This is a genomic window from Parabacteroides sp. PF5-9 (assembly GCF_029893105.1).
Taxonomy (GTDB): Bacteria; Bacteroidota; Bacteroidia; order Bacteroidales; family Tannerellaceae; genus JARXWG01.
On record NZ_JARXWG010000001.1, the window covers coordinates 57,672 to 115,342 of the forward strand.

The 57,671-nt window shown below is 40.7% G+C and carries 51 protein-coding genes, 1 tRNA gene and 1 pseudogene (2 of these 53 cut by a window edge); 32 read left to right on the forward strand and 21 right to left on the reverse strand.

The features are described from left to right. The 7 genes from M2135_RS00230 to M2135_RS00260 form a co-directional block, all read left to right on the forward strand. Positions 1-111, forward strand: the final stretch of a protein-coding gene (locus M2135_RS00230; protein ID WP_280746552.1) for a helix-hairpin-helix domain-containing protein. 1,947 nt of this gene lie to the left of the window's left edge; the window shows 111 of its 2,058 coding nt (coding positions 1,948-2,058); its start codon lies beyond the left edge, outside the window; its stop codon occupies positions 109-111. 811 nt (positions 112-922) lie between these two features. Next, positions 923-1,702 carry a radical SAM protein gene (locus M2135_RS00235; protein WP_280746553.1) on the forward strand — a complete coding sequence of 260 codons (780 nt, stop codon included), beginning with the start codon at positions 923-925 and terminating at the stop codon, positions 1,700-1,702. A gap of 29 nt (positions 1,703-1,731) precedes the next feature. Continuing rightward, positions 1,732-2,577 carry a patatin-like phospholipase family protein gene (locus M2135_RS00240; RefSeq protein WP_280746554.1) on the forward strand — a complete coding sequence of 282 codons (846 nt, stop codon included), beginning with the start codon at positions 1,732-1,734 and terminating at the stop codon, positions 2,575-2,577. 126 nt (positions 2,578-2,703) lie between these two features. After that, on the forward strand, positions 2,704-3,297 hold the full coding sequence (locus tag M2135_RS00245; protein ID WP_280746555.1) for an LEA type 2 family protein: 594 nt from the start codon (positions 2,704-2,706) through the stop codon (positions 3,295-3,297). Between the two features lie 113 nt (positions 3,298-3,410). Beyond that, the gene (locus tag M2135_RS00250; RefSeq protein ID WP_280746556.1) at positions 3,411-3,812 is read left to right on the forward strand and encodes a DUF6249 domain-containing protein; all 402 of its coding nucleotides are present in this window, start codon (positions 3,411-3,413) and stop codon (positions 3,810-3,812) included. A gap of 12 nt (positions 3,813-3,824) precedes the next feature. Continuing rightward, positions 3,825-4,388: a sigma-70 family RNA polymerase sigma factor gene (locus M2135_RS00255; RefSeq protein WP_280746557.1), complete on the forward strand. Its 564-nt coding sequence runs from the start codon at positions 3,825-3,827 to the stop codon at positions 4,386-4,388. Further along, positions 4,385-4,774, forward strand: coding sequence for a hypothetical protein (locus tag M2135_RS00260; RefSeq protein WP_280746558.1), 390 nt, complete (start codon positions 4,385-4,387; stop codon positions 4,772-4,774). Before M2135_RS00255 ends, M2135_RS00260 begins: the two co-directional genes overlap by 4 nt. A gap of 69 nt (positions 4,775-4,843) precedes the next feature. On the opposite strand, the gene M2135_RS00265 is transcribed toward M2135_RS00260, so the two are convergent. From M2135_RS00265 to M2135_RS00280, 4 genes are all read right to left on the reverse strand, one after another. Beyond that, positions 4,844-5,923 carry a hypothetical protein gene (locus M2135_RS00265; protein ID WP_280746559.1) on the reverse strand — a complete coding sequence of 360 codons (1,080 nt, stop codon included), beginning with the start codon at positions 5,921-5,923 and terminating at the stop codon, positions 4,844-4,846. Between the two features lie 19 nt (positions 5,924-5,942). Then, the gene (locus tag M2135_RS00270) at positions 5,943-6,467 is read right to left on the reverse strand and encodes a hypothetical protein (RefSeq protein WP_280746560.1); all 525 of its coding nucleotides are present in this window, start codon (positions 6,465-6,467) and stop codon (positions 5,943-5,945) included. Between the two features lies 1 nt (position 6,468). Continuing rightward, on the reverse strand, positions 6,469-6,999 hold the full coding sequence (locus M2135_RS00275; protein ID WP_280746561.1) for a sigma-70 family RNA polymerase sigma factor: 531 nt from the start codon (positions 6,997-6,999) through the stop codon (positions 6,469-6,471). Positions 7,000-7,127: 128 nt separating this feature from the next. After that, positions 7,128-7,865, reverse strand: a complete 738-nt coding sequence (locus M2135_RS00280; protein ID WP_280746562.1) for a NigD-like protein — start codon at positions 7,863-7,865, stop codon at positions 7,128-7,130. A gap of 237 nt (positions 7,866-8,102) precedes the next feature. Here M2135_RS00280 and M2135_RS00285 point away from each other — a divergent pair, with 237 nt between their 5' ends. The 7 genes from M2135_RS00285 (at position 8,103) to ilvD (ending at position 21,531) form a co-directional block, all read left to right on the forward strand. After that, positions 8,103-8,693 (forward strand): RNA polymerase sigma-70 factor, encoded by a 591-nt coding sequence (locus M2135_RS00285; RefSeq protein WP_280746563.1) that lies wholly within the window; start codon positions 8,103-8,105, stop codon positions 8,691-8,693. A 58-nt stretch (positions 8,694-8,751) separates the two neighbouring features. Beyond that, positions 8,752-9,723, forward strand: a complete 972-nt coding sequence (locus M2135_RS00290; protein WP_280746564.1) for a FecR family protein — start codon at positions 8,752-8,754, stop codon at positions 9,721-9,723. A gap of 195 nt (positions 9,724-9,918) precedes the next feature. Continuing rightward, the gene (locus M2135_RS00295) at positions 9,919-13,365 is read left to right on the forward strand and encodes a TonB-dependent receptor (RefSeq protein ID WP_280746565.1); all 3,447 of its coding nucleotides are present in this window, start codon (positions 9,919-9,921) and stop codon (positions 13,363-13,365) included. 12 nt (positions 13,366-13,377) lie between these two features. Next, entirely contained in the window at positions 13,378-15,327 is a 1,950-nt protein-coding gene (locus M2135_RS00300; RefSeq protein WP_280746566.1) for a RagB/SusD family nutrient uptake outer membrane protein, read from the forward strand. Positions 15,328-15,346: 19 nt separating this feature from the next. After that, the gene (locus tag M2135_RS00305) at positions 15,347-16,075 is read left to right on the forward strand and encodes a DUF3823 domain-containing protein (protein WP_280746567.1); all 729 of its coding nucleotides are present in this window, start codon (positions 15,347-15,349) and stop codon (positions 16,073-16,075) included. A 130-nt stretch (positions 16,076-16,205) separates the two neighbouring features. Next, positions 16,206-19,214 (forward strand): glycosyl hydrolase family 28-related protein, encoded by a 3,009-nt coding sequence (locus M2135_RS00310; protein ID WP_280746568.1) that lies wholly within the window; start codon positions 16,206-16,208, stop codon positions 19,212-19,214. A 601-nt stretch (positions 19,215-19,815) separates the two neighbouring features. Beyond that, complete coding sequence (gene ilvD / locus M2135_RS00315; RefSeq protein ID WP_280746569.1) at positions 19,816-21,531, forward strand: dihydroxy-acid dehydratase; 1,716 nt, start codon at positions 19,816-19,818, stop codon at positions 21,529-21,531. Positions 21,532-21,644: 113 nt separating this feature from the next. On the opposite strand, the gene M2135_RS00320 is transcribed toward ilvD, so the two are convergent. Together M2135_RS00320 and M2135_RS00325 are read right to left on the reverse strand one after the other, a co-directional pair. Next, complete coding sequence (locus M2135_RS00320) at positions 21,645-22,973, reverse strand: PQQ-binding-like beta-propeller repeat protein (RefSeq protein WP_280746570.1); 1,329 nt, start codon at positions 22,971-22,973, stop codon at positions 21,645-21,647. 77 nt (positions 22,974-23,050) lie between these two features. Beyond that, positions 23,051-24,340, reverse strand: coding sequence for a PQQ-like beta-propeller repeat protein (locus tag M2135_RS00325; protein ID WP_280746571.1), 1,290 nt, complete (start codon positions 24,338-24,340; stop codon positions 23,051-23,053). Positions 24,341-24,640: 300 nt separating this feature from the next. Between M2135_RS00325 and M2135_RS00330 the strand changes: the two genes are divergently transcribed. Then, positions 24,641-25,525 (forward strand): TIM barrel protein, encoded by an 885-nt coding sequence (locus M2135_RS00330; protein ID WP_280746572.1) that lies wholly within the window; start codon positions 24,641-24,643, stop codon positions 25,523-25,525. A gap of 97 nt (positions 25,526-25,622) precedes the next feature. Here M2135_RS00330 and rbr read toward each other — a convergent pair whose 3' ends face one another. From rbr to hpt, 10 genes are all read right to left on the reverse strand, one after another. Continuing rightward, positions 25,623-26,201, reverse strand: coding sequence for a rubrerythrin (gene rbr, locus M2135_RS00335; RefSeq protein ID WP_280746573.1), 579 nt, complete (start codon positions 26,199-26,201; stop codon positions 25,623-25,625). A gap of 305 nt (positions 26,202-26,506) precedes the next feature. Beyond that, positions 26,507-28,042 carry a ribonuclease Y gene (rny, locus tag M2135_RS00340; RefSeq protein ID WP_280746574.1) on the reverse strand — a complete coding sequence of 512 codons (1,536 nt, stop codon included), beginning with the start codon at positions 28,040-28,042 and terminating at the stop codon, positions 26,507-26,509. Positions 28,043-28,147: 105 nt separating this feature from the next. After that, a complete protein-coding gene (locus M2135_RS00345; RefSeq protein WP_280746575.1) occupies positions 28,148-28,444 on the reverse strand; it encodes a cell division protein ZapA in 297 nt (98 codons plus the stop codon). Between the two features lie 5 nt (positions 28,445-28,449). Further along, the gene (locus tag M2135_RS00350) at positions 28,450-28,743 is read right to left on the reverse strand and encodes a hypothetical protein (protein ID WP_280746576.1); all 294 of its coding nucleotides are present in this window, start codon (positions 28,741-28,743) and stop codon (positions 28,450-28,452) included. Positions 28,744-28,890: 147 nt separating this feature from the next. Further along, a complete protein-coding gene (locus M2135_RS00355; protein WP_280746577.1) occupies positions 28,891-29,091 on the reverse strand; it encodes a winged helix-turn-helix domain-containing protein in 201 nt (66 codons plus the stop codon). A 122-nt stretch (positions 29,092-29,213) separates the two neighbouring features. After that, positions 29,214-29,903, reverse strand: coding sequence for a phenylalanine--tRNA ligase beta subunit-related protein (locus tag M2135_RS00360; RefSeq protein ID WP_280746578.1), 690 nt, complete (start codon positions 29,901-29,903; stop codon positions 29,214-29,216). 18 nt (positions 29,904-29,921) lie between these two features. Further along, positions 29,922-30,734: a peptidoglycan editing factor PgeF gene (gene pgeF, locus M2135_RS00365; protein ID WP_280746579.1), complete on the reverse strand. Its 813-nt coding sequence runs from the start codon at positions 30,732-30,734 to the stop codon at positions 29,922-29,924. Next, positions 30,715-31,869 (reverse strand): GTPase ObgE, encoded by a 1,155-nt coding sequence (gene obgE / locus M2135_RS00370; RefSeq protein WP_280746580.1) that lies wholly within the window; start codon positions 31,867-31,869, stop codon positions 30,715-30,717. The genes pgeF and obgE overlap by 20 nt, the downstream gene beginning before the upstream one ends. Before the next feature lie 75 nt (positions 31,870-31,944). After that, positions 31,945-32,520 carry an adenylate kinase gene (locus M2135_RS00375; RefSeq protein WP_280746581.1) on the reverse strand — a complete coding sequence of 192 codons (576 nt, stop codon included), beginning with the start codon at positions 32,518-32,520 and terminating at the stop codon, positions 31,945-31,947. A 48-nt stretch (positions 32,521-32,568) separates the two neighbouring features. Next, a complete protein-coding gene (gene hpt / locus M2135_RS00380) occupies positions 32,569-33,105 on the reverse strand; it encodes a hypoxanthine phosphoribosyltransferase (RefSeq protein ID WP_280746582.1) in 537 nt (178 codons plus the stop codon). A gap of 683 nt (positions 33,106-33,788) precedes the next feature. Here hpt and M2135_RS00385 point away from each other — a divergent pair. The 8 genes from M2135_RS00385 (at position 33,789) to M2135_RS00420 (ending at position 43,337) form a co-directional block, all read left to right on the forward strand. Further along, a complete protein-coding gene (locus M2135_RS00385) occupies positions 33,789-35,303 on the forward strand; it encodes an NAD(P)H-hydrate dehydratase (RefSeq protein ID WP_280746583.1) in 1,515 nt (504 codons plus the stop codon). Between the two features lie 980 nt (positions 35,304-36,283). Beyond that, entirely contained in the window at positions 36,284-37,675 is a 1,392-nt protein-coding gene (mnmE, locus tag M2135_RS00390) for a tRNA uridine-5-carboxymethylaminomethyl(34) synthesis GTPase MnmE (RefSeq protein ID WP_280746584.1), read from the forward strand. Positions 37,676-37,874: 199 nt separating this feature from the next. Further along, positions 37,875-39,017: a site-specific integrase gene (locus M2135_RS00395; RefSeq protein WP_280746585.1), complete on the forward strand. Its 1,143-nt coding sequence runs from the start codon at positions 37,875-37,877 to the stop codon at positions 39,015-39,017. A 3-nt stretch (positions 39,018-39,020) separates the two neighbouring features. Further along, positions 39,021-40,037 (forward strand): hypothetical protein, encoded by a 1,017-nt coding sequence (locus M2135_RS00400; protein ID WP_280746586.1) that lies wholly within the window; start codon positions 39,021-39,023, stop codon positions 40,035-40,037. Between the two features lie 106 nt (positions 40,038-40,143). Next, entirely contained in the window at positions 40,144-40,431 is a 288-nt protein-coding gene (locus tag M2135_RS00405; protein WP_163221770.1) for a helix-turn-helix domain-containing protein, read from the forward strand. Between the two features lie 82 nt (positions 40,432-40,513). Beyond that, positions 40,514-41,716, forward strand: a complete 1,203-nt coding sequence (locus M2135_RS00410; protein ID WP_280746587.1) for a primase-helicase family protein — start codon at positions 40,514-40,516, stop codon at positions 41,714-41,716. A gap of 236 nt (positions 41,717-41,952) precedes the next feature. Further along, the gene (locus tag M2135_RS00415; protein ID WP_280746588.1) at positions 41,953-42,831 is read left to right on the forward strand and encodes a toprim domain-containing protein; all 879 of its coding nucleotides are present in this window, start codon (positions 41,953-41,955) and stop codon (positions 42,829-42,831) included. 137 nt (positions 42,832-42,968) lie between these two features. Next, the gene (locus tag M2135_RS00420; protein ID WP_280746589.1) at positions 42,969-43,337 is read left to right on the forward strand and encodes a hypothetical protein; all 369 of its coding nucleotides are present in this window, start codon (positions 42,969-42,971) and stop codon (positions 43,335-43,337) included. Positions 43,338-43,408: 71 nt separating this feature from the next. Here the strand turns inward: M2135_RS00420 and M2135_RS00425 are convergent, their stop codons facing one another. Further along, a complete protein-coding gene (locus M2135_RS00425) occupies positions 43,409-43,972 on the reverse strand; it encodes a hypothetical protein (RefSeq protein WP_280746590.1) in 564 nt (187 codons plus the stop codon). Between the two features lie 12 nt (positions 43,973-43,984). Then, positions 43,985-44,374 (reverse strand): hypothetical protein, encoded by a 390-nt coding sequence (locus M2135_RS00430; protein WP_280746591.1) that lies wholly within the window; start codon positions 44,372-44,374, stop codon positions 43,985-43,987. 361 nt (positions 44,375-44,735) lie between these two features. Between M2135_RS00430 and M2135_RS00435 the strand changes: the two genes are divergently transcribed. The 4 genes and pseudogenes from M2135_RS00435 (at position 44,736) to M2135_RS00450 (ending at position 49,571) form a co-directional block, all read left to right on the forward strand. Beyond that, entirely contained in the window at positions 44,736-45,902 is a 1,167-nt protein-coding gene (locus M2135_RS00435; RefSeq protein ID WP_280746592.1) for an AAA family ATPase, read from the forward strand. A gap of 513 nt (positions 45,903-46,415) precedes the next feature. Next, positions 46,416-48,365, forward strand: coding sequence for an AAA family ATPase (locus M2135_RS00440; protein WP_280746593.1), 1,950 nt, complete (start codon positions 46,416-46,418; stop codon positions 48,363-48,365). A gap of 508 nt (positions 48,366-48,873) precedes the next feature. Next, positions 48,874-49,143, forward strand: a pseudogene (locus M2135_RS00445) (ATP-binding protein); the annotation flags it as partial. A gap of 29 nt (positions 49,144-49,172) precedes the next feature. Then, positions 49,173-49,571 carry an FKBP-type peptidyl-prolyl cis-trans isomerase gene (locus M2135_RS00450; protein ID WP_280746594.1) on the forward strand — a complete coding sequence of 133 codons (399 nt, stop codon included), beginning with the start codon at positions 49,173-49,175 and terminating at the stop codon, positions 49,569-49,571. 114 nt (positions 49,572-49,685) lie between these two features. Here the strand turns inward: M2135_RS00450 and M2135_RS00455 are convergent, their stop codons facing one another. Further along, on the reverse strand, positions 49,686-50,789 hold the full coding sequence (locus M2135_RS00455; RefSeq protein ID WP_280746595.1) for a glycoside hydrolase family 88 protein: 1,104 nt from the start codon (positions 50,787-50,789) through the stop codon (positions 49,686-49,688). 165 nt (positions 50,790-50,954) lie between these two features. Here M2135_RS00455 and M2135_RS00460 point away from each other — a divergent pair, with 165 nt between their 5' ends. Both M2135_RS00460 and M2135_RS00465 read left to right on the forward strand, forming a co-directional pair. After that, a complete protein-coding gene (locus M2135_RS00460; protein ID WP_280746773.1) occupies positions 50,955-51,491 on the forward strand; it encodes a hypothetical protein in 537 nt (178 codons plus the stop codon). Between the two features lie 11 nt (positions 51,492-51,502). Then, complete coding sequence (locus M2135_RS00465; RefSeq protein ID WP_280746596.1) at positions 51,503-52,285, forward strand: TIGR02757 family protein; 783 nt, start codon at positions 51,503-51,505, stop codon at positions 52,283-52,285. Between the two features lie 14 nt (positions 52,286-52,299). On the opposite strand, the gene M2135_RS00470 is transcribed toward M2135_RS00465, so the two are convergent. Both M2135_RS00470 and M2135_RS00475 read right to left on the reverse strand, forming a co-directional pair. Beyond that, a complete protein-coding gene (locus M2135_RS00470; RefSeq protein ID WP_280746597.1) occupies positions 52,300-53,274 on the reverse strand; it encodes a helix-turn-helix domain-containing protein in 975 nt (324 codons plus the stop codon). A gap of 506 nt (positions 53,275-53,780) precedes the next feature. Then, positions 53,781-54,323, reverse strand: a complete 543-nt coding sequence (locus M2135_RS00475) for a hypothetical protein (RefSeq protein ID WP_280746598.1) — start codon at positions 54,321-54,323, stop codon at positions 53,781-53,783. Positions 54,324-54,914: 591 nt separating this feature from the next. On the opposite strand from M2135_RS00475, the gene M2135_RS00480 reads away from it, so the two are divergent. The 3 genes from M2135_RS00480 to M2135_RS00490 all read left to right on the forward strand — a co-directional run. Beyond that, a tRNA-Asn gene (locus tag M2135_RS00480) sits at positions 54,915-54,988 on the forward strand. A gap of 328 nt (positions 54,989-55,316) precedes the next feature. After that, on the forward strand, positions 55,317-56,546 hold the full coding sequence (locus M2135_RS00485) for an MFS transporter (RefSeq protein WP_280746599.1): 1,230 nt from the start codon (positions 55,317-55,319) through the stop codon (positions 56,544-56,546). Positions 56,547-56,783: 237 nt separating this feature from the next. Further along, a protein-coding gene (locus M2135_RS00490; protein ID WP_280746600.1) for a site-specific integrase crosses the window boundary here: on the forward strand, positions 56,784-57,671 show its 5' portion. It continues 447 nt past the right edge of the window; the window shows 888 of its 1,335 coding nt (coding positions 1-888); the start codon lies at positions 56,784-56,786; the stop codon falls past the right edge of the window.

The following is a 57,671-nucleotide window of genomic DNA, read 5'->3' on the forward strand; positions in this document are numbered from 1 at the left end:
AAAGTAGGTTATACCCACTATACCGATCGCGATCGAATCGGCGCCGGATTGGAAGAGATCGAAGGAGATGAAAAAACGGATCTGTATGCGTTATTGCGCTGGAAGTTTTGAGTCTGTTTTTCTACCTAAATTTAGGTGAGTTCGGGATAACTATCAACCACTCAATCACCATACAACCACTCCACCACTCCACCGCTGCACCGCAGCGGTCCCCCTCGCCTGTCCAGGCAAGGAGCAGAGAATGTCCACTTACTAATTTTTAAATATTCCAATCTTCCGCGAATTAAAACTTGTTCATTATGTAGATAATCCCCCAATTATGGATATTTTACTGGTTGCGAAATAATCATTTTATTATTAAAAACGCTATATTTATGACATAAATCAACAAAAATACATTTATAACTAACACACACTTTTGCCAATTTACATGAAATAGCGTCCGATTTTTAACATTTCGGGCAAAAAACGGTTTGTTTGTCGCGATTTGTTCTGCATCTTCCCTCCAATTCATTGAGAAGATTTTTAAAATCATGCAGATAACATTGGGAAAGCATCTAAATAGTTTGCTCCAATCATCAGCATCATTTTTTGAAGGGTCAATAAGGGTTGGAAAAAGGGTCTGAAAATCGGCTTTTTTTCTCCAGAATAGCGATTTTTACAGATCGGGGAAAACAGGGTATAGAAGATGATAATCAACAGGAGTTATAAAAATAAACCTCAGATCCTTCTCTTTTTTACGAAGAGCGTTGCAGTCGGCTTCAGACAGACGAATCTCGGGGGGGTTCGGATGACAAAGTGTAAAAATTGACTATTTGTTACTTTTGTCGTTTCAGGTTTACTCTGATCCTTTTGTATGCGCGATTCGCGTATAAATCACTACTTTTGTGTAAGTTTGTTTGCGTAAAAAAAATAGAATATCATGCCTACTATTCTTTTTGATCAGATTGTTTTTGGACCCATTCATAGTCGCCGCTTGGGTGTTTCACTTGGCGTCAACCTATTGCCGGTAGATGGAAAATTATGTTCGTTCGATTGTATTTACTGCGAATGCGGATTGAATAAAGAGGGACGTACACGAACCAAACTGCCTACCCGGGAAGCGGTCAGAGAGGCGTTGGAACAGAAACTATCGGCCATGAGAGAAGAGGGGGTACGGCCGGATGTGATCACCTTTGCCGGAAACGGTGAACCGACGATGCATCCTCAGTTCGGACAGATTATTGAGGATACGATCGAAGTACGCAACCGAATCTGTCCGAAGGCTAAAATAGCGGTATTATCCAACTCTACCATGCTCCACAAGCAGGAGGTATTTGATGCATTGAACAAGGTAGATGATAATATCTTAAAACTGGATTCTGTCTTGGATAAACGTATCCAACAATTGAATGCGCCTAACTCTCCCTCTTTTACGTTTGAATATTTACTGGAGCAATTGAAACGATTCAAAGGTAATCTGATTATCCAGACCATGTTTCTGAAAGGGGAAGTAGACGGAGAAAAAACGGATAATACCACGGAAGAGGAGATCTCGGGTTGGATTGAAGCGTTGAAAGTGATTTCTCCCAAGCAGGTGATGATCTATACGATTGATCGGGAGACCCCTGTACACTCTTTACAGAAAGTGAATAAAGAGGAGTTGGAGCGTATAGCCGACCGTGCCCGGAAAGAGGGGTTTGAGGTGACGGTCTCGGCTTGATTCTTTGCTATGTACAGCTGTTTGAAGTGATGAAAACGAATGAAAAATACAAGTTAGGCGTCGCCCTAAGCGGAGGGGGTGTACGCGGCTTTGCGCATTTAGGTGCTTTACAGGCGATGAATGAGCGAGGTATTTTTCCCGATCTTATTGCCGGAACAAGTGTCGGCTCATTGGTGGGTGCATTGTATGCCGACGGCTATTCGCCTCAGGAGATTTATAAGATGGCCGAAGCATTGAAAATGCGTGAATTTATAACTACCGCCATTCCGTATGACGGTTTTTTACGATCGACCGGTATACAATCTTTTTTGAAAAAGCATTTACGGGCAAAGCGATTTGAAGAGTTGAAAACACCTTTGCGTGTGGTTGCTTCCGATATCGAACAGGGTACTTCTTTTGTTTTTACTACCGGAGAGATTATTCCGGCTGTAGCTGCCTCCTGTTCGGTTCCGATCGTATTCAGTCCGGTAGAGATCAGCGGCCATTATTATGTCGACGGCGGTTTATTTGCCAATTTCCCCGTTTCCGTGATCCGTAAAGATTGCCGGCGGGTGATGGGGGTGGATATCAGTCCGGTCATTTCGATGAAGTACGATCGTTCTTTTAAGTATATCATTGAGCGAACCATGAATTATATGGTGGGAGCCAATACGGTGAAAGATCGGAAAAATTGTGATTATTTGATCGAATCGGCTGAGGTTTCGGCCTATTCGCTCTTTGATATGAAAAGTGGTGAGTCGATTTACGAAAAGGGATATACCAGTGCGGTTGAATACCTGGAGACGCATAAGAAAAAGATACAACGTGAACTTCTGAACCCTCCTCCCCAAACGTTGTGGCATAGAATTTCACGGATTGTAAAACCTGAAAAGTAGTTTTATACCCCAAATAATCGCTCAGATAAAAAGAAAGTTGTTATTTTGCAACGTTTTATCTTTGAAAAAACAGACCGTTTTCAGACAATTATTTTTTAGAAAAAGTACATACAAACAATCCATTACATGATGATTAAATTCAAAAATTTATTTTTAGTGTTAGCAACTTTCCTGACTCTGACAGGCTGTGATGTTGCAAAACAGGTGGGCGGTGCCTATAATATGGTCAACTGCAAGTATAATTACCATTCGATCTCCAATCTGACGGTTGCCGGGATGAATCTTTCCAATGGGGTATCGTTGATGCAGATACCACAGTTGACGTCTATTCTTTCCGGTGCGGCCTCTTCTATCCCGTTGAATTTTACGCTGAATCTGGATGTTGCCAATCCGAATCAGTCGGCGGCATTGTTGCATGGCTTACAGTATATCCTGAGTATCGACGATATCCAGTTTACCACAGGAACAGTGAGTCAATCATTGAACGTACCTTCCGGCGGATCACAGGTACTGCCTCTGACGATCGGTTTTGATCTGGTATCGATGTTAAAAGGCGACTCTAAAAATGCGGTGACGAATATTGCCAAGAACTTTATCGGTATAGGCAATCAGAAGTCGAATGTAACCCTACAGATCAAACCGACATTTATGATAGGCAATCAGGCGATCGCATCTCCTGTATATATTCCGGTCAGTTTCTCTTTTGGAGGAATGAAATAATAACAGCTAATCAGGTCTTCACTAAAAAATACTCTTTTTTTGTAACCACATTGTACCACGTTGTGTCTTATGAATAAAAGTAAGCGAGTATTAATCCTTTAATTAGAGAAAACATGGATGAAATTATTCCTATTTTGGGTATACTGGGTGTAATCGTTCTGCCGGTTATTGCTGCATTTATTATTGGAATACAATTGATCAGTAGCAAACATAGAGAACGGATCGCTATGATTGAAAGAGGAATTGCTCTACAAGAGCCGGAGAAACGGGAGAAAAAGACAAATCGTTATGCGACACTGCGTAACGGATTGTTTATGATTGGTCTATCAGCAGGTATTATCTGTGGTATATTTATGGCTCCTGTTCTGCCGGATGCGAGTTCTTGGGAGTATTTCCTGATCCCTACGATGGCTATTCTATGTGGTGGTGCAGGTTTTGTCATTTACTTTTTCCTTTCACGGAAAATGCAGTTGAAAGAAAAAGAGGAAGACAGACAATCGGGATTCACAGAATAACATTCATTCGCAATGAATGAACAAAAGTGGATAGAACAAATTTTGGCAGGGGATACGCAAAGTTTCTCCTGCCTCGTTGCGAAATATGAAAAGATGGCGTATACGATCGCTTATCGGATCATGGAGAATCGCGAGGAGGCAGAAGAGGTCGTGCAGGACGCTTTTGTTAAAATGTACCGGGCGTTGCCCGATTTCAGGTTCGATAGTAAGTTTTCAACCTGGTTCTACCGGATTATTTATCGTACAGCATTAACAGCTCATCGGCAGCAACGTGTGTTTACCGATTATGAGGAATCGTATCCGGTGGATATTACAGCCGATGAGATGAGTTCGGCGACCTCCATATTGGAACGAAAAGACCGCAAGGAGGTGATTTCGGAGGTATTGAAAAAAATGTCGCCCGACGAATCATTGATACTCACCCTTTACTATCTGGAAGAGTGTTCGGTCGATGAGATTCATCAGATCACCGAACTGACCCCGTCGAATATTAAAGTGAAGCTATTTCGCGGGCGGAAACGTTTTTATGAGTTATTGCAAAAGAAGATGAAAAAAGAAACATACGATTTATTATGAATACGGAAAATAAAAAGATCGATCAGCTGACAACTTGTTTGATGAAGGAGTCGTTTGAAGAACCTTCTTCTTCACTGAATTCCCGGATTATGGCATTGATCAGGAAGGAAAAACAGCCCTCGCCTGTTTATGCGGTAGAGAAGATGCCTTCGATCAGTACGTTGTTTATAGGAGTGGGCATATATCTGTTGGTTATTATCGGCTTGTTATCTTTATTTCAGGCGAATGAAATGGCTGGAGCACAATTTGTCTGGATAATAAAAAATAGCGTCCCGTTTATATTGACTGTCGGAAGCGGTATCTCTTTCTTTTTCTTTTACGGACAACTCGATAACTGGTTGCGCCGGAAAGAGGAACTACAACAGAAAAAAGAAGCGGTATCTTAATAGATCATAAAAAAACCGGGTTCAAAGGAGCCCGGCTTTTCTACAAAAAAATGTGTGTCTATGTATAAATCAAAGTGACTTTATAATCAAGTTGCTGTAATTATTCCCATCAAAATAGATCTCCTTATTCCGGTTTCCGCCGTTGATGGCATGTTCTTCTTCGCTATTGTCTTTCTGTATTACAGACGATTTATGCCCTTTGATTGTCAGGTTTCCGTATTTCATACCTTCCACCTTTACGTTGAATTTTGCATTGGAGGATATCCCCAGGGTTGCATTCCCATACCGTGCTTCGATAGATGCTTTGGAGAAACCGGCAGACAACTCTTTTACCTCTAACCCACTATAAGATAAATCTTCGACATTTAACGTATGTCTCACCTTCTCGAGTTTGGCGTTTCCGTATTTAAGATCAAGAGAGATGTTTTCAACCTCACGAAGTGTCAGACCACCGTATTTATTTTCTACCGTTACCCGGTCGACATTTTTACCCGTTATGGTCGAATATTTACTGTCGACGGCCACTTCATTGGCATTTCCGAAGGTCATATTTCCGACATAGCCTAATTCAATGGTAGCTGTTTCGAGATCTTTAATCTCAACGTTTCCATATTGTGCATCGATGGTAAGCGGAGCGGTAAAATCTCCTCCCTGTATGTTTCCATATTTAACTGTCAGTTTAGACTTTCCTTCATTGCGTGATGGTAAAATGATATTCCCATAACGCTGGGAGAGATCAGATGCTAATTTTGAAGGCATACTGATGAAATAGTTGATTTCCAGCCTTTCATTGTTCCCATTGCCGTTCCAGTTTTTATTGGCAATGGAGGTAATGCCGGAGACGGTTTTTCCGCTTTTTTTCAGTTCGATTTGCACCCGATCCAAGTTCTCCTGTGCACGTTTTTCATTACGGGCTTTCGATTCGATAACGACGCGTATGGATACTTTATTCTGCTCCCAATGCGTGACGGTCGTATTCCCATAGCGGTTGTCTATTTGCAGTAGATCGCTCAGGCTGACATCAAACGTATTGTTGACCTCTTTGCGTTTGGTATTTTCCCATCGTTCGGCCATTGCGGGAATTGTTCCGGTCAAAAGCAATATCGCTATAAGCAATATCGGATACCTGCTTTTCTGTTTTGTATTCATGATCATTTGTGTAAATTTATTAGTTGTGATCTGTTACGTGTTCCATTAACTCGAGCATGAAAGAGAGTGACTCCAGGCTGTTGTTGTAATGCTGTGTCATGGCATATAAACCGTTGTTGGAGCAAGGTAATGTCGGAAGAATATTTTCTTCAAACATGTAATTATCGGTTAAAACCTTTTTGGTTTCCTTTAATAATTCTTCGGCTCCGGGGTTTCTGTCATTTTTGTATAATGTCTCCATTTGTGCAATTACCTCGTTGATCTGCATGTTGTAATAGAGACGTAGTTCTTCTATCTCCTGCTTGGTCTCACAGGTATAAGCCGTTGTATCCTGTTCGTCGGTGACGGTGTTGAGGGGTAAACGGAAAAATAAAAGTAAAATAATAGAAGCTGCTACGGCTACTGTTCCTATATTGATAAATAGCGGTCGGTGATTCTTTTTCACCGGTAATTTTTGTTTAAAACGTTCAAAATGACCTTCCGGAAGGAGTTCGTTTTCAAACGCTTCACGATTATTGTCAATAAAATTCTTTAACTTATCCATATCAATTTGCAGCAATTATATCCAACAATTTACGCTTAGCACGCAGATACTGACTGCGAACACTTGGCGGTTTTATATCCAGAATGGAAGCGATCTCTTCCATATCATATCCCTCAAAGAGGTAGAGAGAGAGGATTATCCGGTAACCATTCGGTAGTTTCCGGGTGGCCTCCTTTCTCTTTGCAACAGAATATTGAATCTCATCTTCATCAGGTTCCTCTTCTTCTACTTCAACAAAGTTTGTGGATAGTTCTTCTATATCCGGTGTTTGCCGGCGTACATAATCGATGGCTGTATGGACAGCTACCCGATGCATCCAGGCTTCAAAGCATTGACCTTCCTGGTATTGATCCAGGCGGGTGAGAATTTTCAGAAATGAATCCTGCATAGCTTCTTCTGCCTCAGAAGAATTTCCAACAATACGTAGGCATGTCATATAAAGCCACTGCCCGTATTGTTGATATAATTTCAACTGCGCTGAACGATTTCCCTTTCGGCAATCTTTAATCAGATGTTCTGTTGCCTTCTCCATGTGTATATATAAACGGGAGTAATTACATGAACGTTGCATATAAAAAAACAAAAATAAAAAAAAGAGGCATCATCCCGACGCCTCTCTCCCTGAACTAAATGATAAAAATAAAAGTTATGTGGGAAGGTTTAGTTTAGTCGCTCCAACATCTCCGGATTGAAATCCGAAGGAAAAACGTAGGACTTTTCTTTTGTTTGTCTACTGGAATTGTAATCCAGTTCTATTTCTTTTTCTCCATCAAATGTGTTAACTCTGAAAACCAATTGGACTGTTTCTCCTTTTGTATCGGGTAGGGTGGAAAGGTCGAAACAGACAATACCATCCATCCCTATTTGCGGTGAATCATTGTAAGCGTTGTGGCGGAATTCAACGGTATATGGATCCTCTTCCTCTGCCTGTAATAAATTCACAAAATGTGTTGCTTGTCCGCCATAGTTATAACCGAATACCAGATTCAAATAGCCGTTTCCAATCCAGAGATCTTTTACTTTAATCGGATCTGTGCCGTAAATCGAATCGTTTTGTAATCCTTTGTTTTCTGCAAGGGATTTGGTTAGAATGGCATCAACACGGTTGACTTTAATATAATGCGAAAATCCTTTGATGGAATCACTCAAAAGTGTATAGTTCAACAAGGTACGCTGTCCGTCATCAAAATTATGTCCAAGGTAATAACCGGCAGAGGGCCAAAGCGTTTCTCCATTATCCAACCTGAAATAGTGAGATCCTCCACCTTGTGATTCAACTGTTGCGACGCTTATTCTAAATTCGTTTAACGAATATCCGTCGTCATCTAAGCAGGAATTAAAAGTCAGTGCGATCAACATTCCGCTTATCCATACTGCAATTAATTTCAACGTTTTCATTTTTAAACCCTTTCAATCTTAATCTATAGTTTATATTTACTACTGCCTTCACATAAGAAGATGCGGTTAAAAAACGAAATGCTGCAAAATGAACACTAAAAAAAGTTAATGAACAAATTGCCCGGATAAATAGGTATAGAAAGAGTTACAGGAATGACTTTTAAAAAGTTAGGTGAGTGTTGATTTTATGCGAAAATAATTGCTTATTTTGTGGGACGCAGTTGAGAGGGAAGAAGGATGCATGTATCATTTGAAATAAATATAGACAAGTTAAAACAGGGTGACGAGGAGACGTTCCGGCGTTTTTTTACTTATTTTTATCCGAAGCTGAAAGCTTTTGCTTGTCGGTTTGTGGATGAGAATACGGCTGAAGATCTTGTACAGGAGGTATTTACATCTTATTGGGAGCAGAAGAAAAAAATAGAGGCAGATAATATCCGTTCTTTCCTTTTTAAATGGACCCAAAACAAATGTTTAAATCATCTGAAGCATAAAATGGTTGCGGAAGAGTATGAGGCACATCTGCATATTGCTCAGGCACGTATGGCTTTCCTGGATCAGATGACCGATAAAAATGAGGTGTTTAGGCAAATCGTTGATCGTGATTTACGGGAATTAATAGAAGAAGCGGTCAATAAACTCCCTCCAAAATGTGCACAGGCTTTTCGCCTTTGTTATTATCAGGAGATGTCACATAAAGAGATTGCTCAGGAGATGGGAATCTCTCACCGCACGGTGGAAGGACATATCCGTCAGGCGACCCGTTTTTTACGGGAAGATCTGAGTGATATATTAACGCTTATTTTTATGTTCTACAACATTTTTTGATTTTTGACCACGTAGTTTTGTTTCTTTCGCTTGTCTTCCATATAAACAGACGAAAAATATGGATGATCAATTACTCATACGATTTCTTACTCATCGTTGCTCTGCAGAAGAGATCAAACAGATAGATCAGTGGGTTGCCGAAGATAAGAGCAATGGGGACTGGCTGTTTGAAATGGAACAAATCTGGAGTTTAAAAGATGAGTTAAGATTCTCAGAAGAGCAGGAGATTAACCGGGCTTATAACAGATTCCTTTCCGAGAAGAAAATGCATTTAATCCATCGTCGGAAAAAACAAACGCTTACCTGGGTGAGATATGGTGCAGCTGCTGTAATCATCTTTCTTTTGTCGCTTAATCTTTATCAATTGAACCGCTCTGAAAAATCATTGGCCATGAATATGATTGAAGTGCCCAAAGGTGAAAAAGTCACATTGACGTTGAGCGACGGAACGAAAGTCTGGTTGAATGCGGAAACACGTTTTACTTATCCTTCTCAATTCGGCTCAAAAAACAGGGAAGTGGAACTTGAAGGGGAAGCGTATTTTGAAGTAACAAAAGATCATAAAAAACCCTTTATTGTGAAAGGGGATGAGTTTGATATCAATGTGTTGGGTACACAGTTTAATGTGAGTGCTCATCCGGGTGAAGATATCAGTATTGCCTTAAAAGAGGGTAAAATTAGTGTCGGATCGAAAGAGAACGAACATCAGATGATTCTTAATCCTAGTGACCACCTCCAACTGACCACAGACGGAAGAACCATTTTACAAAAAGCAGATATTACAACAATCGATAGCTGGACGAAAGGAGAGGTTGCTTTCACGGCACAATCGTTGGCCGCTATTGTTAGATCACTGGAACGAACATTTAATGTGCCGATCGTCCTGAAAGATGAGAGCCTCTCCGGTGAACTGTTTAATTGCCGGGCGCAAGCCGGAACCAGTTTGTTTGACATTCTCGAGTTGTTACGGGAAACCAGACGAATGAACTACAGGTTTGATAATGCCAGTATAGTAATCACAAAAAACTAATTGCCTATGAGATAGATACACAAAAAAACACCGGAAGATGTTGCAGCATCTCCCGGCCAAAGATTAGAAAGCAAATTCACATCAATAAACTTAAATTTAATACTAACTAATCATTGCAAAGATATGAATTATAGTTTGAAAAGGGGGTTTTTCCATTGGAAAAAGTATCCGCTATTATGTAAAACGCTATTTATAATGAGATGTATCTTTTTATTTATTATTTTAGGTACATTACAGTCCTTAGCCGCAGTGAGTTATTCACAGTTGACGTTGTTGACCTTAGAAAAGGAAAATGCCACGATTCAAGAGATTCTTTCAACGATTGAAAAGGATAGCGAATTCTACTTTACCTATAATCTGGCACAAATCAATGTGAATAGAAAGGCTTCTGTCAATGTCGCAGACAAGGAGATTTCAGAAATATTGGATATTATATTTCCTGAAGGGGATGTAAAATATACCATACATGATCGCCATGTGGTATTGTATAAAGAGGCAGCAGGACGGCCGGGGTCGTCAAAGCATATTCTGACTATACCGGGTGTCTCGATCGTCAATCAACAGGGGAAGACCATTTCGGGTACAATCACAGACGATTCGGGCGAACCGTTGATCGGGGTCAATGTGGCTGTTAAAGGAACAACCAACGGAACAATTACCGATATCGATGGTAATTTCACCCTGCAACAAGTTGCCGAAGGGACTACTTTAGTGGTCAGTTATGTCGGTTATGTGACGCAGGAAATCCGTGTGAATAATCAGGTTGCTTATATCATTGTGTTGAGAGAAGACACGCAAAGTCTGGAAGAAGTGGTAGTCGTAGGCTACGGTGTACAGAAGAAGCAAACATTATCGGGATCTGTTACGTCGATAGGGGCAGAAGATATCGCTTCTACTAAAACAGAGAATGTGATTAGTAATATTCAGGGGAAGATGCCGGGATTATTGATCCGTCAGCGAACAGGAGAACCGGGTGTATTTGATAACCTGATCAGTATCCGTGGATATGGCGACCCACTGGTTGTTATCGATGGGGTTACACGTCCGATTGATAGCGGAGGGTCTGAATTGGCTCAGCTAAACGCTGATGATATTGAAAGTATGTCTATCTTGAAAGATGCCTCTGCTGCTATTTATGGGATGAATGCGGCTAATGGAGTAATCATTGTCACAACCAAAAAGGGACAGGATGGAAAAGCACGGGTCTCGTACTCTAACCTGTTTGGGATGAAAGGCGCTACCGGTATGGAGATGACAGTAGATGCCTATACGTACCGTTTAATGGCGAACGAGATGCAGCGTAATATTGGCGCTACTCCGACCTATAGTGATGAGATCCTGGAAAAATACAGAAATAACGAACCGGGATATACCGACCATAACTGGTTGAAAATGTTTTTGCATGACTATGCATTCCAGCAACAGCATAATATCTCTGTCAGAGGAGGAACGGATAAGGTTAAATACTTCAATAGTTTTGCTTATACCGAAGATAACGGGTTATTGAAAGGTGGAAATCAGAAGTATAATCGTTTTAACTTCCGTTCGAATACCACTGCAACAATCACAAAAGATTTGCAGTTGAATGTGAATGTTTCGGGACGTTTGGATAACAGTGAAGCTCCTCGTGACGAGTTTCAGTGGTTATATAAAATCTTAATGATTAATGACCGTGGTAAAAACTGGCATACGATTGCGAATGAAAATCACTTAACATCTATAGAGCCGGAAAGAAAAAATGCCTATGCTTTGGCAGATCCGGACATTGATGGCTACCGCAAGTATAAGAATTTCAATTATTCGGCCAATGTCGAATTGACTTATAAAGTTCCTTTCGTAGAGGGATTGACCATTGGTGCATTAGGAGCATATGACGGGTTTGAAAATAACGAGTCTAAGTTGCATAAAACATATAAACTTTATGATTATTATACTGACGAATATGTAGTGACTAATGGAGCAGGTACTTATAGTAATACGATTAAATTGTTTCAGAAATTCCATGCCCGCGGACAGATCAATTATATGCGTTCTTTCAATAATCATAATATCAATGTTATGGGAGTTGCCGAGTTGACATCTACACGGAGAGATGAGCTGCAAGGGATGAGGCGTTATGCCGAATTTTATACGCATGATATTATCAATCAAGGAACAGCTTCTACGGCTTCCAACTCCGGTTATCGTCGGTTCGGACGTCTTGCCGCTTATTTGGGACGTATGAATTATGATTATGCCGGAAAATATTTAGTTGAGGTGGTGGCACGTTACGACGGATCGTATCGTTATGCTCCTTCCAAACGATGGGCATTCTTTCCATCAGCCAGTGCTGGATGGCGTTTGTCGGAAGAATCTTTTATCAAGGATAATTTTGAGTTTATCAGTAATTTAAAGTTAAGAGGTTCCTATGGTAAGAGCGGGTATGATGCCGGTAATGATTTCGAATATATTGCAGGATATACTGCGCAGTCCAATAGCAACTCTAATTATATGACCGACAGAAGTTATGTGTTTGAAGATGGACAGGCAACTACAGGTATGGTTCCTCCCGGTGTTGTGAACGATAATCTGAGTTGGGTTACTTCTACAACATCAAATATCGGACTGGATGTGGATATGTGGCACGGTAAACTGGGTGTTGTGATTGATTTGTTCCAACGGAAAAATACCGGTTTATTAGCCACCCGTATTCAATCGGTTCCGAATACATTCGGTGCAACATTCTCTCAGGAAAATATTAATTCAACCATGAATAAAGGTTTTGAAATAGCCGTTACTCACCGTGGACAAATCGGAAAAGATTTTAATTATTCGGTAAGCGGTAACTTTACCTATGCCCGTGAAAAGGAACTTCATTATGAGCGGGCTACACATACCAGTTCCTGGGATCGTTGGATCAACGGACGTGAAGATCGTTACAAAGGTAGAATGTGGTTATATGAATATAAAGGACAATATACTTCTCTGGAGCAATATGAAACCGCACCGTTACTTGGTGGCACGCAAGGTAATTCAAAAATGTTGCCGGGCAGTTATGTGATACAGGATTTGAATGGCGATGGAGTAGTTAATTCAAATGACCGGTTACCGGATAACTGGGCTCAAGGTAATTTGAATCCTCCGATGCAATTTGGATTTACTTTGGCCGCCTCTTATAAGTCATTTGACTTGAATGCTCTTTTCCAGGGCGCTGCTGGTTACTCTATCAACTACAGTAATGGTGATATCTGGGGGTATGGACGTTATCCGACTTTGCATGAGAAATTTTTGGATCGCTGGCATACAGCCAATATAACAGATGATCCATACAATCCTGCAACGCAATGGATTTCCGGTTTTTATCCGGCATTACGCAGTAATTTCAGTAATACCACCGATCAATACAGTATTGATATCTGGATTCCTAATGCCGCTTATTTGCGATTGAAGAGTCTGGAACTCGGCTATACGATTCCGCGAAATGTCATTCAGAAGATAGGTCTTTCAAACGTAAGAGTTTTTGTAAACGGTTTTAACCTGTTGACTTTCTGTAGAAAAGAACTAAAACAAGCGGATCCCGAGCGTGAAGAACGTAGTTGGAATGCTAATGCTGCTTATCCATTGATGAAAACATACAACATTGGATTTAATGTTAATTTTTAAAGAGTTATGAACATGAAGAAAAATATAATATCAGTATTAACCTGTTGTCTGCTGTTTACTTTTTCCGGATGTAATAAATTCCTTGAACTGGAATCACTTGAAAAAGTAAGTGCTGATCAATTATTGAGTAGTGAGGGTGGATTGAATACTTTGCTGGCAAGTATGTATAATGCAATGCCTATCGAAGATTTTGTATACCGTCCGAATCAGGGATTTAATTTACACTCTTCGATGGGAGTGGATCGTATGATTATGTCTTCGTTCTATACGGATGAAAGTACCCGTAGTGACGGTGATCAGGGAATCGGACATTGGGATTTTGACTATTGGCCATATGAACACATCCGTGAAGTCAATAAATTTTTCGAAAACATCGAAGCAGCAAAAAATGGAGGAACGATTACCGATGCGGAATATAGTCACTTGAAAAGTGAGGCTCATTTTGTACGGGCGTATATCTATTTTGGTCTGGCGAAACGGTTTGGAGGTGTTCCTCTGATCGACAAGGTCTTGGATAATGACTATATCCCGGGAAGTGCTAATGAGGCGTTGTATATTCCGCGTAGTACGGAAAAACAAACCTGGGAGTTTGTGTTGAAAGAATGTGATTTGGCGATTGAAAATCTTCCTACAGAACCAGCAGGTTACCGGGCTTCCAAATGGGCGGCTTACGGTTTGAAATCAAGAGCTGCTCTTCATGCAGCTTCATTGGCTAAATACTGGAATCGCGCTCCATTGGCTGGTGATGCGGTTAATCAAAAGTTGGTTGGAATGGATCCTGCTGATGCCGACTTTTTTTACAACGAATGTCTGAGCGCTTCAAAAGCAATTATTGAGAACTCGGGTAAATCGTTATATATGCCGAATCCGAGCAGTCCTGAAGAGGCAGCAAAGAATTTCCAGGAACTGTTTCTTAACAAACATGATGAAATTATCTTCAGTAAGGCTTATCTGGATGGTATGGTTGTGAATTATCAGGGACATAGTTATGATGTTTATTACAGTCCGTCACAAGGTAATCCGGGATTCAATAAATTCGGACGTTTCAATCCGACATTGGATATTGTAGATCTTTTTGAAGATTATACGGATGATGGCACAGGAAAGAGCGCTAAGATTGTTACCCGTACAGATGGGAAGGAAGATTTTACGGTTGCTGATCCACGTGATTTAGACCTCTCTATTCCATTTAAAAAGTATGATAATCTGTATGAGCCTTTTAAAGGGAAAGATGCTCGTTTGTTGGCCAGTGTGATTGTTCCGGGTGCTCAATTCAAGACAAACACGATTGTTATTCAAGGTGGAATGATCAAGGCGGATGGTACACCTCTGGTCTATGCTGATGGGAATGATGTAGGAAAAGACGGGAAACGTTATTATGCGTTTGGAGCTGAAGGCTCTGCCGGTTTCTCCGGTTTCTTTGGTATGGGACGTAAAGATGATGCTAACTTTACATCAACAGGTTTTACTGTAAGAAAGTATTTACAAGAAGGTAAAACATTGGTTGGTCGTGAAAACTCTTCTACCACCAGTTGGATTGATATGCGTTTGGCGGAGATCTATCTCAATTATGCCGAAGCAGCAGTAGAGAGCGGAAAAGGCGATATGGCGTTAGCAGCCAATCTGATCAATGCCTTGCGTCGTAGAGCCGGTCATACGGATAATATTCCTGCTACATTAGCGAATATACTGAAAGAGCGTCAGGTTGAGTTAGCCTTTGAAGGCTTCCGTTATTGGGACCTTGTTCGTCGTCGTGAATACCATACCGTATTCAGCAGCGGTCGTCGTAAAGCTTTAGTTCCGTTGATCGACCTTCGTGAAGAGCAACCTAAATACATCTTTGTTCGTGCGAACTTCTATTACGATGAATATGCCGGTGGGCGTACTTTCCAGACTTACCGTTATTATAAGTCTATCCCTGGTAGAAATACGAACAACTTAGTAGAAAACCCGCAGTATTAATCTTAAAAAAATCAAGAACATGAAAAGAGTAATCCATATATGCTGGTTAATACCATGTCTTCTTTTAGCCTTCGTCTCGTGCGAAATTGATAATTATGACGGTCCGAATGCTTCATTCTCGGGTCAGATAAAAGATGCGGCGACAGGTGAGCCTGTCGGGACAGATATTCAGAACGGCTCTGTGATGCAAGTCTATGAACTGGGTTGGGAAACCCCTACGGCACAGACTTGGGTGATAAAACAGACCGGAGAGTTCCAGAATGATATGGTTTTTGCCGCCCGGTATGATCTGGTATTTGAGAATTGTAATTTTTATCCGTTTAAGATGGAGAATTTTGAGATCAAAAAAGGGAAGAACACCCATGATTTTGAAGTGACTCCTTATATCCGGATTAAAAATCCGAATATTATACATGATGCAACCAATAAGCGTATCATAGCCACATTCTCCCTTGAAGGAGGTAAACCGGAGGTATTGCTTAGTGCCATCCGTTTATATGCCTTTACAGATATGTATGTGGGCGAACAGGTGAAATTCAGTACAAAAGGGGAAAATTTCAGCCGGAATTTCAGTCCTGCACAGACGATCGACGGAACGACGTATACGCTTTCGATCGATCTGGAGGAAAATGCTGATCAGTTCAAATACAGCCGGAATTATTACTTCCGTATTGGAGCCTTGTCGAGTGTGCCTAATGTAGGAACAATCCGGCATAATTATTCACCATTGGTTGTTATAGCACTTTAATACACTATCCGACAATTATAAGTTGCGTTACTGATGCGTTCATTCCTGATTCGGGGCGTGAAGGGAGATTGTATTACCTTTACGTTCCCGTATCGGGAAATGAAAAGAACTCAAACAAAATGTAAATGACATGAAGAAATTTTTATTACTATTGGCAGGATGCCTGTTTGTCCTGCAGTTTCAGGCCGTAAACCTGGAATCGATTTATACCCAACGACCCAATGACCCGGAAGCATTTTATTTCACACCGGAGAATTACAACATCAAAGCCGATGGAAAAACGGATGTATCGGAAGCCTTACAGGCTGCTATTAATCAGGTCAAACGTGAAAAGAATTTTGGTATTCTGTTTATTCCGGAAGGGAAATACCTGATCAGCCGGACGATCTATATCCCGAATGCCATTCGTCTAATCGGTTATGGAAAGAAAAGACCTGAGTTTATATTGGCAAAGAATTCTCCCGGCTTCCAGCAGGAAGTACCGGATGATAAAGGAAAAGCCAGTTATATGTTCTGGTTTACCGGTGGAACAGTCGAGCCGGGACAACCGATTCGCGATGCCAATGCCGGCACATTCTACAGCGCTATGTCGAATATCAACCTTCGGATAGAAGATGGTAATCCGCATGCAGTGGGGCTTCGTACTCACTTTGCGCAACATAGTTTTGTGAATCATATTGCCGTGTATATCGGCAAAGGCAAAGCCGGACTTTTTGATGTGGGAAATGAACTGGAAAACATGGCTTTCTACGGAGGAGATTATGGTATTTATACCACTAAAGCATCACCGGGATGGCCTGTTATGATGGTAGACGCCTATTTCGAAGGACAACGCAAGGCGGCTATCAAAGGGCAGGAGCCAGGATTGGCCATTGTGAATATGCATGTAAAGAAGGTTCCTACCGTATTTGAGATCGACCCCGAACATGCCGAGCGGTTGTATATTGAAAACAGCCGCTTTGAAGATGTGAGTGGCCCTGCTATTATTGTCAGCAATCACGACAACAGTAATAACCAGATCACTTTACGGAATGTAGACTGCCGCAATGTCCCGGTATTGATGAAATACAGGCGTACAGGAGAAGAATATCCTGTTTCTCATAAACTATACCATATCAATGATTTTGCACATGGACTACAACTGGATGCGTTAGATGCCCGTCCCGAATACCGGACTGTCGGTGATATTATTCCGATCCAGAAGATGCCGGATGTATTGGCAAGAGATATCCCGGAACTTCCCGGTATGGAAACATGGGTAAATGTACGTGATCTGGGTGCAATAGGCGATGACAACGCCGATGATACCAAAGCGTTTCAGGATGCCATCGACCGCTATGAGGTTATTTATGTACCTCAGGGGTGGTATCGGTTTACGGAGACACTTAAAATGAAGCCAAATACCAAACTGATCGGACTACATCCGTTTGGCACACAGTTTCGTTTGGCGGAAAGCACACCTGCATTCAGTGGGTTCGGGACTCCTAAACCGCTGCTCGAATCTTCGGAAGGGGGATTAAATATGTTTAACGGTATCGGTATTAATACCGGTGGCTACAACTACCGTGCGGTAGGTGTGAAATGGATGGCCAATGCCGACTCTTACCTGAATGATATTAAGTTTGTCGGAGGACACGGAGGGATGTCTAAACCTCGTCCGGGAGAACCGGCACAACAAGGTTACCGTCAGAATACACCTCGCATCAGTTCACCGTATAATCCGGTTAGCGCAACCGGGATGGATCTGGCTTGGGACAACCAGTACTGGAGCTTCTGGATCACCAATAACGGTGGTGGAACTATTAAAGACGTCTGGACTGCATCAACCTATGCAACGAACGGGCTCTATATAAACAATACAAGTACACCGGGACGGATTTATTTGATGTCGCTCGAACATCATGTGCGTAATGAAGCCCGGCTGAAGAATGTCTCCAACTGGAAAATATATGCATTCCAGTTCGAAGAAGAGAGTCGTGAAAGCCAGTACTGTCAGCCGATCGAACTGGAAAACTGTTCCAACCTGATGATTGCCAACTTATATATGTTCCAGGTGATCAGGGTCAATACCCCCTATCCACAATCGATTCGTACCTGGAACTGTAAAGATGTTGAAATCATCAATTCTCATAACTATGCCCAAACAAAATATACGACAGTCAATCCGCTTTATGATATTAACCGTGGGATAGATGTTCGCCCATGGGATTTTCAACGCCTGTATATCAGAGGGGATGAAAAACGTATAACCCCGTTAATCCATGCGGTCGGGAAAGTAGAAGAATTGGCAAAAGGCTTTGAGTATGCCGAAGGAATCGCCCGGGATAGCAAAGGGAATATATACTTTTGCGAGCACCGTTTGCGCAGGATTTACAAATGGTCGGTAGAGACAAACACCCTTTCGCTTATTGCTGATTTCCCATGGAAACCGTCTAATCTTGCCGTAGACACGCAGGATAATCTCTTGGTCTCATTCCGTTATGACCCACAACCGGGATATATGATCGATGGAAAACAGGAAGCATTTGAACCGTTGCCTGACGGAAGTGGTACTTCGTATGCCGGATATGGCAACGGAACGTCTCCGATGTTGTTCTATTCCATCAATCCCGACAATCCGGAAGAGACGATGAAACCATTGGAATTAATTCCGATGGGACAAATAAAAAATGTAACTAAAGCCCTATATCCATCTAATCGTCGTCGGGATCGCCATGATTTTAATACGGTCTCTGTATATAAACCGGAGAAATGTTTCGTGGCGCCCGACGGCAAAACGATCATCCCACAGTACTTCGATCTGGCTCGTTGTGGAGCATTGCATGAAGCCTACCCCGGACAACCGGTTTACGGTCATGATGAGTACCGTAAACGGACTGTACGCATGGATGTCGCACAGGATGGATCGACCTCCAATCTGAAATACTTTGTCGAGTGGGGCGAATACTGCTCTGCCGTGGATAAAGAAGGGAATGTTTACATTGCCGACGGACATATCCATGTCTTTGATAAAGAAGGAAACAGCAAAGGAATGATTGAAGTCCCGGAGCGTCCGACGGCCATTCAATTTGGAGGAAAGGATGGAAACACGCTGTTTATGACTGGACGGACAAAGTTCTACAGTCTGCGTTTAAAATAAAAGTTATATAGTTTTAGTACATAGATTAGTAGATGAAATGATCGACAGGGACTGAACTATTGTTCGGTTCCTGTTGAGTCATCTGTTTGAAGATCGTCGCTCAAGACCTTGATCTAAAATGGAGAGACTGTTAAGGTATCCTTTGAAAAAACTCTTTTTCGTTTTGCTCTTTGTATGAGGTATTTGTTCTGTAGAAAAAATATTGGGAGGAGCAAAAAGAGGAATCCCTCATGGGATCTGATTTGAATAATCCCCGGTGAAGCAAATAAAATAAGCGGCTGGGGATTATTTAGATTCACATAAGTCCGGAAGAAACTGTTGTTGCAGATGGAAGAAAATAGGAAGATAGTGAAGGCGAACGCCACAGGGATTTGGCCTTCGGAAAATCTTCAAAAATTACACAATCTGAAGACAAATATTTATATCGAAAATTCATGTTAATTAAACAAAGCGAGTGAAATTAGCCCAGTATAATATGTATTTTTGCTTGCACCCGTTTCTTATCGATAACCCTAAATGCAAGTCATGAAATAAATTATGTAAGATCAATTTGAATAAATAAAACTTACAGCGATTATATATATTCATTTAAATTAGTTGTATGAAAAGTCAGGAATTACGCAAATTAGCCCCCGAACTCGACTCCCTCCGTTTAGGGAGTGGATGGAAAATAGAAGAGTTGAGTCGACCTCAGATCATTGTTGAAAGCAGTTATGGACATAGTCATCCGGGTAGTGCCCATCTTGATACATTAGTGAAAGCCGCCGGAGAAGCCATTTATGAAGGTGGAGGCCGCCCCGCGAATTATTATGTCACAGATATTTGTGACGGCGAAGCGCAGGGGCATGATGGAATGAATTACTCGCTGGTATCCAGGGATATGATGGCTGCGATGATTGAGATTCATGTCAATGCAACTCCTTTTGATGCCGGAGTCTTTATCACCAGTTGTGATAAGTCGGTCCCGGCTCATCTGATGGCTATGGCGCGGTTGAATATGCCCGCTGTGTTTATGCCAGGAGGAATCATGAAGGCTGGGCCTAATCTACTGACTCTGGAGCAGATCGGGAAATACAGCGCCATGTACGCGCGCAAGGAGATCACCGAGGAGCAGTTTATGGCCTATAAGCGTGATGCTTGTCCTTCCTGTGGAGCCTGCTCTTTTATGGGGACGGCCTCGACGATGCAGATCATGGGAGAAGCATTGGGACTGGCCTTGCCCGGATCGGCATTGATCCCTTTCCAGACTGGTGAGTTGGAACTGGCCGCACAACGCGCAGCTATTCGCGCGCTCGAATTGGTAAAGGAGGGGATTAAGCCATTGGATATTCTGACGCAGAAGGCTTTTGAAAACGCCATCATGGTACATGCGGCCATTGCAGGGTCGAGCAACAGCCTGTTGCATATGCCGGCAATCGCCCATGAGGCGGGGTTGGAGTTGCCACCTGAATGGTTTGATGAGATTCATCGCAAAGTTCCTTTCCTGTTGAATATTCGCCCAAGCGGGTATTGGCCGGGAGAGTATTTCTGGTATGCGGGAGGGACTCCGGCGATTATGGAAGAGATCAGAGAGTTTCTTCATCTGGATGCACTGACAGTCACCGGAAAAACAGTCGGGGAGAACCTGGAGGAATTGAAACAAAACGGTTATTATGAGAATTGTTATCGATATCTGCCGGCGCTGAATGTCACGAAGGAAGAGATCATCAAACCGATCCATCAGCCGATACGGGCACAGGGGGCAATAGCGATACTGAAAGGTAATCTGGCTCCTGAAGGGGCAGTGGTCAAACATTCGGCGGTCTCTCCTAAGCTGATGGAAGTCACTCTAAGGGCACGTGTATTTGATAATGAAGAAAGTGCTTTACAGGCTGTACTTCAAAAGCAGATCGTTCCCGGCGAAGCTGTATTTATCCGCTATGAAGGGCCAAAGGGGAGTGGTATGCCGGAGATGTTTTATACCACGGAAGCCATTGCGTCGGATGCCGAACTGATAGAGTCTGTGGCTTTGATTACCGACGGACGTTTCTCCGGGGCAACGCGTGGCCCGGCTATCGGACATGTCTCCCCTGAAGCGAGCGAAGGGGGCCCGATTGCATTGGTCGAAGACGGTGATTTGATTCGGGTAGATATTCCAGCCCGAAGTTTAAATATTATTGGTATCAACGGTGAAGAGAAGAGTCCGCAGGAGATAAGCCGGATATTAGCCGAACGCCGTAAAGAATGGCTCAAACCCGAACCGATGTACAAAAAAGGAATCTTAAGAACATATACCCGGAATTGCGTATCCCCAATGAAAGGGGGGTATATGGAGTAAGTGACCTCTCCTCGAACCCCTCTCCACAAGAGAGGGGCTGGTTTCTATTGGTTTTTATATTTGTTGCTATTCCTTTTCCCCTCTCTTGTGGAGAGGGGGTCAGGGGAGAGGTGTTATTGCGTCACTTTTACACAAACCATTTTGGCTTGGTCGCGCACCAACAGTTTGCCGTCGGCCAACGCTATAGGAGCCCAGTTCTGTGTACCGCCTCCCATTCGTGCCATTCCATCTTGATTAACTCCTCCTTCCGACAACACATCTGCTTTTGAGATTTGTTTAAAGGCTGTCGGATCAGGTTCTATAAGATACAGGGTTTTTAGGCCGTCAGTTGCCAGAATCAAACCGTCGGCAAGGATCATACTGCCGCGGTCGAAATTAGGGTTACGTCCGGTTTTCCACATGATTTTCCCGTTCATATCCATACATACAAGGCCATCCCGTTTTTGATTGGTGCGGAACATGGCATAAAAGTAACCGTTGTGGAACAGCGCCGGTTTTGTTTGATCGCCGAACTCCAGTGTTGTAAAGAGTTCTGTTGTATCAAACGTACCATCGTTTTTCTTATTTACCTGTATCATGGTCGCGCCACGTTCGTATCCTCCTACAATCAGTAATTTATTGTTTCCCGCGTCAGTAGGACAGGCTACGGAGATATGGCAATCCCAATCCGCATATTTCCAAAGCGTTTTTCCTGTTGCCGGATCTAATCCTACCACACTCCCTTTTGTTACGGGCGCACCGGCATGTCCGAAGGGATTGGTAGAAGAATTAACGATGACGACATGATCTTCTCCATGAATTTTCATAATCTTCGGACTTACATAGCTTTCGTTACCAAGATTAGGGGTTTTCCAGGCAATTTCACCGGTTTGTTTTTTGTAGGCTACAACACCTGCATCCGGAGCCATTGAAGCGATGATCAATAGATCACCGTAAATGACCGGACTTTGTGATACACCCCATATCGGTGGGTTCTCTCCGCCGAAATCTTTCCATACATTTTTATTCCAGACGGGTTTTTGTGTCTGGATATCGAAACAATAAAGGTCTCCATATGCTCCGCAGGCGTACACATGTTTATCATCAACAATCGGTACGCTTCGTGATCCGGGAAATGGAATTTCTCCCGGTGAATCGTAACTGAATTTCCAGAGTTCCCGACCTGTATTCAGGTCGAAGCACCGCATAATATCCCCGGTCTCATCATCTCTGTCGAGCAGGTATACTTTACCGTTTTTAACTACAGGGCCTCCATATCCGATACCCACATTAACCGACCATAATACTTCCGGTCCGCTCTCCGGCCAGCTTTTCAGTAATCCTTTTTGGGGAGATTTACTGTCTCTGTCGGGACCCAGGAACTGTGGCCAGTCCTGTGCATTTGCTATCGGTGAGATAGCTAAAAATGCCATGATTACTACAAGAAAATGTTTTGTTTTCATCTGTCGTTTTTTTAGTTTGTATGAAGTGATTAACATAAACTGAAATGAAGGATTACAGAAGCCGTGTAGGCGCAATATTATTGCGCCACTTTCAGGCAAAGCATTTTTTCCTGGTCGCGAACCAATAGTTTGCCGTCGGCCAAAGCGATCGGCGCCCAGTTCTGGCCATTTCCAAGTATTTCTGCTGAAGAGATCGCTTTAAATGCAGTTGGATCAGGTTGTATCAGGTAAACCCCTTTTAATCCGTTGGTGGCTAAGATTAACCCGTCGGCAAGGATCATGCTTCCACGGTCGAAATCAGGATTGCGGTTGGTTTTCCACATGATTTTCCCATTCATATCCATACATACCATACCGTCGCGTTTCTGATTGGTGCGGAACATGGCATAGAAGTAGCCGTTGTGGAAGAGAGGCGGTTTAGTCTGGTCGCCGAACTCCAGTGTGGTAAACAATTCGGAGGTATTGAATGTCCCATCACCGTTTTTATTCACCTGAATCATGGTCGCTCCACGGTCATATCCACCGGCGATCAATAGTTTGTTATCTCCGGCTTCAACAGGGCAAGGAACGGAAATGATACATTCCCAATCGGCAAACGTCCACAAGGTTTTTCCTGTGCGGGGGTCTAAGCCAACGACTTTCCCTTTGGTTTTCGGAGCGTCCGGATCTGTATAAGCATTGGTAGACGAAGCGACCCATACCACATGGTCTTCACCATGGATTTTCAAGACTTTCGGACTGACGTAACTAACATTCCCCAGATTAGGCGTTTTCCAAACTACATCACCCGTCAGTTTATTATAAGCGACTACACCGGCATCCGGTGCTTGTGAAGCAACGATAAGCAGATCATTATAAATAACCGGACATTGTGAGATGGCCCACATAGGGATATTACCTCCGCCATAGTCTTTCCATATATTTTTCTTCCAAACGACTTTCTGTGTATTGATATCAAAACAATACAAATCGCCGTAAGGACCGCTTGAGTAAACGTGTTTGTCGTCGACCACCGGTACGCTTCTCGATCCGGGGAACGGGATATCTCCGGGGGCATCGTAACTGAACTTCCAGAGTTCTTTCCCATTTTGTAGGTCGAAACACCGCATGATATCACCTGTTTCGTCTCTGTCTAATAGGTAGACTTTGTTGTTCTTAACAACAGGTCCGCCATATCCGATACCGACATTGACCGACCATAATACTTCGGGACCTCCTTCGGGCCAACTTTTCAATATCCCTTTCTGAGCCGATTTACTGTTTCTGTCGGGTCCAAGAAACTGAGGCCAGTCCTGTGCATTAACAATCGGACAGGCCGAAAAAATAAAGAGAGTCGCAATTGCTACTAAGAAGTAATTTGTTTTCATCTGTTTTTTATCTATAAGATAATGTTATGTTTAGTCTGATCAGAGCCGGTCAATATGTGCAATGATGGTTTCTTCAAACCGGATTTTTAACCATACAAATATGAAAGGATTTATCTCTCATCGATTTAAACTTTTCGCTAAAACGAAGAATTTTGGCTTAAACACGAAAAAAGGTTATTAGGGGATGAATGTTGTATAAGGGCTAATGGATTGAATATTGGGTGATTTTAAGAGTTATTCTGCGTTTTTCCTGTGAACTTCCATTATATTTGTCAATATAAACTTAATCACTATAACATTATGAAAAACATTTCAAGAAGAACAGCGATCAAAACCGCATTGGCAGGAGGTGCTGTTGCGGCCGTATCCGGCCTTTCTTCCGTCGCTGCTGCCACATCTGTGAATCTCCCGGCTTATCCCCCGTTAAAAGGGAATGTGCGTCATTCGGTCAGCAAATGGTGTTTTGGCGACATCGAGTTGAACGAATTTTGTGAAATATGTAAACGGATCGGTATCCAGTCTATTGAGTTATTGGATCCGCCCGAATGGGAGATTGTTCAGAAGCACGGATTGACGGTCGCTATGGCGCAAGGTGCAGAACTTGGGATAGACGATGGGTTTAATGACCCACGTCGTCATGATGAGTTGGTGGCCAGTTATGAAAAGATGATTCCCCGGGTGGCTGAGGCGGGACTGACTAACCTGATCTGTTTTTCGGGGAAACGGAATGGTGTAACCGATTTGCAGGGGTGGGAGAATTGTGAGAAAGGCCTTAAGCGCATTACGCCGATTGCGGAAAAATATAATGTGGTACTGACCATGGAACTGTTAAACAGTATAGGACATAAGGATTACCTCTGCGATCATACGGTATGGGGCGTTGAATTGTGCCGCCGGGTGGGCTCGCCTAACTTTAAGTTGTTGTATGATATCTACCATATGCAGATTATGGAAGGGAATATTATTGAGAATATCCGCCGCTATCATGAATTTTTCTCCCATGTGCATACGGGGGGTAATCCGGGTCGCGCGGAGATTGACGAGACGCAGGAACTCTATTATCCGGCGATTATCAAAGCGTTAATGGATACGGGTTATAAAGGGTTCGTGGGGCAGGAGTTTGTTCCTAAGGAAAAAGATAAAGTCGCATCCTTGGAAAAATGTATCCGTATTTGCGACGTTTAATCGATTGATAACTATCAAACGATCGTTTGACAATTGTCGAACGATCGTTTGACGATTATGGAATGATCATTTGACAATTGTCAAATGATTTTTTTGTTCAATAGTTCTCTTTCATTGGTTCAAAATAGGATTGCGGATGTTCGCAAGCCGGACATTTCTGTGGGGCATCTTTCCCTTCATGCACGTATCCGCAATTGCGGCATTGCCATTTAATCGGCTCTTCTTTATTGAATGCTTCGCCTTTTTCGATATTTGCGAGCAGTTTACGGTAACGTCTTTCGTGTTCGGCCTCTACCTTGGCGATCATACGAAAAGCGATAGCGACAGCCTTAAAGCCTTCTTCTTCGGCAATATCGGCCCAGGCAGGGTATAATTCCGCCCATTCTTCATTCTCTCCGGCAGCGGCAGCGGCCAGATTTTCCATCGTATTGCCGATGATTCCTGCGGGGAAAGTGCCGGTGATTTCCAACATACCGCCTTCCAGGAATTTGAAGAATCGTTTGGCATGTTCTTTCTCTTGTTCGGCAGTCTCCAAAAAGACGCCTGCAATTTGTTCATAACCTTCTTTTTTGGCGACACTTGCAAAAAAGGTGTAACGGGTTCTTGCTTGTGATTCTCCTGCAAATGCTTTTAACAGGTTCTGCTCTGTACGAGTCCCTTTAATACTTTTTTCCATATTGTTATTTTTTAAAATGTGTGAAGAATAATCGCTGTATATTTATTTCTGTTCAAATGTAAAGATTCGGTTCGAGAATCTCTCTCATCGGAAGTGAAATTCTATTTATGCGTTGATAAATATAATCTATAATGAGTGAATCTTTTCGTTCAATGGGTTATTATAAAATGTGATCCATCCTATTGAATAACTCTTGAAAGCGCTGAATTGTTCGCTGTTTGTCTTCATTTTTTACGTTTTTGAAGCGACAAAAAAAGGCCTCCCTCGGGGAGACCTTCTCTTGAGATATCTGATTAATCTATTTTTTATTTGGCGTAACTTACCGAGCGTGTCTCACGGATAACCGTGATCTTTACCTGTCCCGGATAAGTCATTTCGTCCTGAATCTTCTTCGCGATCTCATTAGAGAGACTTTCGGTATCTTTATCATCGATCTTATCGGCACCGACGATCACGCGTAGTTCACGTCCGGCTTGAATCGCATATGTTTTAACCACTCCCGGATACGATAAGGCTAATTGTTCCAGGTCGTTCAGACGTTTGATATACGCTTCTACAATCTCACGACGTGCACCCGGGCGAGCGCCTGAGATGGCATCACATACCTGAACGATGGGGGCTAATAATGATTGCATCTCGACTTCGTCATGGTGGGAGCCAACCGCATTGCAGATATCGGGTTTTTCTTTGTATTTTTCACAAAGTTTCATCCCCAGTATGGCGTGTGGCAATTCCGGCTCGTCATCGGGTACCTTACCGATGTCATGTAATAATCCGGCGCGTTTGGCTTTTTTGGGATTCAAGCCAAGTTCTGAGGCCATAACAGCACATAAATTGGCTGTTTCACGGGCATGCTGAAGCAGGTTCTGTCCGTAGGAAGAGCGGTATTTCATCTTTCCGATTAAACGGATCAATTCGGGATGTAATCCGTGAATACCCAAGTCGATAACTGTTCGTTTTCCTGTTTCAACCACTTCTTCTTCGACTTGTTTACGCACTTTGGTAACGACCTCTTCAATACGAGCCGGATGGATACGTCCGTCTTGTACCAGTTGATGTAAAGCCAACCGTGCGATCTCGCGGCGAATCGGGTCAAATCCTGAAAGGACAATCGCTTCAGGGGTGTCGTCGACAACGATTTCAATACCTGTTGCGGCTTCTAAGGCGCGTATATTCCGTCCTTCGCGGCCGATAATACGTCCTTTTATTTCGTCTGAATCGATATGGAATACGGTAATGGAATTCTCTATGGCTGTCTCGGTAGCCACGCGTTGAATCGACTGAACGACTATTTTCTTCGCTTCTTTATTGGCGGTCATTTTAGACTCTTCAACAATTTCGTTGATGTAATAGGCCGCCTGCGTTTTTGCTTCTTCTTTCAGCGATTCAATCAGACGTTCTTTCGCTTCACTGGCGGATAATCCGGAGAGTGTTTCGAGTTGTTCGACTTCGCGCTGATGGATTTTATCCAACTCTTGTTTCTTTTTCTCGATGACTTCCAGTTGGGCGTTAAGATTCTCTTTCACAGCCTCTACTTCGTTGTTCTTGCGTTGAAGCTCATCCTGACGTTGGTTCATTGTCATCTCGCGCTGTTTCAACTTGGCTTCAACCGATTGGATCTTTGCATTCCGTTGTGAGACCTGTTTCTCCAGATCAGCTTTTAAGTGTAGGAATTTCTCTTTGACTTCCAGCAACTTATTCTTTTTAATAACTTCGGCTTCCTTTTCTGCTTCACGAAGGAGTGAATTGTACTTCGATTTGAAAAGGAAACGCATCGCTATCCACATAAGGAGACCTCCGAGGATAAAGGTCACCAATGATATAATTAGATACATTTCCATTTGACTAATAATTAATTATAAATTTATATAAACATAAAAGCACTACTAGTGCACGGCAAAACCGTGTCAAGCAGTGCGGAAAAATAGTTTCTAATAAGTGGATAATTACTTCTCCTCCAAGAACATCTCCAACTCTTTTGTGAGTTGAATGATTTTCTCTGCATAAGGGCTCGTATCATTCTTTTGTTCCAATTGTAGATTATTCATAGACAATTGGAAAGCAACCATCGCCAGTAAATCTTTTACATCCAGATCAGATTTATCAAACTTTTGCCGGTATTGTATAATCTTGTTACGGATTTGCTTCGCAGCATCCCTTGCTAATTCTTCATCGCCTCTATTGATCCAAAGACCATAATTCTTTTCAGCAATCTCTAAATGTATCAGAAATTTATCGTCCATCGCGCCTATTCATTTAACAATGCAATGCACTTATCTACTTCCCGCACTAATTTCGATAACTGCGTCCGTGCCTTTTTTATTGCTTTTTCATCTGTTGAAAAGACTCTGGCCGTAAGCATATTATCGCATTTGGCGTGCAACTCTTCAATCAACTGTTGTGCTTGCTGTAACTCATTCTCTTTTTTTTTCAGAATATCGGAAAGTTCGTCAATCTTAAGCTTTTGTTTATCACAAAAGGCTATCAAATCACGAACCCTTACCTCAAATACAGCTAACAATCTTTCTTGATCTTCGGTCATTTCACACCAAATTCTATACAAAAGTAGATTTAATCATTGAATTAACCAACTCTCACTTTAATTATTTTGATACGAAGCGTTTAAACAAACAAAAGGCCGTTCAACAAATTGAACAGCCTCCTTCATGCTTTCAATCGTTTGGACTGATTAAATCAGCGCAACGAATAATTCACCTTCAACCTCTTCAAAAGACAATTTACCCTCTTTTGCTAACCAGCCGATTGCGGCATATAAGTCTTTGTCGGCTTTGATTTTGGTTGCTTTCTTAACATCTTTAACACTTGTTTTGCCTCGTTCATTTAATGTATTCCATACGAGGCCGGCATTGGTTCCAATTAATTCAATCATCTTTGGGTTTACATTTTGTTTAACAGTCGCAAATTTAGAGATTTATCTATTACAACAAAAAAAAAGATATGTTTTTTAGCATAAAACCGTTGTTTTTTAACAAAGCAACTTTTATTAACAGATCACAGGATGATCTCTTGTTGCCGGGAGGAGGTGATTAGAATAGTCCGGACATCCGACACGGAAGCATATTGTTTGAGCAGTGTCAAGGCATATTGTCCGGCTTCAACGAGCCCGTTATAACCCGAATAACCGTTGATGATCATTAATAAAGAGGAGGTATTTAAGTCGATTTTGGTGCGTTCTTCATCGCTTGTCGGTGTACCGACTCCCCCTTTATGGTCTCGATATACGGGCAATCCTTCGATATTCAGTATCCCCCGGCCGATCGCTTGATAAGGTTCCCCTTCCTGCCCAACTCCTAAAACAAGTTCCCCTTCTATTTTATCCGCATCAAAACCGCCAATGGAGTATCCTGTTTTTAGCGAAACAAGGTTGATGATATCAACGAGTGTATCTATCTGATAAAGGGGGAGTTCTCTGAAAATTCGTCTTCTTAATGCCTCTGCCGAAGGACGATAGCGATTGGGATCTTTGCCCAGTTTTTTATAGGCTTGGCGGGTGGCCCGAATAGGTTCCCATTTATTCAACTCTTCCAATTTCCCTGTTTGACGGATATACTTTTCCATTTCAGTGATTTCTTGCCACAGTGTGGTGTCGGAAGGTGTATTTTTCACCATACAAGAGAGGGTTAACACATGCAAATCGGGGCATACCTTTTTTATTTCTTCAGCGATTGAAACTTGTATCATAATAGCTTATACGCGGTTTTATTTCATCCATATACCGGAAAGCATCCGTCCGCTTAATAGACCGGATCGCCGGGCAGAAAAGAAATCCTCCTGCTGACAGACTGTACAAAGACAGGCCATTTCTATCTGCTTGAAAGGTACTCCTGCCTCTTCTAATTGCAACCGGTTCGCTTTCCATAAATCGATATGTGCTTTTTGGGTTTTCGGATGGCGGGAGAGTATCGATTGCATATCCTGTCGGGCAGCAACAAAGGCATCGACGACCTCTTCGCCCACTTCAAAATGGTGCTGGCAGATCGAAGGGCCTATCCCGGCAAAAAGTGTTTGAGGGTCGCAGCCGAATTGCTTTTTCAGTTGCAATACGACTTTTTGGGCGATCTGTCCGACTGTCCCACGCCAACCGGCATGAACAGCGGCTACGACTTGTTTTTCGGGCGAATAGAGTAGGAGAGGGACACAATCGGCTGTCGATACGGCGATGCAAATCTCCGGTTGATTGGTGATCAGTGCATCCACTCCATATAACTGTCTGTTTTGTTCTTCGGCAGATAAAGAGAGAAAAGAGGAATCGATTTTCAGCATATTGACACCGTGTACCTGATAAGGGACAACTAGTTTTTCGACATCAATGGATAAGCCATTGGCCAGTCGTTGACGATTTGTTCGTACAGCTACCGGGTCATCCTCACAATACGCTCCTAAATTAAGGCTTTTGTAACTCCCTTGACTGACTCCCCCATGAATGGTTGAGACAAAATGGGAAATGGAATTTTCCCTACTCAGTTGTGTAAACTGATAGAGCCTGAGACCATCAACTGTTACCGTTTTCATCTTCCCAATCCTCCTCCCAGTCGTCGTATTCTTCATAATCGTCATCGTCATCCTCTACAGCTACCGGCATGATGAAATCGTCATCGGGAAGCGACTTCACATCAATCTGTTTATGAACAATCCGTTCGACTTCATGGAATGTCTCTTTATTCAGTTCTTTCCATAACAGATCTTTCAACTCCATTAATCCTATATTGGCTATGGACGAGATGAAGACATACGGAATGTTTTCAGGTAATTCTTGCGAAAGGGCTTCGATCAACTCCTCATCCAGCATATCACTTTTGGTAATTGCCAGTACGCGGCGTTTATCGAGCAGATCGGGGTTGTATTTCACCAACTCATTATGTAAGATCTCATACTCTTTCCGGATATCGTCGGCATCGGCCGGAACCATAAAGAGCAATAATGAATTGCGTTCGATATGGCGTAAAAAGCGTAATCCCAATCCTTTCCCTTCGCTGGCGCCTTCGATGATGCCGGGAATATCAGCCATCACAAATGAGCGGTTATCCCGGTAGCTGACGATTCCCAGATTGGGCTCTAAGGTGGTAAACGGATAGTTGGCAATCTTGGGTTTGGCAGCAGAAACTACAGACAAAAGGGTCGACTTTCCGGCATTAGGAAACCCGACAAGGCCAACGTCGGCCAGTAGTTTGAGTTGCATGATCACCATCCGTTCCTGTGCAGGTTCACCGGGTTGCGAGTACCGTGGGGCCTGATTGGTGGATGATTTGAAATGCCAGTTTCCTAAACCTCCTCGGCCGCCTTGCAACAACATGACCTGCTGTCCGTCTTCCGTCACATCGCAAATAAATTCGCCTGTTTCGGCATCATAGACAACTGTTCCGCAGGGAACTTCAATGATACGGTCTTCCCCGTCTTTTCCGGAACTGCGTTTGGCTGTTCCTCCATTCCCATTGGTGGCCATAATATGCCGTTCATATTTCAGGTGGAGTAGGGTCCAGTAATTCCGGTTTCCCCGAAGATAAACATGACCTCCTCTCCCTCCGTCTCCTCCGTCGGGTCCACCTTTGGGAATATATTTCTCCCTACGGAAATGCGAAGAGCCTCTGCCTCCCTTTCCTGAGCGACAATATATTTTTACGTAATCTACAAAGTTTGATTCAGCCATTTTGTTTTATCTTAGATAATGAGGAACGATTGGCCATGATTTATCCTCATGAGCCAATCGTTGAATTTGTATTTTTTAGGCGTTGATCTCTTCCAACGCTTTTTTGATGCGGTCGAAAATTTCGTCAATTGAACCGACTCCCTGTATAGCGACGTGTTTGCCTTCTTTGATGTAATAATCGGCTAAAGGCGCTGTCTGGCTATGGTAAACTTCCAATCTGGATTTGATGGTTTCCAGGTTGTCATCCGAACGACCTGATACTTTTCCACGTTCAAGTAAACGGTTGATCAACTCTTCTTCTTCAACTTGCAGATTCAGCATCACGCTGACGTCTGTTCCACGTTCGTTCAACATATTCTTTAATGCAATCGCTTGTGGAATTGTGCGGGGAAATCCGTCAAAAATCACACCGTTTGATCCCTTTTTCTCATCCAATACTTTCGCAAGCATATCTACAATTAATTCGTCAGGAACCAACTGTCCTTTTTCAATATAATCTTTTGCGATTTTACCCAGTTCGGTATCGTTTTTCATCTCTGCACGTAAGACATCTCCTGTTGAGATATGTGCCAGACCAAACTGCTCGATGATTCTTTCACTCTGCGTTCCCTTGCCGGAACCCGGTGCACCAAAAATAACTACATTCAACATAATTCGTTTCTCTTTTTTTTAATTACAACTATGATTTTGTGTTTTTCCTTATTCGTTCAATTTATAGATGTCTTTGTAGGAACGCCCCATCTCGTCGTAGTCGAGACCATGCCCAACAATGAAATCGGTAGGGATCTCAAAGCCTACATAATCGGGCTTTAATAACGCTTTAAGTGCTTCCGGCTTAAACAGCATGGTCGCCACACGTACTTCTGCCGCTCCTTCGTCTAATAACTTTTTCATCACAAACTCCATGGTCAGCCCGGTGTCGATAATATCTTCGAGCAAAATAACCATACGCCCACGTATATCTGTCTGAAGCGGAACGATCTCTTTGACTTCTCCCGAGGTAGAGGTCCCTTTGTATGAAGAATAACGGGCAAAAGTCAACTCGTAGGGGCCATCCAGTTCGCGCATTAACTCTGCGGTAAACATAAACGCACCGTTAAGCACACTGACAAATAAGGGATTGGACTCTTTGATATCAGCTTTTATGCGCGTAGCCATTTTAGTGATAGCCTCCCGAATTTCCTGCTCGGTAATAAATAGGCTAAATTCTTTATCTCTCAGACGAATAGTGTCCATAATATGTGTTAAGTTTCGGATGTCAAAGGTACTACTTTTTCAGGGATACACCAAAAAGAGTGGCAATATAGGCATGATAAACGGATCAAAACGGGTGTATGATGTGTGATGATAATGTCGTTTTGATGTTAAAAACGAGTAATTTATGACATTAATCAATAAAAATGCGTTTTTAAATAACGCGCATATCGGTGTTTTTGAGTGAAAAAAGTATACAATTGCAGCTTTTTTGTGCAAAATACGGGTTATTGTTGGCGATTTGTCTGCATCACTTACCCAATTCACCCAAGAGATTTTAAAAATCGTTTGGATGGTTTTGTAAAACCATTTAGAAAACCGTCCAAGGTTATGCAGATGATTTTTTGAAGGGCTGCAACGAGCGATAAAAGTGGGCTTTAAACCGCTTGTTTTTCTCTGGAATAGCTATTTTTTCAGACCCTCAAAAATGGGCGTGTGAGGATAATAATCAACGTGTGAGATAAAAATAAACCCCAAATCCTTGCGTTTTTTTCGACCAGTCCTGCAGTATGCTGCAAATAGGGCAGTCTGGGCTGGGGTAAACTGACATATTGATAAAATTGACACATTGTAACCGTATAAATTTTGATCTGCTCGCTCTGGAAATATCGCAAAGATTATTATACATTTGCCTATTATTAAATCATTCAATAACCGATACCGTTATGATAAAGATTTTTACCAATGAGCAAGCGAAAGAACTTGATAAGTATACGATCCAGAATGAGCCTATCAGCTCGGTCGACTTGATAGAGCGTGCCGCTACGCTGTTTATGCATGAATTTTGCCGGCGCTACTCCAAGCAATCCCGTATTTTTATTTTTGCCGGCCAGGGGAATAATGGCGCTGATGCATTGGCCATTGCCCGTCTGTTGACAGACGAGTCGTATAAGGTGGAGACTTATTTGTTTAATCCGACTGAAAATCTTTCACCGGAATGTCAAACTAATAAAGCGTATTTATTGGAAGAGTTTCCCGATATTCCTTTTCATGAAATTATTGATGATTTCGAACCTCCTCAATTAACCGAAAGAGATATTATTATTGACGGATTATTCGGAACGGGGCTGAACCGCCCACTGACCGGTGGATTTGCGGCGATGGTCGATTATATCAACCAATCCGGCTCTACGATTGTGTCGATCGATATCCCTTCCGGGTTGTTTGGAGAAGACAATAGTGAAAACAATCCGGATGCGATCATTCGAGCGAACCTGACATTGACATTCGGTTCGCCTAAACTGGCTTTTTTCCTGCCTGAGAATGCTCCGTATACAGGGGATTGGAAGGTGTTGGATATCGGTCTGCTCCCCGAGATCGTCGCACGTACTCAGACACCCTATCATTTGATGATGGAAGATGATATTGCCAATCTGATCGAACCACGTAATAAATTTGCCCATAAAGGAATGTTTGGTCATGCATTGTTGGTGGCTGGTAGCCGTGGTAAAACAGGAGCGGCACTTCTTGCTGCGCAGTCTTGTCTTAGAAGCGGGACAGGTTTGCTGACGGTTCATCTTCCGCAATGTGGAGAAACGGTTCTCCAGACAGCGATCCCTGAGGCGATGTTGAGTATCGATCCGCATAAAGATCATTTTACGATGATACCGGAGATACAATCGTATAGTGCAGTGGGTATCGGTCCTGGCCTTGGACAACATACAGACAGTGTGATCGGAATGGAGGATCTATTGAAATCAAGCAGTAAGCCGTTGGTGATTGATGCGGATGGGATTAATATTTTAGCGGCGAATAAACCGTTATTGAGTTATGTTCCTCCACGGAGCATCCTGACTCCTCATCCCAAAGAATTCGACCGGATCGCCGGAGGGAGTACCAATACATTCGAACGGTTACAAAAAGCGACCTCCTTTGCTACTGAATATAAAGTCATACTTGTACTGAAAGGGGCGTATACGGCCATATGTTTGCCCGAAGGTGGGATCTATTTCAATCCGACCGGTAATCCCGGAATGGCTACGGCTGGAAGTGGAGATGTGTTGACCGGTATTATTTTAGGACTGCTGGCGCAAGGCTTTGATTCCAATACGGCTGCCATTTTGGGCGTATTCCTGCATGGAACTGCCGGTGACCTGGCTGCTGCGATGGACTCAGAAGAGAGTTTGTTGGCAAGTGATATTACGGCAATGCTGGGCAAAGCGTATAAACAATTAAGATAACGCGAGTTTCAATATAAAGAGTTATTCCAATTCGTGTAAGATTGGAAGATGGGAACAGTTTGTGTGATCTTTAGATTGTGTAATGTTTGAAGATTTTCCGAAGGCCAAATCTCGCAGGGATTTAATGTGCATAACCCCGGGTGAAGAGGAGCGTAGCGGATCGACCCGGGGTATATAATGAGTGTAACAAACGAACGCCGAAGGTGTTCAATCATCTGCGGTTCAACACCTATCGGCGTTGATTGGAGAATAGTATCTATTCACCGCCCCCCGGGTCGATCCGCTACGCTCCTCTTCACCCGGGGTTATGTACATTTAACGCCTGTGGCGTTCGCCTTCACTCTTTTCACATTTCCTTCCATTTGAAACTTATAACTCACGATAAGATAATAGATCTTTCCATTATAATAGAAGAATCTGTTTTTTACGAAATTAGATAACCGCTTTTCTTTTCTCCGGAAAATGAAAGCGGTTTTTTCTATAGCCCCTGAAAAGGGGCGATTTACTTGCAAATTGTAATCAATTGTTGAAAATATTAGAATATACAACTTGAAGGAGTTGTAATAACTGTTCATTTCAGGCCGTTTTTGAGGGAAACAGAAATAGTTACGATTTGTAAGATGTTTTTTTGTCTGAATTTTTTCGTGCCCCGGAAACCAGCCATATCTTTGCATCAGAAATAAAGATAGACACATAATTGAGAGTAATAAGGTTAACAAATTTAAGAGTAAAAACCCAACCACAAACCCAACCACAACAGAAAACAAATTTAAGAGTAAAAACGACAAAGAAAACCAAAAGAGTAAGAGATTAAAAATGTTTGGAGCTAAGAGTAAAAACCAGATTTAACCAAAAAGAAAAAGACCAAAACAATAAAAATAGCTATATGAGGCTGTCCCTAAATTGGGGCAGCCTTATTTTTGTCTAAAAGGTTCTGCAACTTTTGTGTACTTTTGTATGCGTTAGAACAATTAAAAAAAATGACAGAAGATTCTATTATTTGTGCCGTCTCGACTCCTCCCGGATGTGGAGGGATTGCTGTGATACGTTTATCCGGAAAAGGATCAATCGAACTGGTCGATCAACTGTTCAGAACTCCTTCGGGAACAACCCTGACAGAGAGCCGCCCGAATACGGTTCATTTTGGTGAAATTCTCAAAGACGATAGAACACTGGATGATGTCTTGATCTCCATCTTTCGGGCGCCCCATTCGTTTACCGGTGAAGAGACTGTCGAAATCTCCTGTCATGGTTCCGTCTACATTCAGCAACAGATCCTGCAACTATTGATTGAAACAGGTGCACGTTCGGCTTTACCCGGCGAATTTACCCAGCGCGCTTTTCTGAATGGAAAAATGGATCTAAGCCAGGCTGAAGCGGTAGCCGATCTGATCGCCTCCACCTCTGCCGGGCAACATAAACTTGCTCTGAACCAAATGCGGGGAGGATTCAGTAATGAACTGGTTAAATTACGTAGCCAATTACTCGATTTTACTTCTTTAATTGAGCTCGAACTCGATTTCAGTGAAGAAGATGTGGAGTTTGCCGACCGGAGCAATCTTCGTCAGTTGGCTGTTACGATCGAACAACTGATCCGCAAACTGGCCGATTCGTTCAGCGTAGGGAACGCCATCAAAAACGGTATCCCTGTGGCTATCATCGGCGAAACCAATGCCGGCAAATCCACTTTACTAAACCTATTGGTCGGTGAAGAACGAGCCATTGTCTCCGATATTCACGGAACAACCCGGGATGTTATTGAAGACACGATCAGCCTTTCAGGAATCACCTTCCGCTTTATTGATACGGCTGGGATTAGAGAGACAAGCGATTCCATCGAAAATATGGGGATCGAACGCACATTTAAAAAGCTGGAGCAGGCGGCTATTGTCCTTTGGGTGATCGACCTGACTACTCCCGCTTTACAGATCGAAACGTTGGCTAAAACCATTCTGCCGAAAGCCGAAGGCAAACACCTCTTGTTGGTATTCAATAAATCCGATTTGCTTACTGCCGAAGAACTGTCCGAGCGTCAGCAAATGTTGAATCATATACCTGCCGAACGACTTTATATTTCGGCTAAGCACGAAACATCGCCTACCTTTATACAAGAAAAACTTCTTCAAGCCGCCGCTTTACCGGAACTGACGCAGAACGACGTGATCGTCACCAACATCCGCCATTACGAAGCATTATCCAAAGCCCATCAGGCCATTCTACGTGTAATAGAAGGAATGCAGACCGGTATCTCCAGTGATTTCCTAAGCCAGGATATCCGAGAGTGCATGCATTACCTGGGCGAAATTACCGGACAGATCAGCAATGATGAGATACTGGGGAATATTTTTGCGAATTTTTGTATCGGGAAGTAAGCATAGAAATCAAAGGAAAATATCATCCCATCAAAAGAAAGTAACTATTTGATTATCTGTGTAATTTCAAATTTAATTATTCTTTTCCTTGTTGTTGTTTAGATAATTATTTCTATTTTTGTCCATCGAAAGTACACCTTTTGTTTCAGCATTCGATTTGAGGTGTACCAATTTACACCTTGCATAAATAGAAACGAATATGAAGATCACACTAAAGAAGAAAAAGCTAACGACTGGAAAGCTCTCCTTGTATATTGAGTATTACAAAGGAAAAATTGTAGATGCCGAAGGAAAGGTCAAGCATAATCGAGATTTCGAGTATCTAAAACTGTATCTACACGAGAATCCACAAAACCCAAAGGAAAAACAAGAAAACAAAGATACTCAAAAACTAGCAGAAGATATACTGGCTATTCGTCAAGCTGAATATGTGCAAGGTAAGTATAGCATCCGAGATCACAATAAACCTAAAGAGTTATTCTTGGATTACTATGAAAAGAAAAAACAAGAACGCTATCAGTCTGATCAAAACTATGACAACTGGCATGCTGCACAAAAGCACCTACTTAAATACTGCCCGAAAAACTTAACCATAGAAGAAGTTACGCCAGACTTCATAAGAGGATTCAAAAAGTATTTAGATACAGAGGCAACCACAAGCGCAGGAATAGGATTAAGTCAAAACTCCAAATACACTTATTACAATAAGTTCAAGGCTTGTATAAATGCAGCTTTTGATGAAGGATACTTTTCTTCTAACCCATTAAGAGGTATCAAGGGTTTTGAGATGGGAGAAAGTCAAAGGGAATACTTGACTTTTAACGAATTACAATCGCTGTATAGAGCAGAATGCAAATATCCAATGCTAAAAACAGCTTTTCTATTTTCCTGCCTAACAGGATTGCGTTGGAGTGATGTCAATAAGCTAATCTGGGGCGAAATCCGAGAAGAAACGGATAATGAAGGTAAACCCTATTGCAAAATCATATTTCGACAGGAGAAAACAGACGGATTAGAGTATTTATATATATCCGACCAAGCACGTTCTTTACTTGGGGACAGGAAAAATGAAAGCGACAGAGTTTTCCGAGGGTTGAAGTATAGTTCTACGAATAATGCAGAAATCGTTAATTGGAGCAATCGAGCCGGCATAACTAAGCACATTACGTTTCATTGCTCGCGCCACACTTGCGCAGTTCTTATGCTTGAAAATGGAGCGGATCTATATACCGTTTCCAAATTTTTAGGGCATAGAGAATTGAGAACTACACAGATTTATGCCAAGATCGTTGATAGCAAGATGAAAGAAGCGGCTAATATTATTCCCGAATTAAAATTATAAGACATGTCTATCTCTACAAATAGTTTATCAAAGTTCTATGATGCGCTTCAATATGTAAGTATTGAATATTACGCACGAGAAGAGAGTCTTTCAATAGAAGGTGTTTCTGGTGAAGGGGCTTGTTTTAAAGGATGCCGACAAAAAGGTAATGTCACTCCAGGTACTTTATCAGCAATCCTTTCCCTATCTATAAGTTCCGACGATATTTTGGAAATAGAAAAATTAAATCCCTCTCGATTTCACGAACTATTAAATGACGCTAAGAGTGAACTAACTTCAAACCTGTATCAAATAGAGCCATCAGATAGGAGTACATTTATAGAGTCGCTTAAAAAAGACTTTTACGGCATCTGCTTGAATGTACATCAATTCTATTGGGCATACTATATTCAGAATAAGATACAATTCAAAACAGGAGATGGAGAAGTATTAACATCTCCAATAGTTTTGTATGACAAATATATTCTTGCTCTATCGTACACCGCTTCCCAATGGGCGTACACATTAAAAGCGGACGGTTTGTCTATTACAAATACAAGAGGGGGTATTTGGAAAAAACCATTAAGATCAACTACTATTCATAAAATATTGTTTGATACAGAAGAGGACGATGTAAATTTACTATTGGAAAGCCCAGAAAGGGATAATGTTAATATTGAAGCGTATTTCAAAGAAAAACATTACATCACCTTTTCGGATGGAGCTCTAAACAAGTTTGTAAACGGAGATACACTTAAAAATGATGAGTTTATTGACTGGAAGTACAGGGGATATAAAAAAGCAAACAAAACACCATCACAAAAAGATCTTGCGTTATTTTGTCTGGTCACTATATCTGCCAGAAAGCTAAAGGATCTATCTAAAGATCAAAACATATTAGAGTATATTACTTCAAGCATAACTCTGGATGGTAATTTCATATCTCCAAGCGATAAATCTACAATATCCAAAGCAAGAGGCATAAAAAACGCATACAAAATAACTACTATAGAGGACTTGATTAAGCATTTAGAGCATTGACCGATGCCTTATTGTGTTGCTTATTGCCTTTGTTTTCCTTTGTATCATCAATTGAAACAAAAGGCAAATGCATTTGCTCATTTATTAATTTCAAAACGTAATAAAAATGAGCACTATTGAACTTGACAATCGCTTAGAGCGTATTGAGAAGCTGTTGTTAGGCAGCAAAAAAGTCCTAACATTCGATGAAGCATGTGATTATACGGGTATTTCACGAAGCTACATGTACAAATTAACTTCTTCTGCAAACATTCCGTTCAGCAAGCCTAATGGGAAAATAATCTTCTTTAGTCGAGAAAAATTAGATAACTGGATGCTCGAAAATGAGCATAAAACAAACCGAGAGATAGAAGAAAGAGCATCTCGCTATACAAGCAAAAAAGCATGGAGATGACCGCTTCCATGCTTCCTGCCATTATTCACTAAAATGTACAATCTGTATATTTCATAGCAAATATACGCAAACTGTTTGATATATGAAAGAAGAGATCCCATATATAAGGGTTGCCGTATCCTATTACAAAATAGTTAAACGACCTCTCACCTCTGGCGATTCAACAATAATTCTTGTGCCTTGGAACAAAGAGACAATAATAGCTGATCATGGAAAAGATTACTTGGCTCAGATTCCGCAATATGATGGTTTTTGCTGTATTCCATCTCACTTGGAGTATCAATTGAAGGTCGGGACGTTTTACAACCAATATCATGAATTGGAACATCATCCAAAACAAGGAGATTGCAGTACTATTTTATATTTTCTGCAACATATATTCCGAGAACAATATGAGTTAGGATTGGATTACATTAAAATCTTATACGAAAAGCCACTACAGATCCTCCCGATCCTCTGCTTAGTCAGCACCGAAAGAGGTACTGGAAAAACAACCTTTCTGAATCTTTTAAAATTGATTTTTGACAAAAATATGACTCTGAATACGAATGATGATTTCCGATCACAGTTTAATTCCGACTGGTCTAACAAAATTATTATTGCAGTAGATGAAGTATTACTGGATAAACGAGAGGATTCCGAAAGAATTAAAAATCTCTCAACAGCACGACTTTTTAAATCCGAAGCTAAGGGCAAAGATCGACAAGAGATAGAGTTCTTTGGTAAATTTATACTTTGCTCTAATAACGAAACAAGTTTCATTCATATAGACAAGGAGGAAATTCGATATTGGGTCATTAAGGTATTCCCTTTTTCCAATACTCTAAATTGCTCTTCGGAACAATTTTTCGAAAGGCTCAGATTGGAAGTACCTGCATTTCTTTATTTTTTGCTTAACAGATCCTTTCATACAAAAAATGACTCAAGAATGTGGTTTACCCCTAAACAGATTGAAACGGAAGCACTTATTAAGTTAAAGAGGAATTATAAATCTACGCTCGAAAAAGAAATGTTGGATATTTTGCAGACTATTTTTGAAGATCAAGATCTGGAACAACTCTGTTTCCAAATAAATGATGTTATATGCTCATTGAGTAATCTGAATAGAAAAGCATATTCATTGCACAAAATTCGGGATATTTTAGTCTCTTCATGGGGACTTTCTGCCACCAACTCTTCCTACGTACGATACATCATTTTTGCAGATGGAACAATCTCTAAAAATCAACACAAAGGGCGGTATTATGAGCTGACGAAAAAACGGTTTGATGAAATTTACTGTTGATTTGTTGACTTTACTATATATTTATATGACATTCAATAAATTACAAGTCAACAGTAGTGTCAACACTAGTCAACAGTTCAACAGCCAGAAAAAAAACCACTGTTGAATTTCTCCAACTGTTGACACTGCTGTTGACGGTAACTATCTGACTGATAGAGTCTGTCAACAAATCAACAGTATCAACAGTGTTTTTGCTACCTCCAGCGAAGACACTCCAATTAAAAGAAAAAAAAGCAATGAATTTAGATAAAATAAAGACAATAAGTATACATGAGTATTTGGCAAAAAAAGAATTCCATCCACAAAGAAGAAATGAAGTACGAGGCATTTATATTTCTCCAATACGCAAAGACAATAATGCTAGTTTTAGCGTAGATTTCCAGAAGAATTTATGGTATGATCATGGCATAGGGAAAGGTGGAAGTATAATAGATCTTGTGTCAGAAATGGAAAATTGTAGTATTTCAGATGCAATAAAGAAACTAGAATCCGATTCTTTTTCTTTTCATCGGGAAGCAGTCATTTATAATGGAAAGCAAGAACGTCCCGAACAATTATTCTCAATTTTGAAGGTGAAAAAACTTGGAAATTTTGCATTGATTGACTACCTGAATGAACGTTGTGTAGATATAGATACTGCAGAAAAACATTGTTGTGAAGTTTATTACTCTATCAACAACAATCGATATTTTGCAATAGGATTCGCGAACAATTCTCCAAATAGTTATGAACTACGAAATAAATATTTCAAATCTTGCATTGGCAAAAAGGATTTTACTTACATAAACAATGGGACAAAAAGAACCGTTTTGTTTGAAGGATTCATGGACTATCTCTCGTTTCTATCAATGCAAGAAGATCGCCATCTTTCTAGTGATGCCATCATTCTGAACAGTACTGCAAATACAAAAAGAGTATTAGATCTTTTATGTAAATACGATGAAATTCATTCATACTTGGATAACGACCAGGCGGGGAGTGAATGTTCTCTTTTTATTCAAACTCATTGTCCAGATTCTTTTGTGGATTGTCGGAAGGAATATTCAAATTTCAAAGATTTGAATGAATTTTTATGTTGGAAAAACAATGAAGAAAAACTGGGCTATTTGCGATGAAAAAGACAATAAAAAACCCTTGTTTTTTTTGTAGGGCAAGATGTGTCTTTGTACGCACAAAAACCTCTTGCATTTTCAGCCGAAAATGAGCTTGAAAAAGTTCGGAACTCACTTTTATGATTACAAACAATATCATGATGAAAAATAACAAAACAAGACGATTGTATATACGACTTACAGAACAACAATTTGAAATTGTCAGAAAAAAATCTGATGATGCAAACATGAGCATGACAAATTTCTTTCTTGATCTTTTGGGGATTGAAAAAGCGATATACCAACATAAGGAGTTAATTGATATCATCTATAAATTGGTGTCTAACGATAAGCGGGTTGAGAATAACATTAACCAAGTAGCTAAACACCTGAATCAAAATTCGGAAAGGATTTCAGATCAAGTTATTTGTGATTATATTGATATGATCGAAAAATATATGAATAAAAGGGATAAAATCAAAAGAGTATTGGGAAGATTGATTAGTTTAATGGCAGATTATAGGTTGTAATATTATTTGCTCGTCGGGGCGGGTGCTCCCGCCCTTGCCGTTTGGCGATCCCCGAGCGATGAGAATTTGGGTTATTTTCCCCTTATGAATTCATGAATACTTTGTCCATCAGGCGAAAAGATAAAAGTAGCATCCAACTCTTGTCGGGTTGTTAGCTTGGGATTCTGAAAAGACAATTTGCATTTTACGCTTTTGGCTAGAACTTCATTTTTATCTTTATCCGTATAACGATCTAAGTAGTCAGGTCGCCATGATTTGATTTCCTCCAAAGTTGATTTGGCGTTATCAAGCTTTTCTGTAGATTCAGCCAGAAGCATTTTGTGAACAAGATCACTTTTCTTCTCTTCGTGTTTATCAACAGATTGTTGCCAATGATCAATGCTCTTTTGTGCAGATTCCAGTTTTTTCTCGTATTCCGTCTGGTACTGTTTTTCAAGAATGGCAATGCTGTCAGAAACCAGAATGTCAGAAACGTCTATTTCAATAAATTTGATTTGAAGATCTGTTCGAATTCCTGTCTGATCGTTCGTCTCCAGATAGTCAATTATCACTTTTTGATAGTTTGAGTTTTGAGAACTACATCCAGAAGCAGTAAATGCCAAAATGGCGAATAGATAAAATGAGATTCTTTTCATTTGTGATTTTATTTAAATTGTTTGTAATTGACTTGATAGCTGTATGATTTCTTTTGCCAATGCGATTTTCTTTTTATCGTAATTTGCAAAATCGAATATCTTAATTTCTTCCTTTTGCACATCAATCGCATATTCTCTGATGAGAGATTCTAATTGCATAAAGATTTGAAAGTTATAGAATTGTTCATTTAATTGCTTTACTCCAATTTCTAAAGCCAGATTCGACTTTTCCTTTCGGGCTAAATGCATAATCATAAATAGCTGATAAGGATGATCTGTAGCTTTGTCATCTTTTACAGTCCAGAGATCCAATAAATGATTGGGGATCGATTCTAATACAGCATTTGGGTTTTGCTGAACGAAATCGAATGTTTCTTGATAGGAAGGGTTGTCAAATTTCATCTTTCTGTTGGTTTGTTGTACATCCACAAAGTACCAACAAAAAGAATGGTACGGAACCCACCTATAACGTAACAGAGGTACTGCCATACCCGACAAACGAAATAAGCAAGCCCGTACCAAAGCGATACGAGCATTGCACATCTCATCTTGTTTGTCATTGAAAATTGGCAGTTTTCTGTTACAAGATGCGTTGTGAACGCAAGTTAATATGTCTTTGCGGAATAACCCGCATATTTTCTGAAGACAAATATACGAATAATTTTAGACTTGGACTGATAAATGCCCCTTGAAAGTGCGAAAAATAAAATAAAATGCACTATTGAAGTGCGAAAATGATTATCTTTGCAAAAAAGGAAGAAATATGGATAAGTTATTTGAATATTCCAATAGGCTAATAAAAGAAACTGACACCAAGTTTTTTCGATATATGTACGATGAAATAAATTGGAAAAACAGGATGATAGGGCTTATTGGTCCGAGAGGTGTTGGGAAAACTACATTAGTGCTTCAATATATCAAGCAAAATCTCAATCCTGCCGAAACGCTTTATGTAACGGCAGAAGATTTTTATTTTGTTGATAACAGATTTGTCGATTTGGCTGATACTTTTGTTAAGCATGGCGGTAAGTATCTGTTTATAGACGAAATCCATAAATATAAAGATTGGGCAAAGGAATTAAAGTTGATTTATGACTATCACAAAGATTTGAATGTGGTATTTACAGGTTCTTCGGTTCTGGATATAAAAAAAGGAGCTTCGGATTTAAGCCGTAGGGCTGTTATATACAACATGCAAGGGTTGTCTTTCCGAGAGTATTTGCAATTGTTTCATGATATTTCAGCAAGAACCTACTCGCTAGAGGAAATATTGCAGCACAAAGTTGAATTGCCTGTACAACACCCACTACCTCTTTTCTCTGACTATTTAAAAACAGGCTATTATCCGTTTGCTTTAGAAGAAGATTTCGGATTACGTTTAGGGCAAATTATCAACCAAACTTTAGAAAATGATATTCCGATGTACGCCGATATGAATGTGGCAACAGGAAGAAAACTAAAGCAATTACTTGCCATTATATCTAAGAGCGCACCATTTAAGCCCAATATGAGTAAGATCGCAGAAATGTTATCTGCAAGTCGGAACAATATAGCAGACTATTGCTTATATATTGAAGAAGCGGGCATGATAGCCCAGTTAAGAGATAATACTGGCGGTGTTCGAGGCTTAGGTAAAGTCGATAAAATATATTTGGACAATACTAATCTTATTTACAATCTTGCCGAAGATACATCCAATATCGGAAATATTAGGGAAACTTTTTTTATCAATCAAATGCGAGTAAAACATGACGTATTCGCATCGCCTGTTGCTGACTTCTTGATAGATGATAAAACCTTTGAAGTTGGAGGTAAGAACAAGGGACAGAAGCAAATTAAGGAGGTTGAAAATGGATATATTGTAAAAGACGATATTGAGAGTGGGTATTTGAATGTTGTGCCGTTATGGCAATTGGGTATGAGTTATTGAGGATATTTCATAAGTTTCATTTTAATCCCCAATTAATTTAATATTTTTGTATTTCAGGATAATAAGTATAGTTTGAGGTGGAGTTTAAAATTATTAAAATCGAGATAGACAGCCTGTTGCGAAGCAATCCTTCTTTTGAGGGGGGGAGTTTAAGTGAAAAAGGAGTGGAGTTGTTTGATAAGAGGACAATACCCCTATTTAAGATTCTATTACTCTGTTTAACTCCAAAAAATATCGAAGGGATACAAGAATTTATTGAGTTCAATTCCAGAAATAAGTTAAGATAAATATATGTCAATCCTTTTCGAGAAACAGGGTTGTTAGAATACACGATAAAAGATAAGCCTAACTCTTCTAACCAGCAGTATGTTATAACAGAAAAATGGGAAAGTTTTTTTAGGTAGATCTGAAGTCTAAAAAAACTGTATAATATAAGTAAAAGCGTTACATATTTTGCTGCATAAAACCTAAATCGTAAACTTGTGAGTATTAATGTGTTGAAATAAAAAAAATATGAAGATCACGAAAGTAAATATACCAACAGTTTCACTAGAAAATGGTATCCCAAATGATGGCCTATCCCCAATAGTAATGAACAAATTAGGCGATATTGTATTATTAGTAGGGAAAAATGGATCAGGAAAATCTCGAATTTTAAAAAAAATATCATCTACTATCCAGAAAAAGCCAATAAAAAAAGAGGTTGAGAGTTCTGAGCTGAATATAGAGCAGCTAAAGAATAATATTTCTTTATATCATAATTCGATAAACAATAATTTCAAACCCTCTTTAGAAAAAGCCACAAAAGCCACCGATAAACAACGGATTAAACAACAAATTGAACAGTCTAAACAATCCATCAAGGAATCAGAAGACAAAATCAAGAGATGGCAATTAAAACAACATTGGAACTTTATAGAAACAGATATATTGCAAGATTCTTATAAGATAGTATATTTTGTTCCTAAAAAATTAGATTTGAAGGATTGCAATGCTTTAACACCAACTCAACTGAAGACGAGTTCTGAAAATGTAAAAGAGATAGGTGTTGAAAAATTATCTGATTGTTCTTTGGCGAAAATAAAAAAAGTTGTTGATAATCATTTCAATGCAACTCATCAAAATTATCAGGGGGATGCTGGACTAAAACAAAACGCAATTGAAGAATATACACTGTTAGACGATCTAATATATGCATTTCTAGGAACTAGGTTAGATCGAAATATTGATGGAGATACAACCCTTTTTAACTTCCCTATAGGTTCTGCAAAATTATCTGATGGACAAAAAATTCTACTTCAATTATGTGTTGCGATACATGCGCAAGGAGCATCATTAGATAATATGATTCTATTTCTCGACGAGCCTGAAAATCATATGCATCCCTCTGTTACGATCGAATTTCTTGATGCATTAATAAAAAAAGTTCCTAATGGACAAATTTGGATAGCAACACACTCTATCCCATTGATTTCTCATTTTGGGACAGGAAATATTTGGTATGTTGATAATGGCAATGTTAGTTATGCTGGCAGAGAGCAAGAAAAAGTGTTAGAGAGCCTCTTAGGAAATGAAGACGAAATAGAGAAACTGAATGATCTGATAAATTTATCAGCAGTTTCAGCCATCAACAATTTTGCATATGAATGTCTTTCTCCGCCTAACGCAGTAATGACTACAGGTAATGATCCGCAATCAAAGCAAATCGGCTTTATATTGATGGAAGAATTAAGAAAAGGGAAAGTTAAATTGTTAGATTATGGTGCAGGAAAAGGTCGTTTTGTCAATAATTTTTTTGATCGTTTAAATGAAAGTGAAAGACTAATTGTACAAACTCAATTTGAATATGTGGCATTTGATAAATACAATAATGATAAAGATGACTGCCTAAAAAACATAGAACGAGTGTATGGGGATTCAGAGAAAAAATACTATAATGACTTTACTAGTTTACTGTCAGATCACGATAAGGGTTCTTTCGATATAGTAGTTTTATGTAATGTTCTTCATGAAATAGATCCCAAAGAATGGCTTGAATTATTCAAAGCAGAAGGGGATATTACACCCTTATTGAAAGATAATTCTGGTGTTCTTTTGCATGTTGAAGATATGCTATTGCCAGTTGGGGAAAAAGCTTATAGAAATGGATTTATTGTTTTAGATACGCCGCATATTAAAGAATTATTTCAATTGCGAAGCTCCGATTTGAGGTATTTTACAAGCAATGAAGCTAAATTTAAAGATCGATTAAAGGCGCATCTAGTTCCTAAAAATAATCTTGCATCAATAACAGAAGAAACACGAAGAAAAGCATTAGAGGGAATACTAAAAACAGCAAAAGATGAAATAAGAACTATTAGAGATGCAACCCCCGATTACAAGAGTGGGAAAAAGCATGCTTTTTGGGTACAACAATTTGCTAATTCAAGTCTGGCGTTAAGTGAATTATCAAATGGGAAGTAATTTCCTTTAATTTAGATATAATTAATGTACTTCATTTTTTACTAAATTCATATTGAGTATTTTAAAGGAAGTGCAGCGTAGAACACAGGAATAAACACAATTATAAAGTCGTTACCTTCCTCGTTGGTAAATCATCGTTATCCCAACTTACTCAAAGGGTTTCATTTGAAAGTCAATATAGAGTATCTATAAAAGGAGTATGATATTGAGATAAAAATGAGGATGATTTATCAAGATGAGAATAGGAAAAGTATGATCTAAGGGCAAAATGGGGGGATGGAAGTTTATAGATTCTTTTTTTCATAAATCAACCCCAATTTAGTTTAAGCAATATAAAAATAACTTTTCATCATTTTGGTGAATTAACAGGCGAAATTACCACGTGTATCAACAATGGTATTTCCTCTTCTGATTACAAAACAAATAGTACACCCATAATACACCTAATAAAATGCAAATACTTGATAATCACAAATATTTCACATAATGTATCGGGAAGTAAGGATTGATGGACAATACTAATCTTATTTACAATCTTGCCGAAGAGATCTCTAATATCAGATATATTCGCGAAACATTCTTCTTAAATCAAATGCGAGTAAAACATGACGTATTCGCATCGCCTGTTGCTGACTTCTTGATAGATGATAAAGCCTTTGAAGTTGGAGGGAAGAACAAGGGACAGAAGCAAATTAAGGAGGTTGAGAATGGATATATCGTAAAATACGATATTGAGAGTGGATATTTGAATGTTGTTCCATTGTGGCATTGGGGTTAACGTATTAAATTTATTTATTGCAAACCATTATGAGTAAACGAGATTACATACAAGCCAATAGAGACTGGCTGGAGATAAAATCAAAGGAAGAGGATGTCAAGCCTCTCCCGAAAGGAATATATTACAAGGTGATAAACGAAGGGAAAAATGACGGAAACCATCCGACTCCGAGAAGTATTATTACCGCCCACTATACAGGATGGACTATCAATGGCAAAAAGTTCGACAGCAGCCGTGGAGGTACGCCAATTGCATTCAGATTGAACGAACTGATTGAAGGATGGGTTATAGCGATGCAACAAATGTGTGTCGGGGATAAATGGGAGTTATACCTTCCTGCCGAAATGGGATACGGAAAATTCTCACAACCCGGTATACCTGGAGGGTCAACACTTATATTCGAGATTGAGCTGCTTGGAATAGCTTAGAAGCCTATAAAAAGTCAGATGAATACTTCTCCTGTATCGTATCGGCAAATAATCTCAAATTTATGACCTGAACCCTAAAAAAATCTCTCCCTTTTTGTTAGGGAGAGACCTCTCTTATTTCAATTTAATCACTTCACTACCAGCCAACAGGAAAGCGCCTGTACCATAGACTTCCCAGCTATCTTCATTGAAGTTTTTGCGCGGATCGGCACCGATCGGTTGTACCCAGCCAATACGGCCTTCTTCATTGACGCAATTATTCAAGGCGATCCAACATTTTTCGATGGCTGGTTTGAAGGTGGCACGATCCAATAATCCGTTATTTACGCCCCAGGCAAAAGCGTAACAGAAGAAACCAGAACCGCTGACTTCTCCTCCCGGATAAGATGCCGGATCAAGGAGACTGGCTCTCCAGAGGCCATCTTCCTGTTGGAGGGTGATGATACGGCCGGCCATCTCTTTGAATAGTTGTTCATAGAAAGGGCGTTGGGGATAATCAGCGGGTAATTCCTGTAAAATACGTGCCAGTCCACCCATCACCCAACCGTTGCCGCGTGACCAGAAAATACGTTCTCCATTGGCTTCCCAACGATCAAGGCTGTCACCTTTGATCACATAATTCAGATCGCGGGCAAAAAGTTTTTCTTCTTTATTGTATAACAGATCGTAACTCTCCTTGAAATAAAGGTCGCTTGCTTCGGCATATTTTTGGTCTCCGGTGATACGGCTCATTTTGGCAAAGACCGGAGGTCCCATAAACAGTGCATCACACCACCACCATTTAATCACCTCAATCCCTCTGAATGGATAAGGTTTGCTCAAGAAAATGTCCAATGTATCGATAGTTGGTTGAATCATTTTCTGTTGTTTTTCGATCCGGTATAAATCGAGGTATGTCTGGCATATGACAATGTCGTCGGCGTGATACCAACGCTCTTTGGGTTGCCATTGTGTCGAATCATTACCCATAGCCATCATCGCATCGTAAATGGTCTGCGACTGGGTCGTTTGCCAAGCGGCGAACATACCGGCATAGAATGCTCCGTTGGTCCAGTCGTTTTGTTTATGTTTGGGGTGTCTGATCTGCCATTCGGCCACCTTATTCATGGTTGTTTTTATGACTTCGGGATTAAAAGCAGGGTTGTTGTTTTTCTCACTGCACGATTGGGTCATTAATAGTAGAAATAGACCCATTAAGGATAAAATTGTCTTTTTCATGGAATAATAGTTTTCAATTAGATGTATGGATTAACATTGTTTTTCATCAGTTCGAGAAATGAAATCAAGGCAAAGATAATCATTTCAATGAGTTGACCTAATACTTTATAGGCAGATAACTTATCGTTTTTACTCTATCTTTGCAGCTTATTGACAGCACGAATGATGAACCTTGAAAATAGACTTTCCGAACGTATACATATGCAAGATATCCAAGAGATTCTTTTATTTGTTGAGGGTGATAACGACCGAAAACAGACGTTGTATGAGTTGATATTCCATACAGACGAGATGATCGGTTATCAGACGTTATGGGTCTGCTGCCATTTTAATTCTTCCGAGAACAGATGGTTGTATGAGAAGCAGAACGAATTGATTGATGAGGTGCTTCAATGTACTCATCCGGGGAAGCGCCGTCTTCTTTTAAACCTACTTTATCGTCAACCTCTCATACAGCCTCCCCGAACCGATTTTCTGGATTTTTGCCTGGAGCGGATGATTTCCAAAGAAGAACTTTCCGGGGTACAATCTCTTTGTATCAAGCTAGCCTATGAGCTATGTCGTCCAATCCCTGAATTACTCCAGGAGTTTCGTTCGATATTGGACATCATGGAGCCGAATTTGTTACCTCCATCTTTACGTGCCGTACACAGAAACGTACTTAAAGCCATGAAAAAGGGGAGAAGTTTACAGCGTTATTGAAGCCGTGTTTTATGCCAGTTAATTATTCAACAGAAGCATTAAAAGAGTTACTCGATCTGACGGCTATGCGTTACAATGCGGTGGCGTTTATCGAAAAGGATCCGATCTTGTTTCCACACAGATATAAACGCAAACAGGATATAGAGATTTCTGCTTTCTTAACGGCTACCATCGCATGGGGAAAGCGAAGTATAATCCTAAAGTCGGCTGCTAAAATGCACGATTTAATGGGCAATTCTCCGTATGATTATATTATGGGGAAGGGGTATGAACGGCTGGAACAACAAAATATCCATCGTACTTTTTTCAGTGATGATATGGCTTATTTGTGTCGTGGACTACATGCCATTTATCAACAATACGATAGTTGCGAGTCGTTGTTCTCATCATTGCCTGGTGATGAGGACCGGATCTGGAAAGGAATCTCTCTTTTTCGTACATCCATTTACAAGGCCAATGAAGCGGAGAACCACAAAAGCCTGAAACATATCTCCAACCCCGCAAAATCGGCCTGTAAACGCATGCATCTTGCTTTGCGATGGCTGGTACGGAATGATGGAATTGTGGATCTCGGATTATGGAAAGCGTTGTCACCGGCCGAACTGTTTATCCCCCTGGATACACATGTGATATCAACTGCACGGTCGCTTGGATTGTTATTACGGACACAAAATGACCGTAAGGCTGTGGAGGAACTGACCACCCAGCTGCGTCGGTTTAACGCCACCGATCCGATCCTGTATGATTTTGCCCTGTTTGGCTTGGGAGAGAGCAAATCCTTAGGTATGGCATAGAATCGGTTTTGCGATTAATTCGCTATTTCATCAACAATCCGGTGCTGCTCTTCAAAGAAAAGTCGCCGCTCTTTTCCTCCACTTCCGGAGATTAATGTAGAGACTTTTGTCATCGCATGCACCCACTCCCGCAATTTTTCACATGTTGTACGGTCGTAATTGAAAGGCGCCTGAAGCATATCTCTTTTAAAAAAGCAGAAACAGTCGGTTTTTGAAAAATGGTAGGAATAATACATCCCGATATTTGTACTGGCCACATAGAGCGTAAACTCCCCTTCGCATAAACTGATATTCGCATCATACGATCCTCTGCTCAACGCTTCCAGATTGTTTAATACATTGTGAATATCTTGTTTGATCTGTTTTATCTCTTCTGCTGTCAATAAATAGAGTTTTTGGAAATAGAGAATGTCGCTCATCAGATTCCTGATCACCGATGTATCCCAGATATAGAGTATGGATTCATACCTGTGGTATACCTCTTTTAATTTTCTGTGATAATTCAGGATAGCCGGGGGGAGGTGCCAGGATGAATAATGGTAGAACTCTTCCGATCCGATGAAAAAATGACCCCATTTAAAATATAAGAATTTGCATAACTCCGGAAAACCAATACAGAATTCAAGCGGTAAGGAGTCAAAAACTGTGCCCATTTCAACCTCTGTTTCATACAATTTCCAATTGTATTGCATAAAATCAGTAGTCTGATTGATAAGCGTATCAAAAGATTTTACAACGGTAGGGGGCATCAAAGAAAAAGAAGAGAGATTCTCTTCTTCTTTTAATAGTCCATCCAATGAGATCCCATAAACAGCAGCTAATTTATACACTTCTTCAACAGTAAACAACACTCTGCCGCTGAGTCTTCTGGATGCAGACTCCCGTTCTATTTTTAAGATATCGGCTATTTCTGTAACCAATAAACTCCTTTTCGGAATTTTCTGAAGAAGTAACTCTACAAATCGTTCTATTATGTTTGTCTTTTTCATAGTTAATACAGAATTGGCATTGGTCGTAGAACTCGTTGTAAAGATAATAAAAAGAATGAGACGACAATGTTAATTTTCATATTTATAGGCTGATTTTCAACTACTAAACAAGCTGTTTTTAATTGTTTGTTTGTTGTGATCGACATTTAGTTTTTATGAAATGCGTATTTTCAAGGCATGCATTTCTTTTTTGTTTCAGCTACAAAAGTGGAAAATTTGTATTCGGCCACAAAGACATGTTATGATTGACGAGGAAGAAATCAGATATTTTTGTGCTGATTATGGTTGATCCAGACAAAATATGACTGAGTTGTTTGTATTTTGATTAAAATTCGTCATTTTGAGCGTATAATATAAAAAAACAGGATCATGGTTAGAGATATGGGAATTAGCGGGATTAATTTGTGATAATCCGGCTAACACTCTGAAAATAAAGAGAGGGTCTGAAAACGTCTTTTCAGCGTTTTTCAGACCCTCCTGTTTTTCCTTTTTAGAAAGAAAGCGATTTAATTCCGTTGTGGGCGACCTCCTCCTGGAGCTCCACCGCCTTGTGGCTGACGGGAAAGTCTCTCTTTGTTTTGTTGATTCAATTCACTTTCAATGGGTGCCCATTTCGCATACTGCTCTTCGGTCAGGAGTTTTTTCATTTTTTTCTCCCTGTTGGCAATATCTTTATCGGTTTCGCCTGGAGTCACTTTTCTTTGTGACGGGCCAAAGTTTACGGATGCCGCACCGGCACCTCCGCCTCCGCCCATTTCACCGCCCATTCCTCCGCCGGGTGCTCCACCGCCTCCGCGGCCTCCACGGCCTCCGCCTTCACCACCGCCCGACTGAGTGGGGAAAAGTTTGTTGGCCTGTGTCAAATAAATTTTGTACACCTCCTTGCGTTGCTTCTCGTCTAAAGCGAGTTCTTTTTCGAGTTGTTCTGCTTTTTGCTCTGCAAACTCTTTTGGAGTCACCCGTTGTGGCCTCTCGCCTTGTGCATAAACTGATAAACTGATCAGCGCCATTATCACAGCCAAAGAAAATTTTAAAAACACTGTTTTCATACTCGAGATAGTTAAACTGTTTGTAATGTGATTTTATCGTAACAAATATAAAATTATTTATAATAAATAAAACATAAAAATAGAATCGACGTAAAAATAGTTTTAATCGACAAAAACGGTTTATTTCCTGACATACAGTAAGTGTAACTCCGCATCATTTCAGAAAAACACAATGGAGCGGTTACCGGTAAGTAGAAAACAGAACGGGGTGCGCTTAAACATATTTTAACGAAGAAATTGTTTGTTTCAATTAAAGTGTGAGGAATAGATTCTGATCTAAAGTCTTTTTCTACATCTGCCTGTAGGTAAAATTGCACCATCAAAACCCTTTTTCTGTTAGAGGTACGTCTAAAACAATTTAGAGGTACCTCTAAACGGATTTACACCTACCTCTAAATGAATTTAGACGTACCTCTAACAGAAAACAGAGCTACGTCTGATAAATTTATCTTTCAGATGTAACAGAAAACAGTACCTGTTGCTTCTCAAAAATGGAGCAGGGGAACAAAGAAAAAGAACCGATCATTTGCAAATTGGGAAATAAGTCTTAACTTTGCACTGCTTTTTGAGAAAAGTGCTTTTGAAACAAATTCTTCCTTAGCTCAGTTGGTTAGAGCATCTGACTGTTAATCAGAGGGTCCTTGGTTCAAGTCCAAGAGGAAGAGCAAAAGAAGAGGGATTCGATGAATCCTTTTTTTGTCGATTATAGTTGAGAAATTAGTTATTCTTCCGAAATGTTATATATTTGCAGCATAGAGTAGTTCGCCGTTAGTATTTTCAAGTAGGCTTGATTCTGCTCAAATTTCATTACTTTTATATTAAATGACTCTTTGTATGTGGTCTATCAAAAAATGGTAATCAGACAGGTACTCTAAACCTGTAACAATTTCTGCTTTATTCGTTTGGATGTGTCTTCCTCTCTACATCCACCTCTATTTTTATATTCATTACTCATTTTATTCAGGTGCGTATAACGGCGTACTATTTATCATTATGGAAAATTGGAAAAAAGTCTTTGCTATAATTTGGACAGGGCAGTTCCTGTCTATATTAACCAGTACAATTGTCAACTTTGCAGTTATTCTGTGGATCAGTCTGGAGACAGGCTCTGCTGAAATGTTGGCTTGGGCAGCCATTGCGGCCTTATTGCCTCAAGCGATACTGGGACCCCTCGCTGGGGTATTTATTGACCGTTGGAATCGTAAATTAGTGATGATTCTGGCGGATGGTTTTATTGCGTTATGTACGTTCTTGATGGCTTTGCTCTTTTATGTTGAGGTGGCTGAGATGTGGCATATTTTCGTACTGCTTGGACTGCGCTCGGTCGGCTCTGCTTTTCATATGCCGGCTATGCAGGCCTCCGTTCCGCTTCTGGCTCCCCAAGAGCAGTTGGCACGGGTGGCAGGGATCGAACAGATTATTTTCTCGGCAGGGAATATTGCCGGTCCGGCTCTGGGAGCCTTGTTTATCTCGATCTGGGAGATGGAATATGTATTGCTGTTGGATATTGCGGGGGCTATTGTGGCATGCCTTTCATTGTTGTGTATTCATATTCCTAATCCCGCGAAGAAGGAGGAGCAGATCAGGAATGTATTTCGTGAGATGAAAGAGGGTGTTGGTGTTGTATGGAAAAACCGGGGATTAAGCTGGATCTTTCTGTTCTCGATTCTTACCACTTTCTTTCTTATGCCGGTCAGTGTCATGTTTCCGTTGATGACTTTAAACCATTTTGAAGGGAATACTTTCCAGGTGAGTTTGGTTGAAGTGATTTGGAGTGTCGGAGCACTGTTGGGCGGAGCGATTATGGGTCTGAAGGTCTATCGGGTAAATAAAGTGGTGTTGGTTAATTCCATGTATATCGTTTTAGGCTTGTCTTTCTTGTTTTCGGGGCTTCTTCCTTCCGGTGGTTTCGTACTGTTTGTGCTATTAACGGCTGTCGGAGGGATCTCCGGTGCGGTTTATAACTCTTCGTTTACAGCCATTGTACAGACGAATATTTCTCCGGAAGCTTTAGGGCGGGTATTCTCTATGTTTTATACAGTAAGTCTGATTCCTTCGATGATTGGCTTGATCGGTATCGGTTTTTTTGCAGATCATCTCGGACTGACCACCTCTTTTCTGGTGTGCGGAAGTATTATTGTCGGCATCGGCATAATTGCCTTCTCTACGCCATCGGCGATTCGGGTAGATCAAAGGGGGGGAATAAATAAAAAAGGCCTCTGATACATAAACGTATCAGAGGCCTTTTCAGGTGGTACTCGAAGGGGGAGTAAGATAAATGCAATATTTCGATACCTTAAAACGCCTGAAACATAGATGTATTCACGGATAAATGCAATTTTATCAGCCACTTACAAAACAGCAAAAAGATTGCGTTAAATTGCAGATAATTGCGTTTTGTGGTGCAAGTGTGGTGCAAGATTATTATATTTGCACCACCGACATCTAAAAGTGGATAATATGGCAACTGTTACGGCATTTATACGAACAAGTAAAAAAGACAAAAATGTAAACGTTCGCTTCCGGCTTCGGGATGGGCGAGAGAGACAGTTGTTTCATACAAGCGACATAGAACTTCTCCCCTCTGTATGGGATAATACAAAACAACAGATCAAAGCTAAAGTTGTATTTGACGAAAAAGAAAGGTTAAGGATAAATAAGGAAATTTCGGATCGGAAAAATTTGATACTTGAACTATACACCGGAACGCCAAACAAAGAAATTACTACATCTGAATGGTTGGATAACGAAATAGATAAACATTTACACCCGGAAAAGTACCAATCAAAAGAAAGTGTATTCTTTATTCTGTTTGATGAGTTCCTGCTAAAAAGAAAGCTGTCCGATGTCCGGGAAAAGAATTTTATGGTATTGAGAAGGGCACTACAAAGATATGAGTTGTTTATCTCTATCGAGGAAAAGAAAGATTTCAAACTGGATATTGAGACGATAACAAGTGACACAATAGAGAGCTTTGAAAGTTTTCTGCGCAATGAGCATTCCTTATATGAAGAGTATAAAGAACTCTATAAGAAGTTCCCGGCTATCGTTGGCAGTAACAGAAAAACGCAAAAACCTCAACCAAGAGGTGTGAATACTATCAATGCCTTGTTTAACAAACTTCGTGCTTTCTTTAACTGGTGTTTGGATAATGAAAAGACCACCAACAGACCATTCAAAGGATATGAAGGCAAACAGGATGTTTATGGAACACCTTACTACATAACGATAGAGGAACGCAATCAGATATACAATACTGATATGTCCGGCCGGCCACAGCTGGCGATACAAAGAGATATTTTCGTATTCCAATGCCTGATCGGTTGCAGAGTTGGCGACCTCCTTAAA

Coding starts and splice junctions, on each gene's coding strand:
- obgE (WP_280746580.1), bottom strand. CDS start 31,869: ATGGCTGAATCAAACTTTGTAGATTACGTAAAAATATATTGTCGCTCA.
- M2135_RS00360 (WP_280746578.1), bottom strand. CDS start 29,903: ATGATACAAGTTTCAATCGCTGAAGAAATAAAAAAGGTATGCCCCGAT.
- M2135_RS00455 (WP_280746595.1), bottom strand. CDS start 50,789: ATGAAAAAGACAATTTTATCCTTAATGGGTCTATTTCTACTATTAATG.
- pgeF (WP_280746579.1), bottom strand. CDS start 30,734: ATGAAAACGGTAACAGTTGATGGTCTCAGGCTCTATCAGTTTACACAA.
- M2135_RS00305 (WP_280746567.1), top strand. CDS start 15,347: ATGAAAAGAGTAATCCATATATGCTGGTTAATACCATGTCTTCTTTTA.
- M2135_RS00430 (WP_280746591.1), bottom strand. CDS start 44,374: ATGAAATTTGACAACCCTTCCTATCAAGAAACATTCGATTTCGTTCAG.
- M2135_RS00285 (WP_280746563.1), top strand. CDS start 8,103: ATGCATGTATCATTTGAAATAAATATAGACAAGTTAAAACAGGGTGAC.
- M2135_RS00475 (WP_280746598.1), bottom strand. CDS start 54,323: ATGAAAACAGTGTTTTTAAAATTTTCTTTGGCTGTGATAATGGCGCTG.
- M2135_RS00320 (WP_280746570.1), bottom strand. CDS start 22,973: ATGAAAACAAAACATTTTCTTGTAGTAATCATGGCATTTTTAGCTATC.
- M2135_RS00255 (WP_280746557.1), top strand. CDS start 3,825: ATGAATGAACAAAAGTGGATAGAACAAATTTTGGCAGGGGATACGCAA.
- M2135_RS00460 (WP_280746773.1), top strand. CDS start 50,955: ATGAACCTTGAAAATAGACTTTCCGAACGTATACATATGCAAGATATC.
- hpt (WP_280746582.1), bottom strand. CDS start 33,105: ATGGACACTATTCGTCTGAGAGATAAAGAATTTAGCCTATTTATTACC.
- rbr (WP_280746573.1), bottom strand. CDS start 26,201: ATGGAAAAAAGTATTAAAGGGACTCGTACAGAGCAGAACCTGTTAAAA.
- M2135_RS00385 (WP_280746583.1), top strand. CDS start 33,789: ATGATAAAGATTTTTACCAATGAGCAAGCGAAAGAACTTGATAAGTAT.
- M2135_RS00310 (WP_280746568.1), top strand. CDS start 16,206: ATGAAGAAATTTTTATTACTATTGGCAGGATGCCTGTTTGTCCTGCAG.
- M2135_RS00270 (WP_280746560.1), bottom strand. CDS start 6,467: ATGGATAAGTTAAAGAATTTTATTGACAATAATCGTGAAGCGTTTGAA.
- M2135_RS00265 (WP_280746559.1), bottom strand. CDS start 5,923: ATGAATACAAAACAGAAAAGCAGGTATCCGATATTGCTTATAGCGATA.
- M2135_RS00410 (WP_280746587.1), top strand. CDS start 40,514: ATGAAAGAAGAGATCCCATATATAAGGGTTGCCGTATCCTATTACAAA.
- M2135_RS00435 (WP_280746592.1), top strand. CDS start 44,736: ATGGATAAGTTATTTGAATATTCCAATAGGCTAATAAAAGAAACTGAC.
- M2135_RS00280 (WP_280746562.1), bottom strand. CDS start 7,865: ATGAAAACGTTGAAATTAATTGCAGTATGGATAAGCGGAATGTTGATC.
- M2135_RS00325 (WP_280746571.1), bottom strand. CDS start 24,340: ATGAAAACAAATTACTTCTTAGTAGCAATTGCGACTCTCTTTATTTTT.
- mnmE (WP_280746584.1), top strand. CDS start 36,284: ATGACAGAAGATTCTATTATTTGTGCCGTCTCGACTCCTCCCGGATGT.
- M2135_RS00345 (WP_280746575.1), bottom strand. CDS start 28,444: ATGGACGATAAATTTCTGATACATTTAGAGATTGCTGAAAAGAATTAT.
- M2135_RS00260 (WP_280746558.1), top strand. CDS start 4,385: ATGAATACGGAAAATAAAAAGATCGATCAGCTGACAACTTGTTTGATG.
- M2135_RS00290 (WP_280746564.1), top strand. CDS start 8,752: ATGGATGATCAATTACTCATACGATTTCTTACTCATCGTTGCTCTGCA.
- M2135_RS00275 (WP_280746561.1), bottom strand. CDS start 6,999: ATGGAGAAGGCAACAGAACATCTGATTAAAGATTGCCGAAAGGGAAAT.
- M2135_RS00415 (WP_280746588.1), top strand. CDS start 41,953: ATGAATTTAGATAAAATAAAGACAATAAGTATACATGAGTATTTGGCA.
- M2135_RS00420 (WP_280746589.1), top strand. CDS start 42,969: ATGAAAAATAACAAAACAAGACGATTGTATATACGACTTACAGAACAA.
- M2135_RS00395 (WP_280746585.1), top strand. CDS start 37,875: ATGAAGATCACACTAAAGAAGAAAAAGCTAACGACTGGAAAGCTCTCC.
- M2135_RS00400 (WP_280746586.1), top strand. CDS start 39,021: ATGTCTATCTCTACAAATAGTTTATCAAAGTTCTATGATGCGCTTCAA.
- M2135_RS00240 (WP_280746554.1), top strand. CDS start 1,732: ATGAAAACGAATGAAAAATACAAGTTAGGCGTCGCCCTAAGCGGAGGG.
- M2135_RS00465 (WP_280746596.1), top strand. CDS start 51,503: ATGCCAGTTAATTATTCAACAGAAGCATTAAAAGAGTTACTCGATCTG.
- M2135_RS00295 (WP_280746565.1), top strand. CDS start 9,919: ATGAGATGTATCTTTTTATTTATTATTTTAGGTACATTACAGTCCTTA.
- M2135_RS00405 (WP_163221770.1), top strand. CDS start 40,144: ATGAGCACTATTGAACTTGACAATCGCTTAGAGCGTATTGAGAAGCTG.
- M2135_RS00440 (WP_280746593.1), top strand. CDS start 46,416: ATGAAGATCACGAAAGTAAATATACCAACAGTTTCACTAGAAAATGGT.
- M2135_RS00425 (WP_280746590.1), bottom strand. CDS start 43,972: ATGAAAAGAATCTCATTTTATCTATTCGCCATTTTGGCATTTACTGCT.
- M2135_RS00450 (WP_280746594.1), top strand. CDS start 49,173: ATGAGTAAACGAGATTACATACAAGCCAATAGAGACTGGCTGGAGATA.
- M2135_RS00300 (WP_280746566.1), top strand. CDS start 13,378: ATGAAGAAAAATATAATATCAGTATTAACCTGTTGTCTGCTGTTTACT.
- M2135_RS00330 (WP_280746572.1), top strand. CDS start 24,641: ATGAAAAACATTTCAAGAAGAACAGCGATCAAAACCGCATTGGCAGGA.
- M2135_RS00470 (WP_280746597.1), bottom strand. CDS start 53,274: ATGAAAAAGACAAACATAATAGAACGATTTGTAGAGTTACTTCTTCAG.
- ilvD (WP_280746569.1), top strand. CDS start 19,816: ATGAAAAGTCAGGAATTACGCAAATTAGCCCCCGAACTCGACTCCCTC.
- M2135_RS00375 (WP_280746581.1), bottom strand. CDS start 32,520: ATGTTGAATGTAGTTATTTTTGGTGCACCGGGTTCCGGCAAGGGAACG.
- M2135_RS00235 (WP_280746553.1), top strand. CDS start 923: ATGCCTACTATTCTTTTTGATCAGATTGTTTTTGGACCCATTCATAGT.
- M2135_RS00250 (WP_280746556.1), top strand. CDS start 3,411: ATGGATGAAATTATTCCTATTTTGGGTATACTGGGTGTAATCGTTCTG.
- M2135_RS00485 (WP_280746599.1), top strand. CDS start 55,317: ATGGAAAATTGGAAAAAAGTCTTTGCTATAATTTGGACAGGGCAGTTC.
- M2135_RS00350 (WP_280746576.1), bottom strand. CDS start 28,743: ATGACCGAAGATCAAGAAAGATTGTTAGCTGTATTTGAGGTAAGGGTT.
- M2135_RS00355 (WP_280746577.1), bottom strand. CDS start 29,091: ATGATTGAATTAATTGGAACCAATGCCGGCCTCGTATGGAATACATTA.
- rny (WP_280746574.1), bottom strand. CDS start 28,042: ATGGAAATGTATCTAATTATATCATTGGTGACCTTTATCCTCGGAGGT.
- M2135_RS00245 (WP_280746555.1), top strand. CDS start 2,704: ATGATGATTAAATTCAAAAATTTATTTTTAGTGTTAGCAACTTTCCTG.